This is a genomic window from Achromobacter colocynthidis (genome assembly GCF_057334535.1).
On sequence record NZ_JBHFIZ010000024.1, the window covers coordinates 184366 to 241338 of the forward strand.

The following is a 56973-nucleotide window of genomic DNA, read 5'->3' on the forward strand; positions in this document are numbered from 1 at the left end:
TGGGCCCATGGCCGTAGCCCAGATTGCGCCTGGACTACTTCCCCTCCGCTGTCCTACTGCCCCACGGTAGCAAGCGCGTGGCCGATCGCGATCCGTTCTGTAGCCCGCCCCACACTTCCTCCCCCCAGCAGCTTGAACGCACTGACCGCGCGCGTCAGGTCGGCGGCCTGATCCTGCATTGAGCCGGCCGCGGCGGCGGCTTCTTCTACCAGCGCCGCGTTCTGCTGCGTTACCTCGTCCATTTGCGACACCGCCCGGTTGACCTGTTCGATGCCGTCGGCCTGCTCGGCGGATGCCGCCGCGATTTCGCCCATGATGTCGGTCACGCGCTGCACTGAACTGACGATTTCCTGCATCGTCGTGCCGGCGCGCTCGGCGCTGATGGAACCCTGGCTGATCTTTTGCACCGTGTCTTCGATCAGCGTCTTGATTTCCTTGGCGGCCTGCGCGCTGCGTTGCGCCAGTGTGCGGACTTCGGCCGCCACCACCGCAAAACCCTTGCCCTGCTCGCCTGCCCGCGCGGCTTCCACCGCGGCGTTCAGCGCCAGGATGTTGGTCTGGAAGGCAATGCCATCGATCACCGACACGATGTCGGCGATCTTCACCGAGCTCGACGAAATCGCGCTCATGGTGCTGACCACCTCGGACACGGTCGCGCCGCCACGGGCCGCGATGTCGGAGGCGGTGGCGGCCAACTGGTTGGCCTGGCGCGCGCTGTCGGCATTCTGCTTCACCGTGGACGAGAGCTGCTCCATGGATGCCGCGGTTTCTTCCAAAGACGCCGCCTGCTGCTCCGTGCGCGAGGACAGGTCGGTGTTGCCCGCCGCGATCTCGCCCGACGCGGACGCCATGCTGTCCACGCCGGTCCGGATGTGCGCGATGGTGCCCGCCAGGTTGGCGTTCATGGACGCCAGGGCCTGCATCAACTGGCCGATCTCGTCGCGCGATGTCACGGTAACGGTGCTGGTCAGGTCATTGGCGGCCACGGTGCGCGCCACGCGCACGGCGGCCGACAGCGGGCGGGTAATGCCGCGCGTCAGCAACACGGCCAGCAGCAAGCCGCTGATCAGCGCCACCGAGCCGATGACGATCATCCAGAAATTGGCCGTGCGATAAGCGCTTTGGATGTCGGCCGCGCGCGCATCAATCTCGGCGCGCTGCAAGGCGGACAGCTTGGTGATCTGATCAATGAACTGGCGCGTGGCCGGCAGGAATTCCTGGGTGAAGACGCGGTTGGCCGTGTCCACGTCGCCGCTCTGCTTGGCCTTGAAGATGGCGTCGCGCGTGCGCAGGTAATCGCCTCGGGACTTGCCGATGCCTTGCCACAGCGTCGTTTCCTCGGGCGTCTGTATCAGCGGCTCGATCTGCTTTTGCAAGGCGGAAGAATTCCGCGTGGACGCGGCGGCCTCTTCCGTGAAGAACGCCGCCAGGCTGGCGTCGGTGCTTTTTGCAATGGCGGTGGTGCGGGTAACGCCGGCCTGGATATTGCGGGCCCAATCGCTGATCCAGCGTTCCTTGATCAGCGAACGCTGGGTCACGGTTTCAACCGATTCATTGATGTTGGCCAGGCTGACCAGCCCAACCAGGCACATGATGATGATCATGGCCAGCAAAATGCCGAATCCCCCCGCCAGGCGGGTTCCAAGTTTCAGATTATTCATGCCGCGTCCAGCCATCCAGACAGGCGCGCGAATGCGGGTTCGGCAGTTGCGTGCGGCCGCGCAAACCGCCGCCCACGCAAGCCAGACGCCCGCCAGCCCCTGGATGGATCTGCCCCCAATATGGTGTTCAAAGATGATGAAAGTGCCAGCGGAGAAGTCGTGAACCGAGGGTTCTCGCAGTGGTCGGGCAGATGCTAGCAGCGGCGATTTACGCCGCATCCAAGGAACTGGAGAACGAATTGGCGCAAGCTCGTCACTTTGCAAAATCGGGTCCGGACCGCCGCTTTGGGCGCGTCCGCCACACCAACAGCCGCGCCCCTCTCGGGCACACCCGTCCTCAGCGCAGCAGGGGCTGAGCCAGCTCGCGAAGCCGGCGCTTGTCTTCATCCAGGCCCAGCGCATTCTCTGCGTATCCGAGCAAGCGCGCGGCATGCCGGGAAGCAGCCGGCTTGAATAGCGTCGGGTTGATCTCCGCCAGGCTCAACAGCGCCTTGGTCATGCGCATGTCCACTTCCAGCAAGCCCGCGCCATCTCGGGCGATAGGGCCGAAAAAGTCGTCGAACAAATCGTCCACGTCCAGGCATTGCACGTAGACCCGCCGGCAGTCGGGTTCGGCATCGGGTTGCGACGAAGGGGGCTGCCCCCAGCAGGTCAGGCTTCTTACGCCCCTGCCGATGACGTCAATGGCCGTTCCGGGGTCATTGACGGCAGGCGACAAGGCGCGGGACGCAATTTCGGAAAGCACCGACAAACCAAAGCGGGGGTCGTGCTCGAACGTGCGATGGGTGCCCATCGTGATGGCGCCCAGGATCGCCTCGTTGGGAGCCTGGCGCGTGGCCGGTGCGCTGCTTGATTCGGGCACGATCCACGCCAGCACCATGCCGACATGGGCAAAGGCGCCGGGCAGCACATCCAGATAAATCAAGGCCTGATGTTCGCGCGCGATCTGGCCCAAGGCCTGCACGTCGACGTGCTGGACGTAGCCCGTCTGGTCACTTGCCACGGCCAGCGCCGACGCGGGGGGCACGCCGGATGCCGGATAAGGAGTGCCGCCCAGACAAGGCCACTGAACGCGGTGCCGGATAGCGTCGATGGTCGCGGTTTCAACGCGGTCGATGGTTTCGCCGACCCGGCCGAGCTTTGACAGATGATCAATCCAGCGCAGCAGCGTGTAGACGATCAGGATCACCACCACGATCGTCACCGCGAACAGCAAGACCCGCCCTTGCGCGCCATAGGCGCCCGTGCTCAGCGCGATGATGCCCACCAGGCTGAACAGAAACGAGCCGATGAAGGTCGCCAAGGCGTTCTGCGTGGTGGTGTCCTGCATCACAAGGGTGGTTGCGCGCGGGGTCACGCCGCTGCTTGCCGCGCCGTAGGCCGCCACCATGGTGCTGAGCGAAAAGGTGGTCACCGCCAGCATGCTGGACGCGATGATGCCCAGGATCTTGTCCACCGCGTCCGCACCGATGCGGGCGGGCAGGGTTTCGGGAATGGCGCCCTTGAATATGACGGCAAGCAAGGCGGTTGCCACGCCCAGCAGCGAGAAAAGACTGGCCCTGAACCACAGGCGCTTGGTCAATTGCTTAAGCGCCCAGCGCCAACGAGCAACCATCTTTTCTCCTTTCAGTGACTGGCTAAGGGTCGGTGGGCCTCGCCAACTGGAACAAATCCGTGCTGCGAGCGTACCACCCGCTGCCGTGCATGCGCGCCACCAGCCCCATCTCGGCGGTGTTCACATAGCCGCGCTCGGCGTCCTGCACATAAGCATCGGCCACGTGCGCGCCCAGCACCCGGCCAATCACGACGACCTGGTGCGGGCCGGTCACGATGGTGGCCTGGCTGACGCATTCCAGCGACACCGGGCTGCCCTGAATCAAGGGCGGGCGCACATGCGCGGCGGGCAGCGCCGTCAGGCCCGCCTTGCTCAGCTCATCCACCCCGGGCGGATAGTCCGCGCAGGTCTGGTTCATTTGCTGCATCAGGGCTTCGGGCACCAGGTTCACCACGAACTCGCCGTTTTCGATGATGTTGGCGCTGGTGTCTTTCAATTCACCGTTGGCGCGGCGCATCAGGCCGAGGGCGACGGTGGGCGGCTGGTGCCCCATGACGTTGAAAAAGCTGAACGGCGCCGCGTTGACGCACCCGTCGCCCGATATCGTGGTGACCCACGCGATCGGGCGGGGGGTGACGGTCGAGGTCAGCAGCTTGTAGACCGTCTGCGAAGGCAAGGCGCTGAAGTCAAAATGCATGTTTCAAGGCTCCTGCGCGCCGCCCGCCTGGGCGCTGGACACGGCGGACACGGCGGAAACCGCCCGCTTTTCGCGGGTGTCGACCTGAAGCTGGAACACGTCCGGGCGCGCGTAGTGGCCAGACACGTCAAAGTCGTACTTGCCGCGCAGGATCTGGTTGGGGTTGATGTCGGCGTACAGAATGGTTTCGTCGGAAAAATCCGGGCCGGCCAGCACTTCGCCCAAGGGGTCGATGATGGCGCTGCCGCCGCGCATCAACACCGTGTCGGGTGCGTTACCCAGCGAGCATTCGAAGTCTTCCGGATACGCATCGCGACGCAGGTGCTGGCAGGCGGTCAGCACATAGCAGCGGCCTTCCAGCGCAATGTGGCGCATGCTGGGAATCCAGCTATCGCGGTCGTCGGCCGTGGGCGCGCAATACAGCGCCACGCCCTGGCTGTACATGTACATGCGCAACATGGGCATGTAGTTTTCCCAGCAGATGACCGCGCCGATCTTGCCGTAGGGCGTATCGAAGACGGGCATGGTCGAGCCGTCGCCAAAGCCCCAGATCAGCCGTTCGCCCGCCGTGGGCATCAGCTTGCGGTGCTTGCCGGCCAGGCCTTCCCGGCCATTGAAGTACAGCACGGTGCAGTACAGCGTGCCGCCGTCGGCTTCGATGCAGCCCATGACGACGAAGCTGTCGGTATCGGCGGCCGCCTGCGCCCCGATGCCGCCCTCTTCGCCATCCAGCCGCACGGCCTGCCGGTGATAGCTGGCGAAGGCGTCGCGGCCTTCGGGCTTGCGCACGCCGATGGGCGCGCCAAAGGAATTGCCCTTGGGGTAGCCACCCAGGAAGGCCTCGGGAAACACCAGCACCCGGGCGCCCTGCTCGGCGGCCTGCCGGATCAGCGACGCGGCCTTGTTGGCGCAGGCGACGCTGTCGGTCGGGATGGACGCCGCCTGGATGACGGCGGCCTTGAAACTCGCTTGCACGGACATGTTTCTCCTCGCTTTTTTAGTGGATGGGGTCTTCGTCGATGGCCTTGGCGCGGGTGTTCGGCAGGAACAAGCTGCCGATGATGCCCACCACCACCATCACGACGACCGGATACATCAAACCGCCAAAGATATTGCCGCTGGCCTGCGCCAGGTAGGTGGCGGTAAAGGGCACGATACCGCCGAAGATACCCGCGCCGATGTGGTACGGGAAGGATAGCGCGGTGTAGCGGATGCGGGCCGGGAACAGTTCAACCAGGTAGGACGCCACCGGGCCATAGACCATCGCGACCACGGCGGTCATCAGCACCAGGATCAGGATGATGGTGGCGCGGTCGACGCGGGCTGGGTCGGCGCGGTCCGGGTAGCCGGCCGCGCTCAAGGCCTTCGCATAGCCCGCGCGGTCAAAGCCGTTGACGGTGACGCCGCCCACGCTCATGGCAATGGTCTGGCCCGGCAGCGGCGCGGCGTATTCAAAGTTGATGCCCTTGCCGACCAGGAATTTCTTGGCCTGCACGCACACCTTCTTGTGGTCGGCATGGCTGCCGACCATCGCGGCCTGCAAGCCGAAGTCGCACGCGCCGCCGCTGGTATCGGCATGCACGCGGACCGGCGTGCTCTGCATGGCTTGGGCCAACGCCGGGTTGCCGGCTTTCAGCAGCACCTCGAACATCGAGTGATAGCCGATGGCGGCAATGAACAGGCCCGCCATCATGATCCATTTGCGGCCGATACGGTCGGACAGCCAGCCGAACAGCACGAACGTGGGCGCGCCGATGATGAAGCCGATCAGGATCAGCGTGTAGACGCTGGTCTGATCCAACTGCACGGCTTGCTGCAGGAAGATCATGACGTAGAACTGGCCCGTGAAGTAGGTGGCGCCCTGGCCGGCGGTAACGCCGATCAGCGCCAGCACCACCAGGCGCAGGCTGGACCATTGGCCGAACGTTTCCTTGATGGGATTCTTCGACAGGCGGTTCTGCTGCTTCATGCGTGTGAAGACGGGCGATTCATGCAGCTTGGCGCGCACGTAGATCGAAATCGCCAGCATCACGATCGACAGGATGAACGGCAGGCGCCATCCCCATTGGCGGAAGTCCTCAGCGCTCATCGCTGCCTGGGTGCACAGGATGACAACCAGCGACAGGATCAGGCCGGCCGACGAGGTGATCTGAATCCACCCGGTCAGCAAGCCACGGCGCTTGGGCTCGCAATGCTCGGCCACATAGATCACCGCGCCGCCGTACTCGCCGCCCACGGCCAGGCCCTGCACCACGCGCAGCGTCAGCAGCAGAATCCACGACAAATGGCCGGCCGATTCATAGGTAGGCAGGCAGCCGATCAGCACGGTGGCCCCGCCCATCATCACGACCGTGATCAGGAAGGTGTACTTGCGGCCCCACTTGTCACCCAGGTAGCCGAACATCACGGCACCCAAGGGGCGAATGATGAAACCCACCGCCAGCGCGCCCAAGGCGGCCAGCAGCGCCACCGTGGGGTTGTCCTGCGGGAACAGCACCTGGCTCATGAACACCGCCAGGGTTCCGTAGATGAAGAAGTCGTACCACTCGAACAAGGTGCCCAAGGTGGACGCCACGACCACCTGACGTTCCTCTTTCCTGCTTAGCGTCGGCGCGTCGCCGATCCGCCCCACTGCTGCCACGTTTGCTTCCATGCTTGCTTTCCCCTGTGTTTTTAGATTGATACTGCTGTATGCATTAACTATTATCAAACTTAAAACCGGCCGGACAAAGCTGGGGGAAACCCGAAACCGGGTCCGGCAAGCAGCCGCAAGCCCCTGTTGGCCGCTGCTACACTGCCGCCAAACACACACTGGAGGCAGCAATGGCAAGGCCCGCCGGCAAGGCAGAAAAGAACACGGAAAAGACGCCGACCGCAGCGCGCAGGGGGATTCAATCCATTGAAGTGGGCTTCCGGATCCTGGACCTGATCCGCAAGACGGGCCGGCCGTTACCGCTGAAGGAAATTGCCGACGCCTGTGAGCTGACCGTGCCCAATGTGCACTACTACCTGGTCAGTTTTCAGAAGGTGGGCGTGGTGCAGCAGCATGCCGACACGGGCCACTACGGCTTGGGTCCGTACGCACTGCGGCTGGGGCTGGCGGCGCTGGAGCAGTTCGACGTGTTCACCACGGCGCGGCCCATCATGGCCGAGGTGGCGGCGGTAACCGGGCACACCGTGTTCCTGGGGGTGTGGGGCAACAAGGGGCCGACCATCGTGTATCGGGTGGAAGGCAGCCGCAGCCGGCCCTTGCTGGAATTGCGCGTGGGCACGGTGATGCCACTGCTGTCGTCGGCGCTGGGCCGCAACTTCCTGGCGCATTTGCCGGACGCGCTGACCCGCGACCTGCTGGACCGCGAGATGGCCTCATCCATTCCCGAAAGCCAGGGCGGCGCCCCCGGCAATTCCTATACGGCGAAAGACGTGCAGGCCATCCGCGACGAGGTGCAGAAGCACCACATCAGCCGCTGTCGCCATGCGCTGCTGCCGCACTTCACGTCGCTGTCCGCGCCCATCTTCGACATGCTGGGCGAGATGACAGCGGCCATCACCTTGATGGGGCCGGTGGGCGCCATCGACGACGACCTGGATTCCGACACCGCGCGCCTGCTGCGGGAAAAAGCGCGGTCGATCTCGGCGATGGCGGGGTGGGAAGGGTCGGAGCCGAACACGGCCCCGGCCGCAGGCTAAAGCGCGTCGCGTCCGGCGAGCAATGGCGGATCGGGCCGCCCGTGCTCGGCGCTGCTGGGCTGCTGGGCTGCCGGACGACGACCGCGCGCGCCGCACGCATCAGCTTTCCACGATGATCTTCGCGTCTTTGATGGTCTTGGCGTATTTGCGCTGTTCCTGGACCATGAAGTCGGCAAAGCGCTGCACGCTGCCCCCGCCGTCTTCCGCGCCCACCTGCGCCAGCTTTTCCTGCACGTCCGCCATCGCCAGGACCTGATCGATATCGCGGTTCATGCGCTGGACCATGGCGTCGGGCATCTTGCCGGGGCCCACCATGCCGAACCAGATGCTGGCCTCGAAGCCCGGATAGCCTTGTTCCGCCACCGTCGGCACATTGGGGTGGCTTTTCGAGCGCTGCTGCAAGGTCTGCGCCAACGCGATCACCTTGCCGGACTGCACCAGTGGCGTGGCCGTCGTCATGCCTTCAAAGCAGTACTGCACATGGCCGCCCAACAGATCGTTCATCAGCGGCGCCGACCCCTTGTACGGCACATGCAGCACGTCGATGCCGGCGCGCGCCTTGAAAATTTCCAACGCCAGGTGCTGGGCCGAGCCCGCTCCCGCCGACCCGAACACGATCTTTCCTGGCTGCGCGCGGCACAGCTTGACCAAGTCAGGCAGCGTCTTGGCGGGCTGCGACGCGCCGCCGATCAGGATGGTGGGCGTCTTGCCCACCAACGCGATGGGCGAGAAATCGCGGTCCACGGAATAGGCCAGCTTGGGCTGCAAGCCTGGCGCAATGCCGTGGCTGTTCACATGCGCCATCAGCAGCGTGTTGCCATCGTTGGGCTGGCGCGCCACCTGCTCGGCCGCGATGACGCCGGCTGCCCCGGCGCGGTTCTCCACGATGACGGGAATATTCCACATCACGCCCAGCTTTTGCCCCAACAGGCGCGCCAGCACGTCGGTGCCGCCGCCCGCCGGAAAGCCCACCACGATTTTCACCGGACCCGACGGCATGTCCTGCTGCGCCCGCGCCGCGTTGGGCAGCACAAGCGCCGCCCCCAGCGCCGCGGCGCCGGTCATGAATTGCCTGCGTTGCATGCTTGTCTCCTCGCGCCGGCCTCGAAGGCCGGCTGCTTGTTTTGAAAAGGCGCCGCCTGTTGCGGGTGGCGTTCAACGACTGATGCGGACCCACTTGCCAAACTTTTCGACCATGCGCTCTTCGAAGCCGAAGCCCAGCCCTGGCTCTTGATGCAAGACCACGCGGCCCAGCTTGTGAGTCAGTTGCCGATCGATCAGCTTGCGGAAATTCAACACCTGGTCATCCCAGAAAAATTCGACGTAGCGCGCGTTCGGCGTCGCCGCAACCAGCGGCGCATGCACGTCGTGGAACCAGTGCGGGCAGACCACCACGCCGTAGCTGGCGGCCGTGGCCGCAATGCGCTTCCACTCGGTGATGCCGCCGCACACCGCCGCGTCGGTCTGCAGGATGCCGGCCGCGCCCTTGTCGAGCAGTTCCTTGTGATACCAGCGGCCATAGCCGATTTCGGCCGTGGCGATCGGCAGATGCGTCAACCGCGCCAGCTTGGCGTGGCTGTCGATATCGTCCGGCCCAAAGGGCTCTTCGATGAAATACGGCTCGTACTGTTCGAAGCGGCGGATGTACTGCATGGCCTGGGTCACGTCCTGCCAGGCGTTGTTGCAGTCCATCATCAGCTCGACATCCGGGCCCACGGCTTCGCGCGCCGCTTTCAAGCGCGCCTCTTCCTCGCGCGGGGACAGGCGGCCGGTCTTCATCTTGACGGCGCGAAAGCCCTTGTCCACATAGCTGGCCATTTCCTCGCCCAGGTGCTGGGGCGTCTTGCCGTCCAGGTAGTAGCCGCCGCTGGCGTAGGCAGGCACGGTTTCGAGTTCCATCGCACCCAGGAACTTGTGCAGCGGCAGGCCGGCCGTCTTGGCGTTCAGGTCCCACAGTGCGATGTCCAGCGCACTCAGCGCGCGCATCACCGTGCCCTGCCGACCTTGCAGCAGCGCCTCTTGGTACATGGCTTGCCACAAGCCTTCAACGGCGTGTGAATCGCGGCCCAGCAGCACCGGCGCCAACAGGCTTTGCACGGCCGCTTCGAAGATGGCGCCGCCGGCGCTGCCCACATAGCAAAAGCCGATGCCTTCCACGCCGTCGCTTGAACGGACCTTGACCAGGCCGTAGTGGCGAGTGGATACGCTGCGGTTCGAAAACGATGTGACTTTATCCAGGGGCACCGCGGCGGCGCAAACGTCGATGGATTCAATAATGGGCACGGCAAGCTCCTTGATGGCGGGGTTCCAACGGGCGACGCCGGCGCCTTGTGCGCGGGCGGATCGCTCTGGACGTATTCTTCCCGCCACCAAAGAAAACAACAATTATCTTCACCCATCTTTAGAATACGGAAAAACCATCTTCACCAAGGGCAAGCGCCGTGGACTCCCGCTTTCTTCAAACCTATGTGCATGTGGTGGAGCTGGGCTCCATTGCCCAGGCCGCGCGCCATCAGGGCTTGACCCCCGCCACCGTGCAGCAGCGACTGCGCGCGCTGGAGGGCGACGTGGGCAGCGCCCTGATCGCCCGGTCTGGCCGCACGGTCAAACCCACGCCTGCCGGCATCCGCATTCTTGAACGCGCCCGACATATCCTGCGCGACGTGCGCGACCTGCGCTCGGCGGCCAGTGACACGGAGCTTCCGGCCGGCCCCTTGCGCCTGGGCGCCACGCCCACGGCGCTGACCGGCATCATGCCGCCGGTGCTGCGCACCTGGGTGGCTCGCCATCCCCATATCGAGATCTACATCGAGCCCGCGCCCACCACCCTGCTCTACAGCAAGGTGCTGTCCGGCGAGCTGGATGGCGCGTTGCTGGTGCACCCGCTGTTTGCATTACCCAAGACGTGCGACTGGCGCGACCTGCGCCACGAGCCGCTGGTGTTGGTGACGCCGGCCGACATGAAGGTGCGCGACCCGTTGGCCGTCCTCGCGCGCGAGCCCTACATCCGCTATGACCGCAGCGTGGTGGGCGGCAAGATGGCCGACGATTACCTGCGCACGCACAACCTGCGGCCACACGTGCGCTTTGAGCTGGACGGCATCGATTCCATTGCGAAGCTGGTGGCCGAGGGACTGGGGGTGGCGGTGTTGCCGGACTGGGCCGTCACCGGCGAACCGGCCGCGCGGGTGACGCGCTGGCCCTTGCCGGCGCCCTGCCCGGTGCGCACAGTGGGCGCGATCTGGCAGCGCGCCGGTGTGCGTTCGGAACTGATGCGGGCGTTCGTCGCGTTGACCGAATCGCAGCTGGGTTTGACGCGCGATCAGGCTTAGGCGATGGCGTCCTGGCCATTGCGGGCCACGACCACGCCATGGGTCACGACCAGACGGCGCGGCTTGCGCGTCACCACGGCCTCGGCCACGCAACTGGCGTCGACCAGCACCAGGTCGGCCCGCGCGCCCGGCGTCAGGCCGTAGTCCGCAAAGCCACAGGCACGCGCGGCGGCGCCGGTGACGCAATCAAACGCCCATTCCACTTCGTCGTCGCGGCGCAGGTCGTTGCGCAGGCCGATCATCATGGCGCGCGCCAGCATGTCGGGGCTGCCATACGGCGTCCAGGTGTCACGGATGCCGTCGTTGCCGCCGAAGATCGTCACGCCCGCCTCGCGGCACGCGCGCACGCCGGGCACCGGCCGCGACGGCGGCGCCGTGGTCAACACGGCCACGTCCAGCGTCGCCAGGCGTTTGAGCAGCCCGTCCAGGCGCTTGGCGTCAACGCCGCCCAGGCAGAAGGCGTGGCTGATGACCACCTTGCCTTGCATGCCCAGCGCCTGGACGCGGTCCAGGATCAGGTCCAGCGTGAACGCGCCCAGTTCGCCGGGCTCGTGCAGATGAATGTCGACCGGCTTGCCATGCTTCTCGGCAAGACCGAATAGCACATCCAGTGATTGGGCGGGATCGCGGTCGATGGCGGACGGGTCCAGCCCACCCAACACATCAGCGCCTTGCGCCAACGCCTGGTCCAACAGGTCGGCCGTGCCAGGTCGCACCAACAACCCCGACTGCGGAAAGGCCACGGTTTGAATTTCCACGCGGCCGGCCAAGGCTTCGCGCGTGGCATGCACGCCATCCAGGTGACGCAGGCCCGCGTCGGTGTCCACATCGACATGGCTGCGGATGCGGGTAGCGCCTTCGCGCAGGAAGGCCAGCGCCAACGCGCGCGCATGGCTGGCCGCATCGTGGCCCGTATTGGCGCGCCAGGTGCGTTCGTTTTCAATGCGGTCGGTCAGGGCGGGGCCAACCGTATTCACATACCAAGGTGAATCCCAGTTGGTCTTGTCCAGGTGAGTATGGCCTTCAACCAGCCCCGGCAACAACAAGGCGCCGCCGCCATCCTCAACAGGGACGTCGGCCGGCGCCTGGATACCCGCTTGTATTTGCAGGATGCGCGCACCCCGCACCAACACGTCGACAGCGTCGGCGGCGTCGTTCGCCGCTACGCGGACGTTTTTCAACAGCAGGTCGGTCATGGATTTTCCCCGGACGAACGAAAGCGGCCGGCCCGAAAGGCCGGCCACGTATCAGCCCAAAAGTTCAGACTTGCGGCGGTTCGATCCAGAAGAAGCGTTCGCCTTGGCGGACCATGTCGGCGACGCCTTCGGCGCCGATGCGGTAGTCCGAACCCATCAGCGATGCACCGCCGTCTTCATGGATGTGGATAACGGCCAGCGGGTCATTGGCCATGGTGTACCAGTAGTACCCGGGCTTGAGATTATGCAGGTCAGTAGTCATTGCTTGAGTATACAAACAACACCGCCTGTACAAAAAGACAACACAAATACAAAGCCTGCCTGACAGCGGGAACACGACACGTCATACTGCCTGCTCCTGATCTGAATTAGCTGGTGCATTTGACACACATCGGTTTGGAAGCGAAACGCAGTACGCGGACGTAATACGCGAACTTCTGCCGAGAGGAGAACAGCGAGCGCATGAAACGGCAGTCACTTCAATTCAGCGAGCCGCTCAAGCAAGCCGTCCTGGCGGGCTTGAAAGTGCAGAGTCGCCGCATTCTGAAGCCGCAACCCAGCAAGCCCACGACGGTTTGGTATGCGGACGCCGCCGATTCCGGACGCTGGGTGGCAATGGGTCCCGTTCGCGATAACCCTTCAGAATTGCGGCGTACATCCAGTTGGGTCAGATGCCCCTATGGCAAAACCGGCGAAAGCATCACCCTGACCGACGAAGCGGGCAACGCATTCGCCACCGCGCTTATCGTGGGTGTGCGCATCCAACGGCTGCAAAGTCTGACCGAAGCCGATGCGCGTGCCGAAGGCACCGAAGCCTTGTACCAATCTTCCGCGCTCTTGCCTGGCGTTCCACTTCAAACAGCGTTTGCATTAACGTGGTGCGAACGCTATGGCTCGCACGCCTGGGCGGCCAACCCTTGGGTATGGGTGGTGGAATTCCGCGGCACTCAATCGATCTGACGCAATCCGGGCCGCGCAGCCCGCGATGATGGTGACCGTCTGTAACGCACCGGTCTGACTTCATCTGATTCCACTTCATTTCAATCGATTTCAGGTCTACGATTACCAGAGCGCAAGTACTATCCCGCGCCGCAGCACGCGCGCGTTGCCCAGCCCGGGGACGGTTGCGGATTGTCGCTATTGAGCGAGCCGCGCTTACGAATCCGCGACCGAAAAGCCCGAAAATAGGGGCGTCGAATACTCAACTTTGCTGTGTCGCGCAGCAGGCAGGTGCAACATGAAAAAATGGCTAATTGCTGGTGTCGGTGCCGCGGGTCTGCTGATTTCCAGCGTGGCCCTCGCCCGGGTGGACGTGGGTATCTCAATCGGCTTGCCCGGCGTGGTTTATCCAGCCCCGGTATACGTGGCGCCCGCCCCTGTCTATGTGGCGCCGCCACCGCCCGTGTATTACCGCCCGGCGCCCGTGTATGTGGCGCCCCCGGTGGTCTACCCCGCTCCGGTCTATTACCGTGGCGGCCCGCACTGGCGCGGCGGTCCGCCCCCGCGTTATTACGGTCCGGGCCCCGGTCATTATCGAGGCCACGGCCACGGCAAGGGCCGCGGCGATTGGCATCGTTAAAAGCAAAGGCCACTCTGACGAGTGGCCTTTTTTTTCCGTTGGGACATTGTCCGGTGCCCCATGGGAATGACGATCAGGCCGCGGGGACCCGTACCGGCTTTTCCGCCACCACGGCGGATTTTTGGGATACCTGCGCGGGCTTGCCATCTGCCCAACGCGGGGATTCCTGAACAAGATCAATCCATCTGCGGGGCGCACTGGACGCCCTCCACCAACCATTATGCGGACGCATGGGCAAACTCCGGCTCACCGTTAAAACGCACACCATTGATTTCTTGGAACAATTGACGGCTTTCCTGTTCTGCTTCGTGCAAGTCTGAGAACGGCGCCTGTCCCGGCACTGTCCAGCATTTTTCCGGCGCGGTTCCGCCAACTCGGCGGGTCCATATCTGCACGCGGTAGCCCTGTTCATCTTCACGAGCGACAGAGCATCTCACACGAAAATCTCCAATCATTCTTGAAGTCATGGACAACTCCTTGTTATATAAGTGAATGAAGCGTGTAGAACGCGGGTGTATTGTGCCGCATCTATCCGGCCCTTTTATTAAAAATACACAATTGCTCACATCAAAATCATGCACTCACCCGCGTAGGATAATGAGCAAAAACGACAGCAATATGTCGACATGATAAAAAAAAACGGAGCCCAAAGGCTCCGTTTTCTTATCAGCCATTTGGCCGATGGACGCGCGGCGTGCTTCAGGGTTTCAGCACCGTCAAACCACCCATATACGGCTGCAACGCCTCGGGAATCAATACGCTGCCGTCAGGCTGCTGATGATTTTCCAGCACGGCGACCAACGCGCGGCCCACTGCCAAACCCGAACCATTCAACGTGTGCACGAATTCCGGTTTGCCCTGGGCATTGCGGAAACGCGCCTGCATGCGGCGGGCCTGGAAGGTTTCGCAATTGGACACCGAGGAAATTTCGCGCCAGGTATTTTGCGCGGGCAGCCACACTTCCAGGTCATAGGTCTTGGCAGAACCAAAACCCATGTCGCCGGTGCACAGCAGCATGACGCGGTACGGCAGGCCCAGCAATTGCAGAACGCGCTCGGCGTGGCCGACCATGTCTTCAAGGGCTTCGTAAGACTGGTCCGGCTGCGTGATCTGCACCATTTCGACCTTGTCGAACTGATGCTGGCGGATCATGCCGCGGGTGTCGCGGCCACCGCTGCCGGCTTCGGAACGGAAGCACGGCGTATGCGCGGTGAGCTTGAGCGGCAGGTCTGCGGCGGCCTGGATGGTGTCGCGCGCCACGCTGGTCAGCGTAATTTCCGACGTGGAGATCAGGTATTGGTCTTCACGCACGTAAGGGTTGCCCGCGGCATCAACCTTGGGATCGTCATCGCCACCGCCCTTGGACACGGCGAACATGTCGTCCTTGAACTTGGGCAACTGGCCCGTGCCGTACAAGGTGGACGCGTTGACGATGTAAGGCGTATAGCACTCGGTATAGCCGTGCGTGCCCGTTTGCAGATCCAGCATGAACTGCGACAGCGCGCGGTGCAGGCGGGCAATGGGGCCGCGCATGAACGAGAAGCGCGCGCCCGACAGCTTGGCGGCCATGTCGAAATCCAGGCCCAGCGGTTCGCCGATGGCGACGTGGTCGCGCGCCTCGAACGCAAGCGCCGGCGGGTTGCCGTCAGCACCCGCTTCGCCCGGCAACCAGCGACGGACTTCGACGTTGTCGTCAGCGGATTCGCCCAAGGGCACACTGGCGTGCGGCAAGTTCGGCACCGACATCAGCAGGTCGTTAAGCGGCGCCTGCAAGGCGGCCAGCTCTTCTTCCAACTGCTTCAGGCGGACAGGCACCGCCTGCGATTCCGCCATGACGGCGCTGGCGTCTTCGCCCTTGGCCTTCAACTGACCGATCTGCTTGGCCAGCGCGTTGCGGCGGGCTTGCAGGGACTCGGTTTCGGTCTGGACGGCCTTGCGGCGAGACTCCAGGTCGTTGAACCGTTCCGTGTCGAAGGACACGCCACGGCTATTGAGGCGGTCGACGACGGTTTGCAGGTCTTTGCGCAGCAGTATCGGGTCTAGCATGTTGATGTCGGTTGAGGTTCTAGTGAAGGCAATGGGCGTGGCCCGTTACCGGTTCTTGGCGCGTTCCTGTGCGTCCAGCTCGCGCAGGAATGCCAACTTTTGCTGGATTTTAGCCTCCAGGCCGCGATCGGTCGGCCGATAGAAGGAAGGCTTGAGTCCATCAGGGAAATATTGTTCGCCGGCGGCGTAGCCGTGCGGCTCGTCGTGAGCATAGCGGTAGGCCTTGCCGTGGCCCAACTGCTTCATCAGTTTGGTGGGAGCGTTGCGCAGGTGGATGGGCACCGGTGCGCTGCCATGTTCGGCCGCGAACTGGCGAGCCTGGTTGTAGGCGTTGTAGACGGCGTTGGACTTGGCGGCACATGCCATGTAGACCACCGCTTGCGCCAGCGCGAGCTCGCCTTCGGGCGAGCCCAGGCGCTCGTAGATATCGGCGCCGTTCACGGCCAGGTCGGTCGCGCGCGGGTCGGCCAGGCCGATGTCTTCCACCGCCATGCGAACCAGGCGACGCGACAGGTATTTGGGATCGGCGCCGCCGTCGATCATGCGGCAGAACCAATACAGCGCGGCGTCGGGATTGGAGCCTCGCACCGATTTATGCAGTGCGCTGATCTGGTCGTAGAAGGCGTCGCCGCCCTTGTCGAAACGGCGCAGGTTCTGCGACAGGGATATTTCCAGCCAGGCGGCGTCCACCGTGTCGCGACCGGCCGACTGCGCGGATTCCGCCACGACTTCCACCGCGCTGATCAAGCGCCGCGCATCGCCGTCGGCCCAGGCGGCCAATTGCTCGCGCGCGTCGGGCTCGATGCGAATGGCTTCGCCGTCATCCAGCCCTTCGTTCAGCGCGTGTACCGCGCGGTCGACCAGTTGCTGCAATTCCTCGGGCGACAGCGATTGCAACACGTACACGCGCGCCCGCGACAACAGCGCCGAATTGACTTCGAAGGACGGGTTTTCGGTGGTGGCGCCGATGAAGGTGAACAGCCCGCTTTCGACGTAGGGCAGAAAAGCATCCTGCTGCGCCTTGTTGAAGCGATGCACCTCGTCCACGAAAAGAATGGTGCGGCGGCCTTGGCCTTGCGCCACCTGCGCCACCGTGACCGCTTCGCGAATGTCCTTGACGCCGCCCAGCACCGCCGAAATTGCGATGAACTGCGCATCAAAGCCATCAGCCATCAGGCGCGCCAGCGTGGTCTTGCCCACGCCGGGCGGCCCCCAGAAGATCATGGAATGCGGACGGCCCGACTCAAACGCCACGCGCAGCGGCTTGTCAGGGCCCAGCAGGTGCGACTGCCCGACCACGTCGGACAAGGAACGCGGGCGCAGGCGCTCGGCCAGGGGCACATAGGGCCGATGCGCAGGATCGGCCGCGAAGAGATCGTTGCTCATTGGCAGCAGATGGGGGAAGACGGCAAGAAATACAAGTCAGCATTACACCATGACCGCCGCCTTTGCCCCGGGGAGCGGGCGGCGTCGCCTAGGCCAGTTCGGGCGGCGCGAAGCGGCGGTTGGCCAGCACCGGCAGCACCTTGCGCGCATGCGCCAGGCGTTCCGGGTCGATATCGGCAAACACCAGCGCCGGCCCCTCGCCCGCGCGCGCCGTCACCACGCCCAGCGGGTCCACCACCATGCTGCAACCGATATTGCGTTCACCGCATTCCCCGGTGGCGGCCACGTAGCAGGTGTTTTCCAGCGCGCGCGCCGTCACCAGCACTTCCCAGTGCATTTCCTTCAGCGGGCCGCGCACCCAGGCCGCCGGCAGTACCAGCAGGTCGGCGCCATCCAGCGCCAGGCGGCGCGCCAGTTCAGGAAAACGCACGTCGTAGCAGGTCATGAGCCCCACGCGCAGGCCGCCAATGTCCAGCAGCGGGGGAAGCTCGGTGCCGGCCGTGACGTTGGTGGATTCCTTCATCGTGAAGGCGTCATACAGGTGCAACTTGCGGTATTGCGACACGATCTGGCCGTCTTGCACGGTAACCAAAGTATTCCAGACCCGCCCTTCGCCCGTCGGAACGTGCACGCACATCATGGTGGCAAGCGACGATCCGCGGCTGGCTTCAAGCAGCCGGGTCATGAACGGGCCGTCCAGCGGCTGGGCCGCCTTCAGCACGATTTGCGGGTCGGTAATGTCGCGGGCCAGGATGCCTTCAGGCAAGACCAAAAGCCCCGCACCGCCAGCGCTGGCGCGCTCCATCAGGTCAATGCAGACCTGCGCGTTTTCATCCCAGACTCGGCTGACGGCGAACTGGCCCAAAGCGACTTTCAACATGGCTTTTCCTTCATGGCGCGCGGTGTTTCGCGGATTTCCTATTGTCGCGCCAACCTGCCCCTGACACAGCCTACGGGTAAGCCCTAGCTGCCGCTTGTAAATTTCTTTCACGATAATGAAAAAAACAAACTTTCACGTAAATATTTTCCAGACTCGAGCGCCCGCCATGACCAATTCCTCTTCCCCCGCCGCCTTGTTGGATGTGAACGGCAAAGGCCTGGGCGCGTTCCCCGAGTCCTGTACGACGGCCGGTGTGGCCGCGCTGAACTGGAACCTGCTGAACGAAGATGTCAGCCTGCCCGTGGCGGTGCTGTACGAAGCCCGCGTGCGCCACAACCTGCAATGGATGCAGCAGTTCATGGAGGCGTACCACGTCAAGCTGGCACCGCACGGCAAGACCACGATGAGCCCCGCCCTGTTCAAGCGCCAGATCGACAACGGCGCGTGGGGCATCACGCTGGCCACCGCGCCGCAAGTGCTGGCCGCGTATCAACACGGCATCCGCCGCGTGCTGATGGCCAACCAATTGGTGGGCCGCGCCAACATGGCCATCATTGCGCGCCTGCTGCAAGACCCCGCATTCACGTTCTTCTGCATTGTCGATTCGCCCACCAACGCCGCCCAGTTGGGCCAGTTCTTCGGCGAGCAAGGCCTGACCCTGCCCGTGCTGATCGAGCTGGGTCCCACGGGCGGACGCACGGGCGTACGCGATGACGCGCAGTTGCAGGCCGTGGTCGACGAGATCGGCCGCTGGCCTAGCCTGGCGCTGGCCGGCATTGAAGTCTACGAAGGCGTGTTGCAGGAAGAGAGCGCCATCCGCGCCTTCCTGCGCCGCGCCACCGACGCCCTGCGCGGCCTGGCCACCTCGGGCCGCCTGCGCAAGAACGGCCCCGCCGTCATCTCTGGCGCGGGTTCGGCCTGGTTTGACGTGGTGGCCGAGGAATTCTCGCAACTGGATATCGGCGCGCCGCTGGAAGTGGTGCTGCGCCCCGGTTGCTACCTGTCGCACGACGTCGGCGTCTACCGATCGGCGGCTGAACGCATCAACGCCCACAACCCCGTAGCGCAAAAGATGGAACCGGGCCTCTTGCCCGCCTTGCAGGTCTGGGCCTATGTGCAATCGCTGCCCGAACCCGGCCGCGCCATCATTGCGCTGGGCAAGCGCGACGCCGCGTTCGACGCCGGCCTGCCCACGCCCGCCCTGCACTTCAGGCCGGGCCTGACGCGGCCCGGCCTGACGCGGCCCGACCAAGACACGCCGGCCGCAGCGCCGCAAACCTGGAAGCTGACCGCCATGATGGACCAGCATGCCTTCATGCAGATCGCCGACGGCGACGACATCCAGGTCGGCGACATGATCGCCTTCGACATTTCCCACCCCTGCCTGACATTCGACAAGTGGCGCCAGGTGCTGCTGGTGGACGAGCAGTACCGCGTCACCGACGTGGCCGAAACCTTTTTCTGACCGCCCCCCGCCCGCCGCATCGCGCCAGGCCCGAGGGGGCTGCTGCAAAAAACCGGGATCCCGGCGCATACCCAATCACGCGACAACCTGTTTTTGACCCTCTGGAGAGAGAATCATGAACTTCCGACCCTCCCGGCGAGGCAGTGGGCTGACCAGCCTGCTCGCGGCCGGCGCTATTGGCTTGACCGCATTGACGTCCCCCGCCCTGAGTGCCACGCCGGTCAAGGGGGGCACGATATCCGTCGCCACCATCGGTGAACCCCCGACGTTGGACCCGATGAGCAGCACCGCCGACCTGGTGGGCATCCTGACGCAGCATTTCTTTGAAACGCTCTACACGTTCGACGCCAAGTGGAACCTGACGCCGCTGCTGGCCGAGAAGATGCCGGAAGTCACCCCGGATGGCCTGGTCTACACGATCGCGCTGCGCCAGGGCATCACCTTCCATGATGGGTCGAAGATGGATTCGTCGGACGTGCTGGCGTCCCTGAAGCGCTGGACCGAAACCGCCACGCGCGGCAAGGGGGCGGCCAAGGTCATCAGCAGCATCGAAGCGCCTGACGCCAACACCATCCGCATCACGCTGAAACAACCCTATGCGCCGCTGACCGCGCTGCTGGCCATGAACAACGCCGCGGCCGTCATCATGCCCAAGAGCAAGATCGCGCCGGTGCTGAGCGAATTCGTCGGCACGGGCCCGTACCAGTTGAAGGCCCGCATGCCCGACCAGTACATCCAACTGGTGCGCTTCGAAGGCTACAAGCAACGCGAGGGCGAGCCCGACGGTTATGGCGGCGCGCGCAAGCAATACCTGGACGAAATCCGCTTCGTGCCGGTCAGCAACGCCAACACCCGTTCCGAAGCCGCCGCCGCCGGCCAGTTCGACTACGTCGACTCGCTGCCCGTGGAAGCGCTGGACAAGCTCAAGGGTGGCCGTTCCGACCCGGTGATGTTGAAGCCCTTCGGCTGGCCGCGCCTGGTGCTCAACACCAAGCAAGGCATCATGTCCAACCTGGCCGTGCGCCAGGCCGTGCAGTTGGCGCTGAACGAAGAAGACATGCTGTTCGCCGCCTTCGGCAACAAGGACTTCTACAAGCTGAACGGCGACCTGTATCCGGAAGGCTACCCGTGGGCCACGTCGCTGGGCGGCAAGGTCTACAACAAGGCCGACTCCGCCGCCGCCAAGAAGCTGCTGGACGGCGCCAACGTGGCCGACAAGAAGATCCGCATCCTGACCAGCCAGCAGTACGAGTTCCATTACAAGATGGCGCTGGTGGCCGCCGAATACCTGAAGGCCGCTGGCTTCACGGTGGACATGCAGGTGGTGGACTGGGCCACGCTGACGCAACGCCGCCAGGACCCCGCCGTGTGGGACATCTTCATCACCCACAGTGTGTTCCTGCCGGAACCCGCGCTGATCGACTTCCCGTCGAAAGATGCACCGGGCTGGTGGGATACGCCGCGTCGCGCTCAAGTCATGGACGCCTTCAACCAGGCCCGCACGCAGGAAGAACGGATCAAGCGCTGGGCCGACGTGCAGCAAGCCGTGTATGACGAGGTGCCGTTCGTGAAGGTCGGTGACTTCAACTCCCAATCCGCGCGCTCGCCGTCGCTGCAAGGCACCAAGCCCGCCCCCTGGCCGTTCTTCTGGAACGCCTGGAAAAGCCCCAAGTAGGATGGGTGAAGCGCGGCATGCCTTGGGCAAGAACCCGATTGCCTGCCGCGCGCAACCCATCATTGGAACGTGATGCTGTACCGGACCGGTTCGAAAGGGCCGATTCGTTGACCGTGTGGCCGAACCGTTTGGCGTTGACGACCGCTTGATGGGTTACGCGCGGCAGGCGACGGAGTTCTTGCCCTTGGCCTGCCGCGCTCCACCCATCCTACGAGCCGACGTGCCGAACGAGCCACCGTGCCGAATGAGTCGCCGTGCCGAATGACGCTTTTTAGGACTTTATCGTGTTGCGTTATCTTTTAAACCGCTTGGTCGGGCTGGTGGCTGTGATGTTTATCGTCGCGACCATTGTGTTCGTCATTATTCGCGTCACGCCCGGTGACCCGGCCGCGGTGATGCTGGGGCCGCAGGCCAGCCAGCAGGACATCGCGGCGCTGCGCGCGCAGTTGGGGCTGGACCAGCCCATGGCGCTGCAATATGTGTCGTGGCTGGGCAAGCTGGTGCAGGGTGACCTGGGCCAGTCCATCTTCATGAACAAGCCCGTGCTGTCGGCGCTGGCCGACCGCGCCGAACCCACGATACTGCTGACCTTGATGTCGCTGCTGATCGCAAGCGCCATCGCGCTGCCCGTGGGTATTCTGTCCGCGGTCAAGCGCGGCACCACGCTGGATCAGTCGGTGCTGTCGTTTTCGATGTTTACCTCCAGCGTGCCCAGCTTCTGGCTCGGCCTGCTGCTGATGCAGATTTTCTCGGTGAAGCTGGGCTGGCTGCCGGTGTCGGGCTATGGCGGCCCGGACGCATCGCTGGCCACCCGCCTGTCGCATTTGATCCTGCCCGCCGTGGTGCTGGGACTGGTGAATTCCGCGCTGATCACCCGCTTCATCCGCGCCAGCATGCTGGACGTGCTGCGCGACGACTACGTGCGTACCGCGCGGGCCAAGGGCCTGCCGGAAAGCAAGGTCATCTTGAAGCACGCCGTGCGCAACGCGCTGATTCCCATCCTGACCGTGCTGGGCCTGACCACCGCGCTCTTGATCAGCGGCGCCGTCGTGACCGAAACCGTGTTCGGCCTGCCCGGCGTGGGCAGCCTGGTGGTGTCCGCCGTGCTGCGCCGCGACTATCCCGTCATCCAGGGCGCGCTGCTGATCATCGCGGCCATCTACGTCCTGATCAATCTGATCATCGACCTGCTCTACCTGCTGGTCGACCCCCGGGTGCGCTACTGATATGGCTATTGCAACTTCCCCCCAATCCACTGGCAGCGGCGACCGCTGGCAGGTGCTGCGCCTGCTGGTGTCGCGCAAGACCGTGCTGTTGAGCCTGATCGTGATCATCGTGCTGGTGGCCGCCGCGCTGCTGGCGCCGTGGGTCAGCCCGTACGACCCCTTCAAGCTGTCCATCATGAACCGGCTGAAAGCGCCGGGCGCCGCCCACTGGTTCGGCACCGACGACTTCGGCCGCGACGTTTTCAGCCGCGTCATCTACGGCGGCCGCCTGTCGCTGATGGTGGGCTTTTCCGTGGTGATCGTGTCCAGCGTGCTGGGTATTGCACTGGGCCTCATTGCCGGCTTCTTCCGATCGGCCGACAAATTCGTGTCGCGCCTGATCGACGCCATGATGGCCTTTCCCGACATCCTGCTTGCGATCTCGCTGGTGGCCGCGCTGGGGCCGTCGCTGGTCAACGTGGTGATTGCGCTTGGCATCGTCTACACGCCGCGCCTGGCTCGCATCGTGCGGGCCTCGACGCTGGTGATCCGCGAACTGCCTTTCGTGGAAGCCGCCCGCGCGCTGGGCGTGCCCACCTGGCGCATCGTTACCGTGCACGTGTTGCGCAACCTGGTGTCGCCCATTCTGGTGCAAGGCACGTTCATCTTCGCCTACGCGATCCTGGCCGAAGCCGGCCTGTCGTTCCTGGGCGTGGGCGTTTCGCCCGACATTCCTACCTGGGGCACCATGATCAACGCCGGCCAGCAGTACATGGGCTCGGCCGACTGGATCATGGTTTTTCCCGGCATTGCCATTGTGCTGTCCGTGCTGTCGCTGCAATTGGTGGGCGACGGACTACGCGACGTACTCGACCCGCGCCTGCGCAAGGAGCTGTAATCATGACGGCAAGCACCCGAGACGTCGTGCTGTCCGTGGAAGGTCTCAAGACCTGGTTCCACAGCCGCGACGGCATCGCCAAGTCCGTGGACGGCGTCACCTTCGACCTGGCACGCGGTGAAACGCTGGCCATCGTGGGCGAATCCGGCTCCGGCAAATCCGTGACCAGCCTGTCCATCATGGGCCTGTTGCCCAAGCCGGCGGGCCGCATCGAAGCGGGCAAGATCCTGTTCCGCGACCGCCAGGGCGTGCAGCACGACCTGGCCCATGCGTCGTCCGCCACCCTGCAGAAGATACGCGGCGCCGAAATTGCCATGATCTTCCAGGAGCCCATGACCAGCCTGAACCCGCTGTACACCGTGGGCGACCAGATCGCCGAAGCCGTGTTGCAGCATGAGGGCGGGTCGTACGCGGCGGCCATCAAGCGTGCCCGCGAAATGCTTGAGCGCGTGGAGATTCCCGCCGCCGATCGACGCGTCAACGAGTACCCGCACCAGATGTCGGGAGGAATGCGCCAGCGCGTGATGATTGCGCTGGCACTGGCCTGCAACCCGGCGGTGCTGATCGCCGACGAACCCACCACCGCGCTGGACGTCACCGTGCAGGCGCAAATCCTGGACCTGCTGCGCCGGCTGCAAAAAGAGATGAACATGAGCATTCTGTTCATCACGCACAACCTGGGCGTGGTGGCCGAGATTGCGCATCGCGTGGCGGTCATGTACGCCGGGCGCGTGGTGGAAGACGCGGGCGTCTACGACCTGTTTGAGAAACCCACGCATCCGTATACCCGCGGCCTCTTGTCCTGTCTGCCCACGGCGGCGCTGCTGGCTTCCGGTGAGCGCCTGCGCGCCATTCCGGGCAACGTGCCCAGCGTGCTGTCGCTACCGGCCGGCTGCACATTCGCGCCGCGCTGCGACATGGCGGCCGACGATTGCCGCGCCGCCGTGCCCGAATTGGTGGCCGTGCAGGCCGAACACCGCGCGCGCTGCATCAAGGTGAACCCGATATGACTAGCCCCCAAGCCACCGTGCGGGCCGAAGACCCGCTGGTCCGCATTGAAGATCTGAAAGTCCATTTCCCCACGTCGCAAGCGCGTCACGCGCCCGTCGTACGCGCAGTCGACGGCGTCAGCTTCGACGTGCCCCGCAATACCATCGTCGGTCTGGTCGGCGAATCAGGCTCCGGCAAGACCACGACGGGCCGCGCCTTGTTGCGCCTGTTCAAGCCCACCGCCGGCCGCCTGTTGTTCGACGGCCAGGACATCACGCACCTGAACGAAAAGCAGATGCTGCCGTGGCGCCGCCGCATGCAGATTGTGTTCCAGGACCCTTACGCCAGCCTCAACCCCCGCATGACGGTGGCCGAGATCCTGGGCGAGGCGCTGGACACGCACAAGCTGGCGCAGCACCGCCGTTCGGCCCGCATCGGCGAACTGCTTGAGCGCGTGGGCCTGAACGCGGACCACAGCCGGCGCTATCCGCATGAATTCTCGGGCGGGCAGCGCCAGCGCATCGGCATTGCGCGCGCCCTGGCGGTGGAGCCCGATTTCATCGTGGCGGACGAACCCGTGTCGGCGCTGGATGTGTCGGTGCAGGCGCAGGTGCTGAACCTGCTGCAAGACCTGCAACGCGACCTGGGCCTGACCATGCTGTTCGTGGCTCACGACTTGGCCGTGGTGGACTACCTGTGCGATGAAGTGGTTGTGATGTACCTGGGCCGCGTCATGGAGCGCGGGCCCACCAGCGAAGTCTACGCACGCCCGCGCCACCCCTATACTCGCGCACTGCTGTCGGCCGCGCCCGTGCCGGATCCGCGTGCCCCGCGTTCGCGTATTCTGCTCAAGGGCGACATCCCCAGCCCGATCAATCCGCCGTCCGGCTGCGTGTTCCGCACACGCTGCCCCCACGCCACCGACGCCTGCGCCACCATCGAGGCGCAAGCGGTGGAAGTGGGTCCGGGCCACTTTGTGGCTTGTACGCGCCTTGACGCCCCCGAGCTGGCCGCCTAGCGCCACTGCCCCGACCCGATCCGACCCAGGAATCCCACATGAACATCATCCGCGACATCGTCTTCCAGATACGCAGTCGGCGGGACGCATTGAGCGTGACCGAACGCAAGGTGGCCGACGCCATCCTGGACGACATCATCTGGGGCGCCAGCGCCACCGTGGACCAACTGGCCACGAAGGCCGGCGTCAGCATCGCCACGATTTCCCGCTTTGCGCGCACGGTGGGCTGCGACGACACCCGCGACCTGAAAATGAAACTGGCGCAGGCCAGCACGGTGGGCAGCCGCTTTCTGGACCCCAGCGCACCGGCCGAGGAAAGCACCTTCTACGCGCGCATTTACGCTGACATCGAAAGCACGCTGCGCGCGCACCTGCCCACGTTTACCGAACAGCTTTTCGAACAGGCGGCCTCCATCGTGGATGGCGCGCGGATGATCTACGTGTTCGGCATGGGCGGCGCGTCCGCCGTGCTGGCGCAGGAAGTGCAATCGCGGCTGGTGCGGCTGGGCTACCCCATCGCCGTGTACAGCGATGCCGTGCTGCTGCGCATGGTCGCCGCCACGCTGGACGAGCGCGATGTCGTGCTGGTGCTGTCGGCGTCGGGCCTGACGCCGGAGATCATCGGGGCGGCGCGCATTGTGAAGCAATATCGCGCCCGCATCGTCGCCATCACCGACGCCACGTCCGAGCTGGCCAAGCTGGCCGACGTGGTGCTGCCCATCCGCACGGACGAAACCGACTTCATCTACAAACCCTCGGCATCGCGCTACGCGATGATGCTGGCCATTGATTTGCTATCAACCGAACTGGCCATGCTGAACCAAGAGGAAAACCGCGAACGGCTGCGCCGCATCAAGCTGGCGCTGGACGAGCATCGCGGCGGCCCCAACCGTTTACCGCTGGGCGACTGAACCTGGAACCCAAGATGTACGACACCCTTATCGGCAACGTCCGTGTCCTGGACGGCACGGGCGGCCCCGAATACCGCGCCAGCGTGGCGCTGGCCGACGGCCGCATTGCCGCCATCGGCGCCCTGCCCGGCGCGCAAGCCCGCCAGATCATCGACGGCACCGACCTTGCCCTGGCCCCCGGCTTTATCGACGTGCATACGCACGACGACACCAACGTCATCCGCACACCAGGCATGCTGCCCAAGCTGTCGCAGGGCGTGACGACCGTGGTGGTGGGCAACTGCGGTATCAGCGCGTCGCCCGTGTCGCTGCGCGCCGAACCGCCGGACCCGATGAACCTGCTGGGTAGCCGCGAGGACTTCGCCTACCCCAGCTTTAGCGACTACACGCGCGCGATCGAAGCGGCCCAGCCCGCGGTCAACGTGGCCGCGTTGGTGGGCCATACCGCGCTGCGCAGCAACCACATGGACCGCCTGGACCGCGTCGCCACCCGCGACGAAGTCCTGGCCATGCGCGAGCAACTGCGCGAGGCGCTGGCGCATGGCGCCATCGGCCTGAGCACGGGCTTGGCCTACGCCTCCGCCATCGAGGCGGACACGGACGAGGTCAAGCTGCTGGCCGAGGCGCTGGACGAATTCGGCGCGCTGTACACGACGCATCTGCGCTCGGAATTCGCGGCCATTCTTGATGCCATGCAGGAAGCCTTCGACATCGCCCAGCACGCCCGCGTGCCGGTGGTAGTGTCGCACCTGAAATGCGCGGGCGCGGGCAACTGGGGCCGCACGAAGGAAGTGCTGTTCACGCTGGAGAACGCCGGCCGCATGCAGCACGTGGGCTGCGACTGCTATCCCTATTCCGCCAGCTCGTCCACGCTGGACTTGAAGCAGGTCACCGACGAATTCGATATCGACATCACGTGGTCGGTGCCGCATCCCGAACAAGCCCGCCGCAAGCTGGCCGACATCGCGGCCGACTGGGGCGTGTCCTTGATGGACGCCGCGCGCCGCCTGCAACCGGCCGGCGCCGTCTATCACAACATGCACGAGGACGACGTGCGCCGCGTGCTGTCGCATCCGCTGACGATGGTGGGCTCCGACGGCCTGCCCAACGACCCGATGCCGCATCCGCGCCTGTGGGGCGCGTTCCCGCGTGTGTTGGGCCACTACAGCCGCGACGTGGGCTTGCTGCCGCTGATCCAGGCCGTGCACAAGATGACGGGCCTGTCCACCGCCCGCTTCGGCCTGGCCGAACGCGGCCTGGTGCGTGAGGGCTATCACGCCGATTTGGTGCTGTTCAACCCGGACACCGTCATTGACCGCGCCACCTTCGCCGCCCCCGTGCAAACCGCCGCCGGCATCGAAGCCGTGTGGGTCAACGGCGCGCTGTCCTATCGGCACGGGCAATCCACCGGCGAGCGCGCCGGCCGCTGGCTGCCGCGCAACGGCGACCTGCGCGCCAGTTTTGCCGCCGCATCGCCCTATTCTTCCGCATCCACCCAAATTTAAGGAGTGCACTCATGAGCAACGCCCCCACCCCCGACAACAACGGCATCACCCGCTACGGCGTCGCCGGCGGCACCGGCCAAGGCGGTTCGCACATGCCATTTGCGCGCGCGGTCGCCGCCGACGGCTGGCTGCATGTGTCCGGCCAGGTGCCGATGGAAAACGGGGAAGTGATTGAAGGCGGCACCGTCGCGCAGTGCCACAAGGCGATCCAGCAACTGCTGGCCATTCTGAAGGAAGCCGGCTACGGCCCGGAACACGTGGTGCGTTGCGGCGTCTGGCTGGACGACGCCCGCGATTTCCCGTCGTTCAACAAGGTGTTCAAGGAATACTTCGGCGAAAACCCACCCGCCCGCGCCTGCGTGCAGTCCAGCCTGATGGTGGACGCCAAGGTGGAGATTGATTGCGTGGCGTATAAGCGGCCGTAAGCGGCTAACGCCAGCTTGTCGTAGGATGGGTGAAGCGCGGGAGGGCGGGGGCAAGAACGCAAGCGTCCAACGCGCGTAACCCATCAAACAACGCCCCAAAATTCTTCTGCGGTCCCACCATACCTCCACCTTCGCCTGATGGGTTACGCGCGTTCGACGCCCGGGTTCTTGCGACCAATCTCCCGCGCTTCACCCATCCTACATTTTCACGACATCTACGCCTTGGGGGGCCGTGAATTGGAATTCCTTGGCGGGGAGCGTGGGGTTGGCGTTAATCGCCGATAGGTCCACGCGCGTGGTCTGGCCGAACGAATCCAACAATTCCACGCGCACCGGCAAGTTGTCCTTCATGCCGATATCCACGCGCGAAAAGCCGGCGTCTGCCGTGCGCGGCTTGGCGCGCAGCCAGTCTACGCCGTCCTTGGATGGCAAAGCCGACACATCGAACGACTGCTCAAGCGAGCCCGAACCGAACAGGATCGCGGCGGGCGACGTGCCGATGGCGGCGTCGACCTTGCGTTCGGTGACTTGCGCCAGGTCGGGGTCAAACTGGAACAGCACGCGCCCGTCTGACACCACCAGTTGCTCATAGGGCTTCTGCACCGCCCACTTGAATTTTCCCGGACGCTGGAACGAGAACACGCCGGTTTGCGCGGGCTGCGTGCGGCCCTGGTTGTTCACCGTGTACTGCGAGAACGACCCGGTGGCCGACGTGACCGTGGCCACAAACGACTTCAACTGCTCTTGCGCGCTGGCGGCAAACGACAGCGCAGGCGCCAGGCTCAGGGCGGCTACAACGGCCAGGCGGCGAAACGTCTTCATCATGCTTCCTCTCGGGCAGCGGCAGCGGGGACCAGGATCTCGCGGTTGCCATTGGACTGCATCGCCGACACCATACCTGATTGCTCCATCTGCTCGAGTAACCGGGCGGCGCGGTTGTAACCAATGCGCAGGTGGCGCTGCACCAGCGAAATCGACGCGCGGCGGTGCTTGAGCACCACTTCGCAGGCCTGGTCGTACATCGGGTCGGACTCCGCGTCGCCACCGATGCCGGTGACGCTGCTGGCGCCTTCGCCGTTGTCGCCTTCGACGCCGCCTTCCAGCAGCCCTTCGATATAGTTCGGTTCGCCCTGCGCCTTCAGGTTTTCCACCACGCGGTGCACTTCGTCATCGCTGCAGAACGCACCGTGCACCCGCACCGGCAGGCCGGTGCCCGGCGGCATGTAGAGCATGTCGCCCTGGCCCAGCAGGGTTTCGGCGCCCATCTGGTCAAGAATGGTGCGGGAATCAATCTTGGACGACACCTGGAACGCGATACGCGTCGGGATGTTGGCCTTGATCAAGCCGGTAATGACGTCCACGCTGGGGCGTTGCGTGGCCAAGATCAAGTGAATGCCGGCGGCGCGCGCCTTCTGCGCCAGGCGGGCGATCAGTTCTTCGATCTTCTTGCCCACCACCATCATCAGGTCAGCCAACTCGTCGATCACCACCACGATGGTGGGCAACGGCGCCAGCGGCTCGGGCTGGTCGGGCGTCAGCGAGAACGGATTGGGGATGGGTTCCTCGCGCTTGATGGCGTCGCGGATCTTGGTGTTGTAGCCCGCCAGGTTGCGCACGCCCATCTTGCTCATCAGGCGATAGCGCTTTTCCATTTCGCCCACGCACCAGTTCAGCGCGTTGGACGCCTGACGCATGTCGGTGACAACCGGCGCCAGCAGATGCGGAATCCCTTCGTAGACGCTCATTTCCAGCATCTTCGGGTCAATCAGGATCAGGCGGGTGTGCGACGCATCGGCCTTGTAGAGCAGCGACAGGATCATGGCGTTGATCCCCACCGACTTACCGGAACCGGTGGTACCGGCCACCAGCAGGTGGGGCATCTTGGCCAAGTCAGCCACCACGGGGTTGCCGGCGATGTCCTTGCCCAGCGCCATCGTCACCACCGAATGGCTGGCGTGATAGGTCTGCGACCCCAGAATTTCGGACAAACGCACCATCTGGCGGCGCGGGTTGGGCAGTTCAAGGCCCATCAGGTTCTTGCCCGGAATGGTTTCCACCACCCGGATGCTGACCAGGCTTAGCGCGCGCGCCAGGTCTTTGGCCAGGTTCACGATCTGGCTGCCCTTGACCCCGGTGGCCGGTTCGATTTCATAGCGCGTGATGACGGGGCCCGCCTGGGCCGCCACCACGGTGACGGACACGCCGAAGTCGGCCAGCTTCTTTTCAATCAGGCGCGACGTGAATTCGATGGTCTCGGCGGAGACGGTTTCCTGGTTGGTAAGCGGCGGATCCAGCAAGCTGATGGCGGGAAGGTCGCCCTCGGCCCCACCGGAAGGCGCAAAGAACAGCGACTGCTGCTTTTCCTTTTCCACCCGTTCGGACTTCGGCACGACGGTAATGGCGGGTTCGATCCGCACCGGCTGCTCGTGCACCAGCTTTTCCTGCTTGGCCACCACCTGTTCGGTGCGCACGGCCTTCGCCACCTGGCCCACCTTTCGGTCTTCGCGCGCGGCGTACGAATCGCGAACGCGGCGCACCAGGCCTTCCAGCCATGCGCCCACGCGCTCGGCCACGGCCAGCCACGAAAACGAGAAGAACAGGCTAAGGCCGATGGCCAACATCACCAGGAAGGCCAGCGTGCTGCCGGTGAAGCCGATGCTGCGGCTGATCAGATCGGCCAACATGTGGCCGATGACGCCGCCCGCGCCGCTGGCGGTCTCGGACGCGCCGGGCAGATGCGTGCCGTGGCTGGCCAGGCGCAGGGCTTCCATGCCCAGCGACCCTACCAGCAGCAGGAAAAAGCCGATGCCCTCTTCCCAATGGACACGCGGCAGCACTTCCGGCTGTTTACCATTAGTTACTTTAAGCTGGCTGGCCAAGCGCCGGTAGCCTGCCCGAACCCGGTGCAGCAGCAGGATGACCCACCACCAGGCCGAAAAACCGAAGAGATAGAGCAGGATGTCCGCTAAGTAGGCGCCCAGCCGGCCGCCATGGTTGCGCACGACGTCGCCGGGCACGGAGTGCGACCAGCCAGGGTCGGACGCGCTCCAGGTGGCCAGCACCAGGGTGAGCCAGGCCGCCAGGGCGGCAAATAGGATCCAGCGGGCTTCGCGCAGCAACGCGGAGATACGCGTTTGTAGCGGCGAAGGACCGTTGCGGGTGTTGCGCGAGGCGCGCGGGGAAGCAGTCGAGATACGCGGCATGCGGCTCATTATAATTGGGCGTTAACCTAAAGATACCCGCCCATGTCCACGCCCACCCACGCTAAAGTTTTGATACTCGGTTCCGGCCCCGCCGGTTACACGGCGGCCGTCTATGCGGCACGCGCCAACCTGAGCCCCGTCCTGGTGACCGGCCTGGCCCAAGGCGGCCAGTTGATGACCACCACGGACGTCGATAACTGGCCCGCCGACGCGGATGGCGTCCAGGGCCCCGACCTGATGCAGCGTTTCCAGAAGCACGCCGAACGCTTCAACACCGAAATGCTGTTCGACCACATCGCCAAGGTTGATCTGTCCAAGCGCCCCTTCACGCTGACGGGCGACACGGGCAAGATCTACACCTGCGACGCCCTCATCATCGCCACCGGCGCATCGGCCAAATACCTGGGCCTGCCCTCCGAAGAGGCCTTCATGGGCCGCGGCGTGTCGGGCTGCGCCACCTGCGACGGTTTCTTCTACCGCAACCAGGACGTGGTCGTGGTGGGCGGCGGCAACACCGCCGTCGAAGAAGCCCTGTACCTGTCGAACATCTGCCGCAAGGTCACCCTGATCCACCGCCGCGACAAGTTCCGCGCCGAACCCATCCTGGTCGACAAGCTGATGTCCAAGGTCGAGAACGGCAACATGGAACTCAAGCTCTTCCACACCCTGGAAGAAGTGCTGGGCGATAACAGCGGTGTAACCGGCGTGCGCGTACGCCACGTGGACACTGGCGCTACCGAAGACATGCCCGTCACGGGCGCCTTCATCGCCATCGGCCATCAGCCGAACACGGAAATCTTCCAGGGCCAACTGGAAATGAAAGACGGCTACATCGTCACCAAGAGCGGATTGTCCGGCATGGCCACGATGACCTCCGTTCCGGGCGTGTTTGCCGCCGGCGACGTGCAAGACCACGTCTACCGCCAAGCCATCACCAGCGCCGGCACGGGCTGCATGGCCGCCCTGGACGCGCAACGGTGGTTGGAGAATGCGGGGCAGTAAGGGCGGCCTGGCCGACCTGAAACGCCTGAAGAAAGACCTGCAAGCCGAGCGCGAACGCGAAGCGCTCGCCAAGCGGGTTGCCGTACTGAAGAAGCCTGAAACCGCCCCCATGGACGACATGGCGGCGTTTCAGCGCACCATGAAGTCCGTCACGCCGATCAAGCAGGCCGCCCGGGTGGAACACAAGCCCGTGGCGGAACCCGCGCCTGCGCTGCGTCGGGCCAACGCGCTGGGCGAAACGCCGTCACGCGCCGATATCGGTGTGTCCGACGGCGGCGAAATCACCCATCTGCTTTCCGAAGGCGGCACCGCTTTCGTGCGCAGCGACGCGGCGCCCGACACCGCGCGCAACCTGCGGCGCGGCCAATGGCGCGCGGGCGCCGAGTTGGACCTGCACGGTTTGCGCGTGGAACAGGCGCGCCATGCGCTGCTGTCGTTCCTGGATGAATGCCAGGACCACGGCATCCGCTGCGTGCGTATCGTGCATGGCAAGGGCTATGGCTCTGAAGGCCTGGAACCCGTGCTGAAAGACAAGGCGCGCACCTGGCTGGTGCAGAAGAACGAGGTGCTGGCGTTTTCCGAAGCGCCCGAACGCGAAGGCGGCGCCGGTGCGCTGCTGGTGCTGCTGCGGCAATCCGAAGGATCGCGCAAATGAAATGGCTATACCTGGGCGTGGCGATCATCGCCGAGATCTTCGCCACCAGCGCCCTGAAGGGCTCGGAAGGCTTCACCCGCCTGATGCCGTCCATCATCACCGTGTTCGGCTACCTGATCTCGTTCTACTTCCTGTCGCTGACGCTGCGCGAGATCCCGGTCGGCATTGCGTACGCCATCTGGTCGGGCGTGGGCATCGTGCTGATCTCCATCGTGGGCGCGGTGTTGTTCAAGCAGCATCTGGACACGCCCGCGCTGGTCGGCATCGGCCTCATCATCGCCGGCGTGGTGGTAATGAACGTGTTTTCAAAATCGGTCTCGCATTGACGGCGCGCACCGGGCGGTTTGGGTGGCCCGCGTCGTGGCGCAGGCAGGCGGCCTGGCTTTGCCTGGCTTGCCTGGCCGGGCTGGCTTGCCTGGGCTACCTGCCGGCCGCCAACGCCGCCGCCGACGCCACCAACGCCAACGCCAACGCTGCCGCACAGGACTTCAACCGCGCCGCCGAGCTGGCCCGCTACCGCTCGTGGCTGAAGGACTTCACGCAGGATCTCGACACGCTGTCCGCCACGCGCCGCCCGCTTAGCGACGCCCAGTTGGACGAGATGTTCGCGCGCACGGTCGTGCCGGCTTCCCGGGCTGCCGGTTTCATCCGCCAGACTTTCGCTCGGCGCGGCACGGACGGCACCTACACTGCCCAAACCGGGCCGCGCCGCGTGCTCCTGGGCGTCTTGAACAGCGGCATTCCAGCGGGCCAGGGCGGGCGTTACCCCGAGACGGATCCAGCCCTGGATGTCACCGACCTGACCGTCTGGTACCTGCACGTGGACGTGGGCGACATGACCAATACGTACCTGCTGTCATCCGAACATTTCACGCCGTACCGGCTGCCCCCGCCCGGCAAGCTGGAACGCAAGGCTTACCCCTTCCTGTTGATGCAGGCCGATCACGGCGCCTTGCGCCTGGGCGGCGTCAGCAGTGAACTCTGGGGCCTGATCGTCTATTTGCACAATGCCGCGTATTAAGTCCGCCCTGCGCCTGCTGGCCGTGGCCACGCTACCGCTTGTCTCCACCTGGGCGCATGCGCTATGCCAGCCCATGGCGGCATCCGGCCAACGGGAAACCGTGGTCGCCGACGTGCGTCTGGACGACACCAACACGCTGCTGGCGCTGGATGGCTCGCGCATCAAGACGTGGGAGCCCCCCGTTAACGTACGAACCGGCCAACGCGCCACGCCCTACGCCTGGGCCGAAGCGGTGGACTGGTCCGTGTACGCCGCCGTACCGGGCGCCACCATCGGCCCTACCCTGCTGCGGTTCGAGCGCGGCCCGGATGGCGTCAGGCACGTCTGCGGCATCGCCGAATACAGCGCCCGCGCCGTACACGACGTGATGGAATCCGGGCAGTCCTCGCTGCCTATGCCGGACAACGAAACCCGCTTTCTTTACGACGACGCGGGGCGGCTTGCCGGCTATGAACTGCGGTCACGCAATGCAGCGGGCCGAGCCAACCCCACGCAGCATTTCTGCCTGCGCTATGACCGCCACGGCTGGCTGGCCGAACAGGGGGCCAACGCCTGCGACAAGCCCTCGCAGCCGCTGATGCGCTACGTGCACGACGCGTCCGGCCGCCTGCTGCGCAGGATTTCCTACTTGGAAAGACAAGGCGACGTGATCGAGGTCAGGGAGTTCGACACGCAAGGCAAGCCGGGCCAGCGCACTCTGCGCCAACGGCTGGATTGGGACAACGATAAGGTGGTGCTGGGCTTGCCCTACCCCGAGCGCGCATCGGAATATTCCATCCTGGTGCTGCCCGGCCCGAACTGGGCGGCGCCGGCGCTGGAGTCGTATCACTATGACTGGGCCATCGTGCAGCCCAAGGGCGATGGCCGCGAGGTCTACGCCGCCCGCCGGGATCCCACCGCCGTGCTTGCGCAGGGCAACAGCGGCCCGAACGGCCGCTTCACGCTAAGCAACGCGCAGCGCCGGAAGGTTTGGGAGGCGGCGGGCCAGCACCCCGGCGGCGTGCAATGGCTATGGGCGCCCGGGCAGATCCATACCCTGTTGCAAGCCCTGCCGGACAAGATCTGGCAGGCTTGCATCGACCCCGAGAACCGGCAGGCGAACGCCTGCAAGGCGCCCTAGGATTTCCTTAGCCGCTTCCCAGGTGCTTACTAGGTACTTTCGGCCGGCGGCCGGGTCGCACCGGGACGGCGCAGATAATCCACCAGCGCCACCGTCGCGCTGTCGGGTGGCGGGGTCAGCAAAGACACCACGATGATCGTCAGGAACGCCACCGGCGCGCCGAACACGCCCGCCGCGATCGGCTGTATGCCCCACCACAAATCCACCGGTTGTATGCGCGAGATGCCCAGCACCGATTCGCGCAGCCACGGATGCGTGTAGGTCATATAGGCGAAGGTCACCAACAAGCCCGCCGCCATGCCCAAGGTGGCGCCCCATTTGTTGGCGCGCCGCCAGAACACGCCCATCACCAGCGCGGGAAAGAACGACGAGGCCGCGAACGAGAACGCCGCCGACACCATGAAAAGAATGTCGGCGGGTTTGCGCGCCGCCACCCAGGCCGCGCCAAACGCCACCACCAGCAGCAGAATCTTCGACACCATCACACGGCGCGCGGCCGACATGCGCGGTGACACCATCCGGTACCACATGTCATGCGACAGGGAATTGGACAAGGTCAGCAGCAGGCCGTCGGCCGTGGACAAAGCCGCGGCCAAGCCGCCCGCCGCGACCAGCCCCGAAATCACATAAGGCAGGCCGCCGATTTCCGGCATGGCCAGCACCACGACGTCCGCCCCCATGCTGATTTCGCTTAATTGCACGACGCCGTCGCGGTTGATGTCGGTGACATCCAGCAGGTTGCTGTCGACCGCGCTCCAGGCATGCACCCAGTTGGGCAGGCTAAGAAAGTTGGAGCCGACCACTTGCGTGTAGACCTCGTACTTGACCAAGAGCGCCAGCGCGGGCGCCATGAAATACAGCAACAGGATGAACAGCAGCGACCAGCACACCGACTTGCGCGCCTCGATCACCGAGGGCGTGGTGTATGAGCGCATCAATATGTGCGGCATGCCCGCCGTGCCCAACATCAGGCACAGCACCAGCGCCAGGAAGTTGATGCGCATGTTGCGCTGTTCCTCGGGATCCTTGGCGGGGAATGGTTCGGCGTGCGGCGTGGCGGGCGCCGCCCGCGCCTCGAAGGTGGCGCGCGCCTGCGACCAGGCCACCCGCGCATCTTCCACGCTGGCGGGGTAGGCGGCCAGTTCGCGCTCGACCGAGCGGATGTCGACCATGGGCGCCTCGGTGGCGCTCAATTGCGCCAGGCGGCTGCGCAGCTTGTCTTTTTCCAGCGTCCAGGATTCCGGCAACGTCTGCACACGCTTGGCCATTTCATCCGCATGCTGCTGCCACAGCCGGCGCACCTCGATCTCGGACGGATCATTCTGCAGATAGATCTCTTTTTCGGTCACCTGCTGCAACACCACGCCCGCGGACAACTGCGGCACGGGCATGTTCGTATGCTTGACCGACAGCCACACCACCGGCACCAGATAGGCGATGACCAGGATGATGTACTGGCCCACCTGCGTCCACGTAACGGCGCGCATGCCGCCCAGGAACGAACACACCAGCATGCCGCCCAGCGCAACGAAGATACCCAACTCGAACGAAATGCCGGTCATGCGCGTGGTGATGATGCCCACGCCGTAGATCTGCGCGACCAGATAGGTGAACGAGCACAGGATGGCGCAGGCCACACCGGCCAGGCGCGGCAAGTTGCCGCCGTAGCGCGCGCCCATGAAATCGGGGATGGTGTACTGACCAAAACGCCGCAGGTACGGCGCCAGCAGCATGGCGACCAGCACATAGCCGCCCGTCCAGCCCAGGATGTAGGCCAGGCCGCCGTAACCCGTCAGGTACAACGTGCCCGCCACGCCGATGAAGGAGGCCACGGACATCCAGTCGGCCGCCGTGGCCATGCCGTTGTAGATGGCGGGCACACGCCGCCCGGCCACGTAGTATTCCACCTGATCAGACGTGCGGCAGACGATGCCGATGCCGGCGTACAGGCTCACCGTGACCAGCAGGAACACATAGCCGATCCAGTTGCGCGGCATGCCCAGCACTTCGGCCAGCGCCAGCATCAGAATCATCAGCGCAAAGCCCGCCGTGTACAGCACGTAGATACGCCGCAGCCGGATCTTGAATTCCTGGGGTGTGTCTCCGCTGAAAAACGGCATCAGCGGTCTCCCCTGGCGGCGTCGGCATCTTCTTCAGCCAACTCATCAGCGCTGTTCATGACCCGGGCGTAGATACCAATGATGATCAGATAAGCCAGGGGTGCCCCATAAGCCGCCATCCAGAAGGCGAACGGCCAGCCGATGAAATCAAAGCTGAGCCTGCGCGCGAAGAAGGTAGGCACGAACGTCAGCGCCGCCCAGACGACAAGCAGCAACAGAATCAGCCGCAAATTGCGGCGCCAATAGGGAGTCGGGGTGGAAACAGGAAGAGGTGCGCGGGATTTCGGCATGGCTAGGATGTTTTCAGACCCTACCTGGATAGCGCGAAACGCTGCGTCTGAAAAGCCCATGCGGCAAAAATTCAGGCTTTTTATGCGACAACGGCTGGCACTGCCTGGTGCCAGCCGTTGTGCGTTTTGCTTTTTTTGAGTACTGCTTTACTTTTTTTATTTACCGGTGCCGCCGGTATTTGCCCATGCAGGGCTTTGTCTCCTCACCTGCATGGGAAGAGATTCTGCACCATGTGCGGGAATGTCACACTAGGGGAATGCCCTAAGACGGAGCATTCATTTACATATTCCATGCCCCATCGTGGTGCGAAATGACCACAAAGTTCTAAATATTGGGATTTTCTGGCTGAAATCCCGGAATTGAGCGGAATTCAGGAATCTCGCCCGTCCCGGAATATGACGCTTGCCACCGCGCCATGCCCGGAATCGGGCGCGCCGCATCCACCTGCACCCCCGCCACATTTCTGCCCGCGATGGCGGCGTTTATTTCTTGTTTACGCCCCGCCCCCGAAGCTATATCCCGTTTTTACCCCCCGCTCCGTAACCTGCCGGTGTCCTGCTTTGGTCACCTGGCCTGCCCGGCGCGCATCCGCTTTTGCCGCGCAGGCCCGTCGTTCGAAGGGAGCGCCGCTCCCGGGAGGAAAAACGTGGATGCCATCTATATCACCGCCTTCGCCGTCATGGCTGGGCTGACATTCGGCCTGCTGCAGTTCTGCGCCGGCTTGTCGTCGGGAGAGCCGTCATGAACTGGCTCTATGCATTCAGCGGCCTGACGGCCGCGGCGCTGTTCGTCTACCTGCTGGTGGCGCTGTTCAAACCGGAGAAATTCTGATGACCGCCGAATTCATCGGACTGCTGGTCTTGTACCTGGCAGTCCTGCTTGCGATCGCGCCGCTGCTTGGGCGCTACATCCGCATCGCCATGGAAAACGGCCAATCCAGGCTGACCGCCTGGGGCCGCCCCCTGGAACGCGGCATTTACCGCCTTGCGGGCATCGACCCGCAGGCTGAAATGGGCTGGAAGCGCTATGCCGTGGCAGTGCTGGCCTTCAACCTGATCGGCGTCGCGATGGTCTATGGCCTGCAACGCTTGCAGGGCATGCTGCCGCTGAATCCCGCCGCCATGGGCGCCGTCACGCCGGATTCGGCGCTCAACACCGCCATCAGCTTTGTCACCAACACCAACTGGCAAGGCTACGGGGGCGAAGCCACGATGAGCTACCTGACGCAGATGCTGGCGCTGACGGTGCAGAATTTCGTGTCCGCCGCCACCGGCATCGCCGTGCTGTTCGCGCTGATACGCGGCTTGTCGCGCCACAGCTCGGCCACGATCGGCAACTTCTGGGCGGATATGGTCCGCTGCACGATGTATGTGCTGCTGCCGCTGTCCTTCGTGCTGGCGCTTGCCCTGGTGAGCCAGGGCGTCATCCAGAACTTCAGCCCTAACCAAGACGTACAGACCGTTGAAGCCCTGCATTACGAGCAGCCGCGCATGAACGCCGACGGCCAGCCCGTGCTTGATGCCGCGGGCCAGCCCGTGATGGATCCCGTGACGACCTCGACGCAGACGCTCGCGATGGGGCCCGTGGCCTCGCAGGAAGCCATCAAGCTGCTGGGCACCAACGGCGGCGGCTTCTTCAATGCGAATTCGGCGCATCCGTTCGAGAACCCCTCGCCGCTGTCTAATTTCCTGGAGATGCTGGCCATTCTGGCGATTCCCGCCGCGCTCTGCTTCGCGTTCGGCGAAATGGTCGGCAGCCGCCGCCAGGGCATCGCCATCCTGGCGGCCATGACGGTGCTGTTCGTCGTCTTCGCGCTGACCACCGCCTATTTCGAACAGCAGCCCAACCCCATGGCCGCGCAGGCAGGCGCCGACAGTGCGCTGTCCGCGTTGACACCGGGCGGCAACATGGAAGGCAAGGAATCGCGCTTCGGCATCGCGGCCACCTCGCTCTTTGCCATCATCACCACGGCCGCGTCCTGCGGCGCCGTGAACGGCATGCATGACTCATTCAGCGCCATGGGCGGGCTGCCGCCGATGCTGCAAATGCAGTTGGGTGAAGTGGTCTATGGCGGTGTGGGCTCGGGGCTGTACGGCATGCTGGCCTTCGCGGTGCTGGCGGTCTTCATTGCGGGCCTGATGATCGGCCGCACCCCGGAATACCTGGGCAAGAAGATCGAAGCCTACGACATGAAGATGGTGTCCATCATCATCCTCGCCACGCCCTTGCTGGTGCTGGGCGGAACCGCCCTGGCCGTCTCCGTCTCGGCGGGACAGGCCGGTGTGCTGAACCCGGGCATCCACGGCTTCTCGGAAATTCTGTATGCGCTGTCCTCGGCGGCCAACAACAACGGCAGCGCCTTTGCCGGGCTGTCCGCGAATACGCCCTTCTACAACGTGCTGCTGGGCATCGCCATGTGGTTTGGCCGCTTCGCCGTGATCGTCGCGGTACTGGCCATGGCCGGCTCGCTGGCGGCCAAACGGCGCTTGCCCGCCGGCCCCGGCAGCATGCCCACCACCGGCCCCCTCTTTGTGGTGCTGCTGATCGGCGCGGTGCTGCTGGTAGGCGCGCTGACGTATGTGCCGGCGCTGGCCTTGGGGCCCGTCGCCGAACACCTGCAACCCTGAATGCAACAGGCTAGGAAACAACATGGCCAAGATTGAAATGCCAACCTCAAGCGCTGGCGGCGCAGCCGCCCACGCCCCCGCGGTCACCGCACAAGAGCGCCCCTTCGGCATGTGGTCCCGCTCGCTGGTCGCGCCCGCCCTGCTGGACAGCCTGCGCAAGCTCTCGCCCGCCGCGCAGTTGAAGAACCCCGTCATGTTCGTCGTGTACGTGGGCAGCATCCTGACCACCGTGCTGTGGGTCATGGCGCTGCGCGGCCAGGCAGAAGCCCCGGCGGGCTTCATTCTGGCCATCGCCGTATGGCTGTGGTTTACGGTGCTGTTCGCCAACTTCGCCGAAGCGCTGGCCGAAGGCCGGGGCAAGCAGCAGGCCGCGACCCTGCGCGGTTTGCGCACCACCATCAACGCGCGCTTGCTCAAGGGTTTTCGCGACGGGGATGTCCGCGACGCGAACCCGGCCCAATGGCGCAGCCAGGCTACGAGCCAGGCCTCGGGACTGCTGCGGCGCAATGACGTGGTGCTGGTCGAAGCGGGGGATACCATCCCCGGCGACGGCCAGGTCATCGCCGGTGTTGCTTCCGTGGACGAAAGCGCCATCACCGGGGAATCCGCGCCCGTCATCCGTGAGTCGGGCGGCGACTTCTCGTCCGTCACGGGGGGCACCCGGGTGCTGTCCGACTGGATCTTCGTCCGCATCGCGGCCGACCCCGGCGAGAGCTTCCTGGACCGCATGATCTCCATGGTGGAAGGCGCCAAGCGCCAGAAGACGCCCAACGAACTGGCGCTGACCATTTTGCTGGTCGGGCTGACCGTGGTGTTCCTGCTGGTGGTCGTGACGCTGATGCCGTTCTCCATCTACGCGGTCAACGCGGCGGGTGGCGGCGCGGTGGTCACGGTGACGGTATTGGTGGCGCTGCTGGTCTGCCTGATTCCGACCACCATCGGCGGCCTGCTGTCGGCCATCGGCGTGGCGGGCATGAGCCGCATGATGAGCGCCAACGTCATTGCCACGTCCGGCCGCGCGGTCGAAGCGGCGGGCGACGTGGACGTGCTGCTGTTGGACAAGACCGGCACCATCACTTTCGGCAACCGCCAGGCATCCACGTTCCTGCCCGCGCCGGGCGTGTCCGCCCGCGAATTGGCCGACGCCGCCCGCCTGGCCTCCATGGCCGACGAAACGCCGGAAGGTCGCAGCATCGTGGCGCTGGCCGACAAGACCACCCACGCCCCCGCCGCGCGTGTTGCAGACGCCGAGTTCGTTCCCTTCACCGCGCAATCCCGCATGAGCGGCGTGAACCTGGGCGAACGCATGATCCGCAAAGGCGCGGTCGACGCCGTGCAGTCCTGGCTCAAGGCGCTGGACGCCAGCGTGCCCGACGCCGTGTTGCATCAGGCCGAAGACGTGGCGCGACGCGGCAGCACGCCGCTGCTGGTCAGCGACGGCAACCGCGCGCTGGGCGTGGTGGAACTGAAAGACATCGTCAAGCCCGGCATCCAGACGCGCTTTGCCGAGCTGCGCCGCATGGGCATCAAGACCGTGATGATCACCGGCGACAACAAGCTGACCGCCGCTTCCATCGCGGCCGAAGCCGGCGTCGACGACTTCCTGGCCGAGGCCACGCCCGAGGCCAAGCTGCAACTGATTCGCGCCTATCAGGCCGAAGGCCGCCTGGTGGCGATGACGGGCGACGGCACCAACGACGCCCCCGCGCTGGCGCAGGCGGACGTGGCCGTGGCGATGAACTCCGGCACCCAGGCCGCCAAGGAAGCCGGCAACATGGTGGACCTGGACTCCAACCCCACCAAGCTGATCGAGATTGTCGAGATCGGCAAGCAGATGCTGATGACGCGCGGCGCGCTGACCACGTTCAGCGTGGCCAACGACGTGGCCAAGTACTTCGCCATCATCCCCGCCGCCTTCGCCACCGTCTTCCCGCAGTTGAACGTGCTGAACATCATGCACCTGACGACGCCCGCCTCGGCCATCCTGTCGGCCGTGATCTTCAACGCGCTGATCATCGTGGTGCTGATTCCGCTGGCGCTCAAGGGTGTGCGCTACCGGCCCCTGGGCGCATCGGTGCTGCTGCGCCGCAACCTGCTGATCTACGGGCTGGGCGGGCTGCTGGTGCCCTTCGTTGGCATCAAGCTGGTCGACATGGTGCTGGCCGCGCTGGGCTGGGCCTGAGCCCGAGCCGGCCAGGCCTGGCCTGGCCGCCGCCTCCCCCACAAACAAGGAATCCATCATGAAATCCATCACTACCCCAACCCCCGCCCAAGCGCGCCAAGGTGGCGTGCTGCGTCCCGCGCTGGTCGTTTTCGCCGCGCTGTCGTTGGTGACGGGCCTGGCCTACCCCTTCCTGACGCGCGGCGTGGCCGCCGTGGTGTTCCCTCACGAGGCCGCAGGTTCGCTGATCACGCAAGGCGACAAGGTGGTCGGGTCGGAACTGATCGGCCAGTCGTTCACCGCGCCGCAGTACTTCTGGGGCCGGCCGTCCGCCACCGCGCCCATGCCGTACAACGGCACGGCCTCGGGTGGTTCAAACCTGGGTCCGCGCAACCCCGCGTTGGCCGAGGCCATCCAGGCCCGCATCGCGGCGTTGAAAGCGGCCGATCCCGACAACCCCACGCCGGTGCCGGTGGACTTGGTGACCGCGTCCGGCAGTGGCCTGGACCCCAGCATCAGCCCCGCCGCCGCCAACTATCAGGCCGCACGGGTGGCGCGGGCCCGCCATGTGCCGCGCGCGCAGGTGGATGCACTGATCCAGGCCCACACGGAAAAGCCCTGGCTGGGCGTATTGGGGGAACCGGTCGTCAATGTGTTGACGCTGAACCTGGCGCTGGACAAATTGCACCCGGCACAATGATGGCGCGGCGTATAGTATCGCCAGCCTTTCCCACCCCACTCTTGCGCGTTCATGGCTGACATTGCTGGCGAGCGTCCCGATCCGGACGCGCTTTTGAAAACGCTGGACGACGCCGCGCGCGAGGCAGCGCGCGGCAAGCTGCGCGTGTACTTTGGCGCGTCGGCCGGCGTAGGCAAGACCTACGCCATGCTGGTGGCCGCCCGCGCTCAAGCGGCCCAGGGCGTGAACGTGCTGGCCGGCATCGTCGAAACTCACGGCCGTCGCGAAACGGCCAGCTTGCTGGAAGGCATCGCAGCCCTGCCGCTGAAAGACGTGGCGTACCGGGGCCACGTACTGAAAGAGTTCGACCTGGACGGCGCGTTGGCCGCGCGCCCCGGCCTGGTGCTGGTGGACGAACTGGCGCATTCCAACGCGCCCGGTTCCCGCCACGCCAAGCGCTGGCAAGACATCCACGAACTGCTGGCCGCCGGCATTGACGTCTGGACCACGCTGAACGTGCAGCATCTGGACAGCCTGAACGAAGCGGTCGGTAGCATCACGGGCGTGCGCGTCTGGGAAACCGTGCCCGACGAGGTCTTCGACACCGCCGACGAAGTCATCCTGGTGGACCTGTCGGCCGATGAACTGCTAAGGCGGCTGAAAGAAGGCAAGGTCTATCTGCCCGAACAAGCCCGCCACGCCACGCGCAATTTCTTTCGCAAAGGCAACCTGATCGCCTTGCGCGAGCTGGCGCTGCGCCGCACCGCCGACCACGTGGACGACGACGTGCAGGCGTATCGGCGCGACCGCGCCATCGAACCGGTATGGCGCACGCGCGAAGCCGTGGTGGCCTGCATCGGCCCGGACGCTGACGCCGAATACGTCATCCGCAGCGCCCATCGCCTGAGTCAGCAACTGGAATGCGATCTGCACGTGGTCACCATCGACACGCCGCGCGCGGCACCCACGCCTCAAGCCGAGCAAGACCGCATGCAACGCAGCCTGGCGCTGGCGGACAGCCTGGGCGCGCGCACGGAAACGCTGGCGGGTGGCGACATGGTCGACGCGGTGGTGCGCTACGTGCGTCGGCACAACATCACCAAGGCCGTCGTGGGCCGTACGCGCGCCAGCGGCCTGCAGCGCCTGCGCGTATCCCTGTCCGCATTACTGTCCGCCGCCCTCGCGCCGGGATGGCTATGGCGCCGGCACAGCTTTGCCGACATGCTGGCCGCGGGCTGCCCCGAAATCGACATCATCCGGTTGGGCGCCCCCCCGCTGCCCGCCAGCGCCCCGCCAGGGCGCGACCCGCTGACACTGGGGCGTGGCGCGCGCATCAACGCCGACGACCGTGGCGCCAGCCCCTGGCTGGGCTATGCCTGGGCGCTGTGCTATTGCGCGGTGGCCACCGGCTTGTCGATGCTGGCGTTTCCCGCGCTGCACCAGACCAACATCGTCATGCTGTTCCTGCTGGCGGTGGTGGCGGTGGCGCTGCGGCATGGGCGCGGCCCTGCCGCGCTGGCGTCGGTCGTCAGCGTCGGGTTGTTCGACTTTTTCTTCGTGCAGCCGCTGGCCTCGTTTGCCGTGTCGGACGTGCAATACCTGCTGACTTTCGCCGTGCTGCTGGCCGTGGGCCTGTTGATCGGGCAACTGACGGCGGGGCTGCGGCTACAGGCGCAGGTATCGGTCAAGCGCGAAGCCGACGCGCGCAGCCTGTATGAGTTCGCGCGCGAATTGTCGTCGGCGCTGTTGCCCGAGCAGATCGTGGCCCTGGCCGGGGCATTCGTACACGCCACCTTCGGCTCGCGTTGTGCGCTGTATATCCTGGGACTGGACGACCGCTTGAAGCTGGCCTCACCCGCCGCCGCCGACATGCCTGCCCTGGAATCGGCGCTGGCCCAATGGGTGTATGACCACGGCCAGCCCGCCGGCGCGGGCACCACCACGCTGTCCAACAGCGAATTGCTGTATCTGCCGTTGAAAGCGCCGATGCGCACACGCGGCGTGCTGGCCCTGGCCGCGCCCCGCCGCAGCCTGTTCACGCATCCCGATTCGCGCCGCCAGATCGAAGCCTACGCCACGCTTATCGCCATTGCCCTGGAACGGCTGCACTACGTCGAGGTGGCGCAGCAGGCGCTGGTCAGCATGGAATCGGAACGGCTGCGCAACTCGCTGCTGGCGGCGGTGTCGCATGACCTGCGCACACCGCTCACCAGCCTGGTCGGCATGACCGACACGCTGACGCGCCGGCCGGGCACGCTGCCCGACGATGTACAGGAAACCATCCGCGCCATGCGCGACCAAGCCCAGCGCATGCATGCGCTGGTCGTCAATCTGCTGGATATGGCGCGGCTGCAAAGCCACGACACGCCGCTGCGTCTGGAATGGCAATCCATCGAAGAGCTGGTAGGCGCGTCGCTGGCCGCCATGCGCGAACCCCTGGCCGCGCACCGCGTGACCGTGGCCCCGCTGTCGAACTTGCCGCTGGTGGAGTGCGATGGGGTGCTGATCGAACGCGTGCTGTGCAACCTGCTTGAAAACGCGGCCAAGTACACGCCGCCCGGCAGCACCGTGCACATCCACGCAACGGTTCACGACGGCATGCTGCGCGTGGCCGTGTGCGACAACGGCCCTGGCGTCGCGCCGGGCGCCGAACGCCGCATCTTCGAAAAATTCACGCGTGGCGACCGCGAGTCCGCAACGCCCGGCGTGGGCCTGGGCCTGGCCGTGTGCGAGGCCATCATCCAGGCCCACCACGGCCGCATCTGGGTCGAGCACGCCCCCGGCCAAGCCTCGGGCGCGCAATTCGTCTTCAGCCTGCCGCTGGGAACGCCGCCCGACGTTCAACCCGAAATTCAATCCGACATTCCTTGAAGACACGCGCAGCATGTTCGACTACCAGCCTATCGTTCTGATCATCGAAGACGACGCCAACATCCGGCGCTTTGTGCGCCAGGCCCTGGAAAGCGAGGGCTGCGTCGTGCACGAGGCCGACACCGTCAAGCGCGGCCTGATCGAGGCCGGCACGCGCCAGCCCGACGCCATCGTGCTGGACCTGGGGCTGCCCGACGAAGACGGCATGACGCTGATCCGCGAACTGCGCGGCTGGACGCAAGTGCCCGTGCTGGTCCTGTCCGCCCGCAGCGCCGAGCCCGACAAGGTGGCCGCGCTGGACGCGGGCGCAGACGACTACCTGACCAAGCCCTTCGGCGTCAGCGAACTGCTGGCCCGGCTGCGCGTGCTGTTGCGCCGCCATGCGCGGGCGGGCGCCGGCAACGCGGCCGAGATCACGTTCGGCGACGTCCGCATCGACTTCGCCAAGCGCGTCGTCGAACGCGCCGGCCAGCACGTGCACCTGACCGCCATGGAATACCGCCTGCTGGCCGCGCTGCTTGCACATCGCGGCAAAGTCATGACGCACCGCGAGTTGCTGCGCGAGGTCTGGGGCCCCTCGCACATCGAAAGCAACCACTACCTGCGTATCTACATGGGGCATCTGCGACAGAAACTGGAAGCGGACCCGGCGCAACCCGTCTTCCTGATGACCGAGATCGGCGTGGGCTACCGCTTCGCAGGCTGATCGCGCGACACAGATCAGTTTTTCTCGGCCACTATCCCGCCTTTATCCCGCCTTTACGGGAACAGCGCGAGTCTTGTCTCGCGGTTTATGCCGATCCTCCTATTGTTGCGATCCCGTTCAACACCAGGAGTACTCCATGTTCCGCAATTCCGTCGCCGCGCTCGCGCTGCTGAGCCTGGCCGCCACCGCGCAGGCCAGCGACATGCCCGCCCCCGCTGCCGCCCCCGCCGCCAGCGACTTCACGCTGTCGGCCAACCTTACGCTGGCCAGCCAATACCGCTATCGCGGCTTGATGCAGACGAACAACAAGCCCGCCATCCAAGGCGGCTTTGACCTGGCCCACGCCAGCGGCTTCTATCTGGGCAATTGGAACTCCAGCATCAGTTGGCTGGGCGACAGCAACCCCGACGTGTCCGCCCCCGTCGAAATGGATTTCTACGGCGGCTACAAGGGCAATCTGGCCGAAGGCGTGCCGGTGGACCTGGGCATCTTGCAGTACTACTACCCGGGCGACTTTCCCTCGGGCTACACCAGCCCCGACACCACCGAGCTGTACGCCGGCATCGGCTACGGCCCGGTCATGTTCAAGTACTCCATCGCCCTGACCAACCTGTTCGGCTTCGCCGACAGCAAATACAGCCAGTACTTCGATGTGGCCGCCAACGTTGATACCGGCGTATGGGGGCTGACGCTCAACGCCCATGTGGGACGCCAGCTTGTGAAGAACGTAGACAACGGTTCCTACACCGATTGGAAGCTTGGGCTGACCAAGGACTTTGGACAGGGCCTGTCCGTGTCGCTGGCCTACCTGGACACCAACGCGGACCGTGCCGTCTACACCAACACGCACGGCCGCGACATGGGCCGCGCGACCGGCTTGCTGTCGCTGACCAAGACCTTCTGAGCGCCCGGGCGTTGACGCGATTTTTACGCGCCGCGCCCGCCTTTTTCGGCAGGATTTACGGCGCGATTCCTATAGTGGAATCGTCATCAACCAACAGGAAACGCGGATCGCCCCATGCGGCGCCTCCGCTCCGACCCCGCCATGATTCCCCGACTGCATACGAGCCGCCCTGCTTCGCGCAATCTCACCGCAAGCTTGCCACTGGCGCATAGCCAGCAGGTAGCGTTGACGGTCAGGATCGATACGCTGGATGCGTTGAAGGTGCGCCTTGCGCTGCACCAGGCACTGGGTAATCGCATCGGCATCTACCTGCTGTCGGTGGACCACGCGCACGCGCAAAGCACGCTGCAACTGCAATGCGCCCGCGACGAACTGGACGACATGATGCATGCCGTCATGCGTGGGCTGCCCCAGGCAGAATTCGGACCGGTGCGCGCGGCCACCGCCATCACGAGACGCTAGGCCATGGACATGCCGCTGACTCACAATCCGCTGACTCACGATCCGCTGACTCACATGCCGCTGACTCGCATGCCACTGCCTTCGCGTTTTGAAGGCATCTGGCTGCCCATGGTCACGCCGCTGCGCGGCGGCTACGTGGACATGGACGCCGCGCAGGCGCTGGCCCGCTACTACCGCAACGCGGGCATCGCCGGCCTGGTGCTGTTCGGTTCCACCGGCGAAGGCAATCTGCTTAGCCTGTCCGAGAAAATCGAGATGGCCCAGGCCATTGCCAGCGACCCGCATGCGCTGCCGCTGATATTCGGCGCGGGCGGCGTGGACACACGAGGCGTGGCCACGGCCATCCGGCGTCTGGACAAGCACGGCCCGGCGGGCTATCTGGTGCCGCCGCCTTACTATCTGGGCCCCTCGCAAGCCGGCATCCTGTGGCATTACCGGCAGATCGCCTGGGCCACCGAACGCCCCATCATTCTGTACAACATCCCCAAGCGCACGGGCGTGACCATGACGGTCGAGACCATGGAATCGCTGGCCTTGCTGCCCAACTTTTCCGCCGTCAAGGAATGCAACCCGGCAGTGCTCGCCGCCCTGAACGCGCGCGGCAAACTGGACGCGCTGTGCGGCGACGACCTGTCCTTGCTGGACCATTGGCTGGCCGGCGGGCGCAGCGCCATCCCGGCCGCCGCACACCTGTTTCCCGAGCGCTATGTGGAAATCATGCGCCTGGCGCACGCAGGCCAGGCGCAAGCCGCGCGCGAGCTTTTCGAGCCGCTGCGCGCGCTGATCCGGCTACTGTTCGCCGAGCCGAATCCCGCGCCGATCAAGCGTGCACTTGCCATGCAGGGGCTGATCGCCGACGAACTACGCATGCCCATGATGCCCGCCAGCCGTGACCTCACCCCGCGCCTGCAACGCGCAATGAACGCCCTGCAAGACTTGCCTAGCCGGCTGCAGACAGCTTGAATACCGACACCGCGCGCGCCAGGCCATCGGCCTGCTCGTGCAGCGTGGCCGCTGACGCGGCAAACTCCTGGACCAGCGCCGCGTTCTGCTGCGTCACGCTGTCCAGGTGCGTGACGGCTTGGTTGATCTGTTCGATACCCACGCTTTGCTCGGCTGACGCGGTGGCAATCTCGCCCATCAGCGGCGCGCTGGTGGCGGCTGATTCCAGCACGCTGCCCATGGTTGCACTGGCCTGACCCACCCGTTCGCTGCCGCGCGTGACGGAGTCCGACGAGGTCTCGATCAAGCCCTTGATCTCTTTGGCGGCCGTGGCGGAACGCTGGGCCAATGCCCGAACTTCGCCCGCCACCACCGCAAAGCCGCGTCCCTGCTCGCCTGCCCGCGCCGCTTCGACCGCCGCATTCAAGGCCAGGATATTGGTTTGAAAAGCAATCCCGTCAATCACGCTGATGATCTCGCCGATGCGTTGCGAGCTGTGTGAGATCTCGCGCATGGCGTCGATGGCGTGCTGCGTTTCTTCGCTGCCCTGGCGGGCCAGTTGCGCAGACTGGCCGGCCAGGGAACTGACTTCGCGCACGTGTTCCGCGCTTTGCTTGGCGGTGGCCGTAATCTCTTCCACGCTGGCGGCGGTTTGCTCAAGCGCCGCGGCCTGCTTCTCGGTACGGTCGGACAGATCCATGCTGCCGGCCGCGATCTGGCGCGAGGCCGCCGCGATGGATCCCGTGGACTGCACGATCGTGCGCAAGGCGGCTTGCAGGCGGTCCTGCATGCGCCCCATTCCTTCGAACAGGCGGCCTATCTCGCCGCGATGGTGGTGCGACACGCTGCCCGACAAGTCGCCATTGGCCACGCGCTCGCACAGCGCCACGGCCTCATCCAAGGGGCCGATCACATGCGTGCGGAAGAAGCGCAACGCCCCGATCAGCAGCAAAGCCAGCAGGCCCAGCGTCACGCCCCCCTGGCGCCACAAGGTGCCGGTGAACGCGGCGTCGACATCATCCACATAGAGCCCGGTAAAGATCAGCCAGCCCCACTCCGCGTCATAGGCCGCGTAGCTGATCTTCGGCAAGGCCTCGTCGGCGCCCGGCCTCGGAAAGCGATACTCCACATAGCCGCCGCCGGCCTTGCCTTCGGCATAGAGGTTTTCGAAGATCGGCAGGCCGTCCACATCCCTGATGGCGCGTACGTTCGTGCCCACCAGCTTGGCGTCCGGGTGCACCAGCAACGCATAGTCATCACCGAACACGCCCACGTAACCGTCGTCACCGTAGCGCAGTTGCGCCAGGCGCCGCGCCACATTCTGCTTGGCCTGCGCCAGCGGCATGCCTTCGCTGACGCTTTGCTTGCCATTGCGCAGGATGCCTGCCGACAGGTCCAGCACATGACGCAATTCGGTCTTGCGCTCGGCCACCATCTCGGCGCGGCGCTGCCAGGCATCCCAGGCACCCAGCATCAGAACCACCGCGCCAATGGCGAATACGAACCACAACAGCTCCCTGCGCAGACTGGAATTTTTCACAGCCTCTCCTCGTTATTTTCCAATCTGCGACATGAAACTTTTGACGGCAGAATGTGACGGTTTATGTATTGCGATCCGTCAGGATACGGTGACGCAGCAGGGTTTTCACTAGTAAGACGTAGGGCCATTGATCTAACGCAAGGCCCATAAGAAAAACGCAAGGCCCGTGGGCCTTGCGTTCGGTAGTGCTTGCATTGCGGAGATTTCTCCGCTTGTCGTCAACGCCGCAATGCGCTTTGGGCCGCCTGCGCGGCGCGCGGCGTCGTCAACGCAATCAGCGTCACCACGATCAACGAATAGTTGGGCACGCTGCGCATGTTGCGGAACATCATCTCGGTCAAGCTGAAGGCGCAAAAACCCAGGCAGAACAGCAACCCCAACTGCGCGCCAACGCGAATCACCCGATCATCGCTAGCCAGCCGACGGAAGAATACCGCCGCCGGCACCAGGTACAGGATAAGAATCGTGAGCAGGCCCAGCACGCCATACCCGGACAAGGCCCCGAGCATGTCGTTGTGGGGCTCGCCAAAGCCCTCAACCACTTCCTGCGTGACGATGCCCTGGGTTTGCAACGTGCGCAGTTCATCGCGGAATTTGCTGGGGCCCACGCCCACGATGGGGCTCTTTTCGAACATGAGGATCGACGCATGCCACAGTTGCAAGCGGATGCCGAAGGACGTATCGCGGTTGGCCGACGTGGCAAACCCCTGGACGTCTTTCGAGATCTCGTGCATCCGGCTGCTGAACGTCCAGATGGCGGCGGCGCTGGCCACCAGCGCCACACAGACGGCCAAGGCACAGTACACCTTGTGGCGGCGCTTCCAGTTGCGCAGGCCCAGCAGGAACACCAGCCCCAAGATGGGCAGCAGCATCCAACTGCTACGCGTTTCAGACATCCAGGTGGCGATGACGGACAACACCACCACCAACAGCTTCACCGCCGTCTCCAGGCGTGGCCAGCGCGTGGCGGGACCGAAGCCCAGGGACAAGAGCGTCATGGCGCCGAACAACAGCGTCATGTTCGCGAAGGCTACGGCGTTATAGCGCCCGCCCACGTCGACCATGGCGGCGCGGCCCTCGGTCTGCATGGTGACGATCAGCAGCACCGACCCGGCAAGCGCGCCCGCCAGAATGCTCCACTGCACCAGCTTGAGCCACCGCTGCGGCGCGCGCAGCAACAGCCATAGCACCGGCAGCGCCAACGCAAAGCGCAGCAGCTTTTCAAGTTCGGAATTACTCCACACGCCTCGCACCGCGGACGTGGTGAACATACAGGCCAGTGGCAGCAGCAGCACCAATGACATCGGCCACAAGGCGCCGAAATTCATGGGCTCGTACCGCTTGACGGCGTTCATCACCAACGCGGCCAACGCGATCGGGGCGCTTAGATAAAGCACGGCGGGTCCGCCCACAGGGCTGGTCAGGGCCAGCGCGGGAACCAGCAACACCAGCCAGGTGGCTAAGGAAACATACATTCGGGGCACAGCGATCAGCCTGGAAAGAACAGCGCAAGCGACAGCGCGCTTCATGCGGATTAGGTAGACAAAACCCGCCCGCCATGACGGCGGACGGGTTCAGCGGAACATCGCGGGAGGGTCCGCGTGTTTACATGTTTTCGATCATGACCTGGCCAAAGCCCGAGCACGACACCTGGGTCGCGCCTTCCAGCAGGCGGGCGAAGTCATACGTGACCTTCTTGGACAGGATGGACTTTTCCATGCTGGAGATGATCAGGTCGGCGGCTTCGGTCCAGCCCATGTGGCGCAGCATCATTTCGGCCGACAGGATTTCGGAACCGGGGTTCACGTAATCCTTGCCCGCGTACTTGGGCGCCGTGCCGTGGGTGGCTTCGAACATGGCGACCGAGTCCGACAGGTTGGCCCCCGGCGCGATGCCAATGCCGCCCACTTGCGCGGCCAGCGCGTCCGAGATGTAGTCGCCGTTCAGGTTCAGCGTGGCGATCACGTCGTATTCGGCCGGGCGCAGCAGGATCTGCTGCAAGAAGGCGTCGGCAATCACGTCCTTGACGATGATCTCGCGGCCCGTCCTGGGGTTCTTGAACTTGCACCACGGGCCGCCGTCGATCAGTTGCGCACCGAATTCCTTCTGCAGCAGCTCGTAGCCCCAGTCCCGGAAGCCGCCTTCCGTGAACTTCATGATGTTGCCCTTGTGCACCAGCGTCAGCGACGTGCGGTCGTTGTCGATGACGTACTGCGCGGCCTTGCGCACCAGGCGCTCGGTGCCTTCGCGCGACACGGGCTTGATGCCGATGGACGAGGTGTTCGGGAAGCGGATCTTCTTCACGCCCAGCTTGGTCTGCAGGAACTGGATCAGTTCCTTGGCCTGCTCGCTTTCGGCCATGTATTCGATGCCCGCATAAATGTCTTCCGAGTTTTCGCGGAAGATCACCATGTTGGTCTTTTCGGGTTCACGCACCGGCGAGGGCACGCCCTTGAAGTACGCCACCGGACGCAGGCAGACGTACAGGTCCAGTTGCTGGCGCAGCGCCACGTTCAGCGAGCGGATGCCGCCGCCAACCGGGGTGGTCAGCGGGCCCTTGATGGACACCACGTAGTCCTTGACGACTTCCAGGGGCTCGTCGGGCAGCCAGACGTCCGGGCCGTAGACCTTGGTGGCCTTCTCGCCGGCATAGACTTCCATCCAGTGGATCTTGCGCTTGCCGCCATAGGCTTTTTGCACCGCGGCGTCGACAACCTTGATCATCACCGGGGTGATGTCAGCGCCCGTGCCGTCGCCTTCAATGAAGGGAACGATGGGTTGTTCAGGCACATTCAGCGAGAAATCAGCGTTGACCGTGATTTTCTGGCCGCCAGCGGGAACCTTGATATGTTGGTAGGACATGAATGCTCCATTTGCTCCGGGTGGTTTTTCTGCACGCGCCGCATCGGAAAGCGTCCGATTCCGCAGGGAGAATCGCCCTCGCGAACCGCACACCGGATGGCGGATAGCAACCAATTCTATATCGCAAAGGCCCCGGGGCAAGCGGCCGCCATCGGGCGCGCGGTAAAATAATGCGTCCTACACCGCATTCCGTCCCCACCGATGTTCAATCCCTCACGCGACCAAGTCCGCGAATTCTTTATCGACACCTGGCGCAAGCACCGCGCCAACGAGGTGCTGACTCCGCTCGAGGCCATCGCGCTGGACTGGATCATCGAGCATCCCGAATACCACGGCGACCTTGAAAGCCCTGAGGCCATGACCATGGAATACGCGGTGGAAAAGGGGCGCACCAATCCGTTCCTGCACCTGTCCATGCACCTGGCCATCGCGGAACAATTGTCCATCGACCATCCGCCCGGCATCCGTCTGGCTTACCAGCAATTGACCGCACGCTCGGACGCCCACCACGCAGCCCACGAAATCATGGAATGCCTGGGGCAAGTGGTGTGGGAAGCGCAGCGGCTGGGCACGCCGCTGGACAGCGACAGCTATATCGACCTGATCCGCCGCCGCGCCAGCCTGTAAGGCGTAATTACTTGCGTACGCCCAGGTCGCTGGGCAGGGACGCCAGCCATGCCGACACGTTGGAAATATCCTGGTCGGACAATTGGGTGGCAAAAGCGCCCATGATGGGGTTCTTGCGTACGTTGGCGGTGGCGGCGCTGCCGGAGGCTCCGCGCTTGTAGGCCTTCAGCGCGTGGACCAGGTAATCAGCGTGCTGGCCGGCCAGCGTGGGGTAGGACGGGTCCACCGCGGTCTTGGCGTCGGCGCCGTGGCACGACGCGCAATTGAATTTATCGAAAACGGCCTTGCCGGCGGCCAGGTCCTGCGCCTGGACGGAAGCGCCCGCCATGGCGAAAGTCGCGCCCAGAAGGGCAAGCATCGTGCGATTCATTGTTTGCCCCTTATTTGAGATTCGCGTAGTACGCGGCCAGATCGGCGATGTCCTGGTCGGACAGGCTGCCGGCAATGGCGTCCATCGTGGGATGGCTGCGCGCGCCTTTCTTGTACTCGTTGAGGGCGGTTTCGATGTACTTGGCGTTTTGGCCAGCAATCATCGGCACGTGATAGAGCTCGGGGAACGTCGCCTTGTAGCCTTCGATGCCGTGGCAACCGATGCACATGGAAACCTTGTCGCGGGCGTTTTGGATGTTACCGACAGGCGCTGCGTCAGCAGCAACAGCCTGACCGGCGATCGCACAGGATGCTATCGCGGCCAACACGGAAACCGTGCACTTCAGAGAGGTTCGCAACTTCATTGGAATGGCTCTTCTTGGTATGGCTTAAGGACTAGGGCCTGCTCACACGTCGGCCCCCTGCAAACACGTTGCGGGTCGAACCCAACTGCAAAACCGCCTGATTGTACGATAATTGCTCAGGATTAATACCTTGCGTTGGGTATTGATCACCGTCAATCCTCGGAAGCCATCAGCCTATGTCCGCAGCCCAGTCCGCACACTCCGCCACGCCTGCCCGCTTCAACGGGACCGACTCTTACGTCGCCACCGACGACCTGAAACTGGCCGTCAACGCCGCCCTGACTTTGCAGCGTCCGCTGCTGATCAAGGGCGAGCCGGGCACCGGCAAAACCATGCTGGCCGAAGAGGTGGCGCGCGCGTTGGGCCGGCCGCTGCTGCAATGGCACATCAAGTCCACTACCAAGGCGCACCAGGGCCTCTACGAATACGACGCCGTGTCGCGCCTGCGCGACTCGCAATTGGGTGACGAGAAAGTGCGCGACATCCGCAACTACATCGTGCAAGGCACCTTGTGGCAAGCGTTCCAGGCGGACGAACCGGTGGTGCTGCTGATCGACGAGATCGACAAGGCCGACATCGAATTCCCCAACGACCTGCTGCGCGAACTAGACCGCATGGAATTCCATGTGTATGAAACGCGCGAGACCATCTCCGCGCGCCATCGCCCGCTGGTCATCATCACGTCCAACAACGAGAAGGACCTGCCCGACGCATTCCTGCGCCGCTGCTTCTTCCACTACATCCGCTTCCCCGACCGCGACACCATGCGCGACATCGTCGCCGTGCACTACCCGCACCTGAAGCAGGACGTGCTGCGCGCGGCGCTGGACACCTTCTTTGCGCTGCGCGATGCGCCCGGCCTGAAGAAAAAGCCGTCCACCTCTGAACTGCTGGACTGGCTGCGCCTGCTGCTGGCCGAAAACGCCACAGCGGCCGAGATCGACGCCCACACGGCCACCGCCGTGCCGCTGATGGCCGGCGCGCTGCTGAAGAACGAGCAAGACGTGCACCTGCTGGAACGCCTGGCGGCCATGACCCGCGGCGGCCAGCGCCGCTGATCCCCACGCCACCGGCCGCCTGCCCATGCTGATCGACTTCTTCTACCACCTTCGGGCGCACAAGCTGCCCGTCTCGGTCAAGGAATACCTGACCCTGGTGGACGCCCTGCGCCACGACCTGATGGCGCCCACGCTGGACGAGTTCTACTTCCTGGCGCGCGCCACGCTGGTCAAGGACGAATCGCTCTACGACCGCTACGACAAGGCCTTTGGCGCCTACTACAAGGGCATCCAGGCAGCCCTGCCGGCGGACAAGGAAATTCCGCTGGACTGGCTGATCAAGGAGTTCGAGAAGAACTTGTCGCCCGAAGAAAAAGCCGCCATTGAAAAGCACGGCTGGGACAAGCTGATGGAGCTCTTCAAGGAACGCATGGAAGAGCAGAAAGAGCGCCACGCGGGCGGCAGCAAATGGATCGGCACCGGCGGCACCTCGCCGTTCGGCAACGGCGGTTATCACCCTGAAGGCATCCGCGTGGGCGGCGCGTCGGCGGGCAACCGCTCGGCGGTCAAGGTCTGGGACATGCGCCAGTTCAAGGACTATGACGACCAGGTTGAACTAGGCACGCGCAACTTCAAGGTGGCGCTGCGGCGCTTGCGCCGCTTTGCGCGCCAAGGCGCCGACATGGAGCTGGACCTGGACGACACCATCGCCAGCACCGCGCGCAACGCCGGCCATCTGGACCTGCGCATGGTGCCCGAGCGCCACAACACCGTGAAGGTGCTGATGCTGCTGGACGTGGGCGGCAGCATGGACGACCACATCGGCCGCGTGGAAGAATTGTTTTCAGCGGCGCGCAGCGAATTCCGCAATCTGGAAGTCTATTACTTCCACAACTGCCCGTACGAAAGCCTGTGGCAAAGCAACCGCCGCCGCCAGAACGAACGTTTCGACACCTGGGACGTGCTGCGCAAGTACAACCCGGATTGGCGGCTGATCATCGTCGGCGACGCCACCATGAGCCCGTACGAAATCCTGCAACCCGGCGGGTCCGTCGAGCACTACAACAAGGAACCGGGCGCGCAATGGATGCGGCGGCTGCTGGATGCCTGGCCGAAATCGGTGTGGCTGAACCCCGAACCCACCGCGTCGTGGCAATACCGTCAGTCCATCGCGCTGATGCGCGACATCATGCAGGACCGCATGTATCCGGTCACCGTCGCGGGTCTGGAACAAGCGATGCGGGTCCTCTCCAAATAAGCCTTACCCGTCCACCGGCTGCTCAGACGTATCCAGCGTCAACTGATAAAAAGCCAGGTCCAGCCAGCGGCCGAAC

General features: G+C 64.7%; 53 protein-coding genes (1 of these 53 only partly in view). 30 read left to right on the forward strand and 23 right to left on the reverse strand.

The window, feature by feature from the left end; genetic code table 11:
* Positions 1-53: 53 nt before the first annotated feature.
* The 5 genes from ACE04A_RS09475 to ACE04A_RS09495 all read right to left on the reverse strand — a co-directional run bounded on the left by ACE04A_RS09475 (position 54) and on the right by ACE04A_RS09495 (position 6566).
* Positions 54-1661 carry a methyl-accepting chemotaxis protein gene (locus tag ACE04A_RS09475; protein ID WP_485820064.1) on the reverse strand — a complete coding sequence of 536 codons (1608 nt, stop codon included), beginning with the start codon at positions 1659-1661 and terminating at the stop codon, positions 54-56.
* A gap of 337 nt (positions 1662-1998) precedes the next feature.
* The gene (locus tag ACE04A_RS09480; protein WP_438859426.1) at positions 1999-3276 is read right to left on the reverse strand and encodes a DUF2254 domain-containing protein; all 1278 of its coding nucleotides are present in this window, start codon (positions 3274-3276) and stop codon (positions 1999-2001) included.
* A 22-nt stretch (positions 3277-3298) separates the two neighbouring features.
* Entirely contained in the window at positions 3299-3913 is a 615-nt protein-coding gene (locus tag ACE04A_RS09485) for a flavin reductase family protein (RefSeq protein WP_485820065.1), read from the reverse strand.
* Positions 3914-3916: 3 nt separating this feature from the next.
* The gene (locus ACE04A_RS09490; protein WP_485820066.1) at positions 3917-4894 is read right to left on the reverse strand and encodes a carbon-nitrogen hydrolase family protein; all 978 of its coding nucleotides are present in this window, start codon (positions 4892-4894) and stop codon (positions 3917-3919) included.
* 16 nt (positions 4895-4910) lie between these two features.
* The gene (locus ACE04A_RS09495; protein ID WP_279994930.1) at positions 4911-6566 is read right to left on the reverse strand and encodes an MFS transporter; all 1656 of its coding nucleotides are present in this window, start codon (positions 6564-6566) and stop codon (positions 4911-4913) included.
* A gap of 170 nt (positions 6567-6736) precedes the next feature.
* On the opposite strand from ACE04A_RS09495, the gene ACE04A_RS09500 reads away from it, so the two are divergent.
* On the forward strand, positions 6737-7603 hold the full coding sequence (locus ACE04A_RS09500) for an IclR family transcriptional regulator (RefSeq protein WP_485820067.1): 867 nt from the start codon (positions 6737-6739) through the stop codon (positions 7601-7603).
* Between the two features lie 99 nt (positions 7604-7702).
* Here the strand turns inward: ACE04A_RS09500 and ACE04A_RS09505 are convergent, their stop codons facing one another.
* A complete protein-coding gene (locus ACE04A_RS09505) occupies positions 7703-8686 on the reverse strand; it encodes a Bug family tripartite tricarboxylate transporter substrate binding protein (protein WP_279994928.1) in 984 nt (327 codons plus the stop codon).
* 72 nt (positions 8687-8758) lie between these two features.
* Positions 8759-9886 (reverse strand): mandelate racemase/muconate lactonizing enzyme family protein, encoded by a 1128-nt coding sequence (locus ACE04A_RS09510; protein WP_100852810.1) that lies wholly within the window; start codon positions 9884-9886, stop codon positions 8759-8761.
* Between the two features lie 158 nt (positions 9887-10044).
* Here ACE04A_RS09510 and ACE04A_RS09515 point away from each other — a divergent pair, with 158 nt between their 5' ends.
* Entirely contained in the window at positions 10045-10935 is an 891-nt protein-coding gene (locus ACE04A_RS09515) for a LysR family transcriptional regulator (protein WP_448718625.1), read from the forward strand.
* On the opposite strand, the gene ACE04A_RS09520 is transcribed toward ACE04A_RS09515, so the two are convergent.
* Together ACE04A_RS09520 and ACE04A_RS09525 are read right to left on the reverse strand one after the other, a co-directional pair.
* Complete coding sequence (locus ACE04A_RS09520; protein WP_448718626.1) at positions 10932-12131, reverse strand: amidohydrolase family protein; 1200 nt, start codon at positions 12129-12131, stop codon at positions 10932-10934. The two genes, ACE04A_RS09515 and ACE04A_RS09520, sit on opposite strands and share 4 nt — an antisense overlap.
* A gap of 64 nt (positions 12132-12195) precedes the next feature.
* Positions 12196-12393, reverse strand: coding sequence for a hypothetical protein (locus ACE04A_RS09525; protein ID WP_082134365.1), 198 nt, complete (start codon positions 12391-12393; stop codon positions 12196-12198).
* Between the two features lie 200 nt (positions 12394-12593).
* Here ACE04A_RS09525 and ACE04A_RS09530 point away from each other — a divergent pair, with 200 nt between their 5' ends.
* Entirely contained in the window at positions 12594-13091 is a 498-nt protein-coding gene (locus ACE04A_RS09530) for a hypothetical protein (RefSeq protein ID WP_438860196.1), read from the forward strand.
* 277 nt (positions 13092-13368) lie between these two features.
* Positions 13369-13710: a virulence factor gene (locus ACE04A_RS09535; protein WP_259252095.1), complete on the forward strand. Its 342-nt coding sequence runs from the start codon at positions 13369-13371 to the stop codon at positions 13708-13710.
* A gap of 218 nt (positions 13711-13928) precedes the next feature.
* On the opposite strand, the gene ACE04A_RS09540 is transcribed toward ACE04A_RS09535, so the two are convergent.
* The 4 genes from ACE04A_RS09540 to ACE04A_RS09555 all read right to left on the reverse strand — a co-directional run bounded on the left by ACE04A_RS09540 (position 13929) and on the right by ACE04A_RS09555 (position 18022).
* Complete coding sequence (locus ACE04A_RS09540; RefSeq protein WP_082134366.1) at positions 13929-14177, reverse strand: hypothetical protein; 249 nt, start codon at positions 14175-14177, stop codon at positions 13929-13931.
* Between the two features lie 232 nt (positions 14178-14409).
* On the reverse strand, positions 14410-15756 hold the full coding sequence (serS, locus tag ACE04A_RS09545) for a serine--tRNA ligase (protein ID WP_485820068.1): 1347 nt from the start codon (positions 15754-15756) through the stop codon (positions 14410-14412).
* 45 nt (positions 15757-15801) lie between these two features.
* On the reverse strand, positions 15802-17142 hold the full coding sequence (locus ACE04A_RS09550) for a replication-associated recombination protein A (protein WP_127183679.1): 1341 nt from the start codon (positions 17140-17142) through the stop codon (positions 15802-15804).
* Positions 17143-17230: 88 nt separating this feature from the next.
* Positions 17231-18022, reverse strand: coding sequence for a deaminated glutathione amidase (locus tag ACE04A_RS09555; RefSeq protein WP_448718628.1), 792 nt, complete (start codon positions 18020-18022; stop codon positions 17231-17233).
* Positions 18023-18188: 166 nt separating this feature from the next.
* Here ACE04A_RS09555 and ACE04A_RS09560 point away from each other — a divergent pair, with 166 nt between their 5' ends.
* The 9 genes from ACE04A_RS09560 (at position 18189) to ACE04A_RS09600 (ending at position 28114) form a co-directional block, all read left to right on the forward strand.
* A complete protein-coding gene (locus ACE04A_RS09560) occupies positions 18189-19487 on the forward strand; it encodes an amino acid deaminase (RefSeq protein WP_447988094.1) in 1299 nt (432 codons plus the stop codon).
* 115 nt (positions 19488-19602) lie between these two features.
* Entirely contained in the window at positions 19603-21162 is a 1560-nt protein-coding gene (locus ACE04A_RS09565; protein WP_259252107.1) for an ABC transporter substrate-binding protein, read from the forward strand.
* Positions 21163-21446: 284 nt separating this feature from the next.
* Positions 21447-22388, forward strand: a complete 942-nt coding sequence (locus ACE04A_RS09570; RefSeq protein WP_046803377.1) for an ABC transporter permease — start codon at positions 21447-21449, stop codon at positions 22386-22388.
* Between the two features lies 1 nt (position 22389).
* The gene (locus ACE04A_RS09575; protein ID WP_485820069.1) at positions 22390-23265 is read left to right on the forward strand and encodes an ABC transporter permease; all 876 of its coding nucleotides are present in this window, start codon (positions 22390-22392) and stop codon (positions 23263-23265) included.
* Positions 23266-23267: 2 nt separating this feature from the next.
* Positions 23268-24275 carry an ABC transporter ATP-binding protein gene (locus ACE04A_RS09580; protein ID WP_100852822.1) on the forward strand — a complete coding sequence of 336 codons (1008 nt, stop codon included), beginning with the start codon at positions 23268-23270 and terminating at the stop codon, positions 24273-24275.
* Complete coding sequence (locus ACE04A_RS09585) at positions 24272-25273, forward strand: ABC transporter ATP-binding protein (protein ID WP_230693423.1); 1002 nt, start codon at positions 24272-24274, stop codon at positions 25271-25273. Before ACE04A_RS09580 ends, ACE04A_RS09585 begins: the two co-directional genes overlap by 4 nt.
* 38 nt (positions 25274-25311) lie before the next feature.
* Positions 25312-26184 (forward strand): MurR/RpiR family transcriptional regulator, encoded by an 873-nt coding sequence (locus tag ACE04A_RS09590; RefSeq protein ID WP_100852824.1) that lies wholly within the window; start codon positions 25312-25314, stop codon positions 26182-26184.
* Positions 26185-26198: 14 nt separating this feature from the next.
* Complete coding sequence (locus ACE04A_RS09595; RefSeq protein ID WP_448718630.1) at positions 26199-27689, forward strand: N-acyl-D-amino-acid deacylase family protein; 1491 nt, start codon at positions 26199-26201, stop codon at positions 27687-27689.
* Between the two features lie 11 nt (positions 27690-27700).
* A complete protein-coding gene (locus tag ACE04A_RS09600) occupies positions 27701-28114 on the forward strand; it encodes a RidA family protein (RefSeq protein WP_342066089.1) in 414 nt (137 codons plus the stop codon).
* Between the two features lie 198 nt (positions 28115-28312).
* Here ACE04A_RS09600 and lolA read toward each other — a convergent pair whose 3' ends face one another.
* Positions 28313-28936 carry an outer membrane lipoprotein chaperone LolA gene (gene lolA / locus ACE04A_RS09605; RefSeq protein ID WP_259252656.1) on the reverse strand — a complete coding sequence of 208 codons (624 nt, stop codon included), beginning with the start codon at positions 28934-28936 and terminating at the stop codon, positions 28313-28315.
* On the reverse strand, positions 28936-31317 hold the full coding sequence (locus ACE04A_RS09610) for a DNA translocase FtsK (RefSeq protein WP_259252116.1): 2382 nt from the start codon (positions 31315-31317) through the stop codon (positions 28936-28938). The genes lolA and ACE04A_RS09610 overlap by 1 nt, the downstream gene beginning before the upstream one ends.
* Before the next feature lie 42 nt (positions 31318-31359).
* Between ACE04A_RS09610 and trxB the strand changes: the two genes are divergently transcribed.
* From trxB to ACE04A_RS09635, 5 genes are read left to right on the forward strand one after another with little or no spacing between them, the layout of a single operon-like run.
* A complete protein-coding gene (gene trxB, locus ACE04A_RS09615) occupies positions 31360-32319 on the forward strand; it encodes a thioredoxin-disulfide reductase (protein ID WP_100852828.1) in 960 nt (319 codons plus the stop codon).
* Entirely contained in the window at positions 32306-32974 is a 669-nt protein-coding gene (locus ACE04A_RS09620) for a Smr/MutS family protein (RefSeq protein WP_485820070.1), read from the forward strand. The genes trxB and ACE04A_RS09620 overlap by 14 nt, the downstream gene beginning before the upstream one ends.
* Entirely contained in the window at positions 32971-33300 is a 330-nt protein-coding gene (locus tag ACE04A_RS09625) for a DMT family transporter (protein WP_279994917.1), read from the forward strand. Before ACE04A_RS09620 ends, ACE04A_RS09625 begins: the two co-directional genes overlap by 4 nt.
* Positions 33297-33995: a hypothetical protein gene (locus ACE04A_RS09630; RefSeq protein WP_448718633.1), complete on the forward strand. Its 699-nt coding sequence runs from the start codon at positions 33297-33299 to the stop codon at positions 33993-33995. Before ACE04A_RS09625 ends, ACE04A_RS09630 begins: the two co-directional genes overlap by 4 nt.
* The gene (locus tag ACE04A_RS09635; RefSeq protein WP_448718634.1) at positions 33982-35115 is read left to right on the forward strand and encodes a hypothetical protein; all 1134 of its coding nucleotides are present in this window, start codon (positions 33982-33984) and stop codon (positions 35113-35115) included. Before ACE04A_RS09630 ends, ACE04A_RS09635 begins: the two co-directional genes overlap by 14 nt.
* A gap of 29 nt (positions 35116-35144) precedes the next feature.
* On the opposite strand, the gene ACE04A_RS09640 is transcribed toward ACE04A_RS09635, so the two are convergent.
* Both ACE04A_RS09640 and ACE04A_RS09645 read right to left on the reverse strand, forming a co-directional pair.
* Positions 35145-37235, reverse strand: a complete 2091-nt coding sequence (locus ACE04A_RS09640) for a sodium:solute symporter family protein (protein ID WP_259252127.1) — start codon at positions 37233-37235, stop codon at positions 35145-35147.
* The gene (locus ACE04A_RS09645) at positions 37235-37525 is read right to left on the reverse strand and encodes a DUF4212 domain-containing protein (protein ID WP_259252657.1); all 291 of its coding nucleotides are present in this window, start codon (positions 37523-37525) and stop codon (positions 37235-37237) included. Before ACE04A_RS09645 ends, ACE04A_RS09640 begins: the two co-directional genes overlap by 1 nt.
* A gap of 742 nt (positions 37526-38267) precedes the next feature.
* Here ACE04A_RS09645 and kdpF point away from each other — a divergent pair.
* The 9 genes from kdpF (at position 38268) to ACE04A_RS09690 (ending at position 48899) form a co-directional block, all read left to right on the forward strand.
* Positions 38268-38357 carry a K(+)-transporting ATPase subunit F gene (gene kdpF / locus ACE04A_RS09650; protein WP_050447213.1) on the forward strand — a complete coding sequence of 30 codons (90 nt, stop codon included), beginning with the start codon at positions 38268-38270 and terminating at the stop codon, positions 38355-38357.
* Complete coding sequence (gene kdpA, locus ACE04A_RS09655) at positions 38357-40153, forward strand: potassium-transporting ATPase subunit KdpA (RefSeq protein WP_448718635.1); 1797 nt, start codon at positions 38357-38359, stop codon at positions 40151-40153. The genes kdpF and kdpA overlap by 1 nt, the downstream gene beginning before the upstream one ends.
* Positions 40154-40175: 22 nt before the next feature.
* A complete protein-coding gene (kdpB, locus tag ACE04A_RS09660; protein ID WP_279994912.1) occupies positions 40176-42335 on the forward strand; it encodes a potassium-transporting ATPase subunit KdpB in 2160 nt (719 codons plus the stop codon).
* 58 nt (positions 42336-42393) lie between these two features.
* Positions 42394-43014, forward strand: a complete 621-nt coding sequence (gene kdpC, locus ACE04A_RS09665; protein WP_259252133.1) for a potassium-transporting ATPase subunit KdpC — start codon at positions 42394-42396, stop codon at positions 43012-43014.
* A gap of 51 nt (positions 43015-43065) precedes the next feature.
* Positions 43066-45864: a DUF4118 domain-containing protein gene (locus ACE04A_RS09670; RefSeq protein ID WP_448718637.1), complete on the forward strand. Its 2799-nt coding sequence runs from the start codon at positions 43066-43068 to the stop codon at positions 45862-45864.
* Positions 45865-45877: 13 nt separating this feature from the next.
* Positions 45878-46570, forward strand: coding sequence for a two-component system response regulator KdpE (gene kdpE / locus ACE04A_RS09675; RefSeq protein ID WP_259252138.1), 693 nt, complete (start codon positions 45878-45880; stop codon positions 46568-46570).
* Positions 46571-46706: 136 nt separating this feature from the next.
* Entirely contained in the window at positions 46707-47474 is a 768-nt protein-coding gene (locus ACE04A_RS09680; RefSeq protein WP_279994909.1) for a TorF family putative porin, read from the forward strand.
* 114 nt (positions 47475-47588) lie between these two features.
* Complete coding sequence (locus tag ACE04A_RS09685) at positions 47589-47936, forward strand: hypothetical protein (RefSeq protein WP_448718638.1); 348 nt, start codon at positions 47589-47591, stop codon at positions 47934-47936.
* Between the two features lie 9 nt (positions 47937-47945).
* Positions 47946-48899, forward strand: a complete 954-nt coding sequence (locus ACE04A_RS09690) for a 4-hydroxy-tetrahydrodipicolinate synthase family protein (protein ID WP_448718639.1) — start codon at positions 47946-47948, stop codon at positions 48897-48899.
* Here ACE04A_RS09690 and ACE04A_RS09695 read toward each other — a convergent pair.
* From ACE04A_RS09695 to icd, 3 genes are all read right to left on the reverse strand, one after another.
* Entirely contained in the window at positions 48877-50418 is a 1542-nt protein-coding gene (locus ACE04A_RS09695) for a methyl-accepting chemotaxis protein (protein ID WP_448718640.1), read from the reverse strand. The genes ACE04A_RS09690 and ACE04A_RS09695 overlap by 23 nt on opposite strands.
* A 218-nt stretch (positions 50419-50636) precedes the next feature.
* Positions 50637-51902, reverse strand: coding sequence for an O-antigen ligase family protein (locus ACE04A_RS09700; RefSeq protein ID WP_438860351.1), 1266 nt, complete (start codon positions 51900-51902; stop codon positions 50637-50639).
* A gap of 121 nt (positions 51903-52023) precedes the next feature.
* The gene (icd, locus tag ACE04A_RS09705) at positions 52024-53280 is read right to left on the reverse strand and encodes an NADP-dependent isocitrate dehydrogenase (protein WP_485820071.1); all 1257 of its coding nucleotides are present in this window, start codon (positions 53278-53280) and stop codon (positions 52024-52026) included.
* A gap of 201 nt (positions 53281-53481) precedes the next feature.
* Here icd and ACE04A_RS09710 point away from each other — a divergent pair, with 201 nt between their 5' ends.
* Positions 53482-53907 carry a DUF1841 family protein gene (locus ACE04A_RS09710; RefSeq protein WP_259252154.1) on the forward strand — a complete coding sequence of 142 codons (426 nt, stop codon included), beginning with the start codon at positions 53482-53484 and terminating at the stop codon, positions 53905-53907.
* Positions 53908-53914: 7 nt separating this feature from the next.
* On the opposite strand, the gene ACE04A_RS09715 is transcribed toward ACE04A_RS09710, so the two are convergent.
* Both ACE04A_RS09715 and ACE04A_RS09720 read right to left on the reverse strand, forming a co-directional pair.
* Positions 53915-54277, reverse strand: a complete 363-nt coding sequence (locus tag ACE04A_RS09715) for a c-type cytochrome (protein ID WP_100852844.1) — start codon at positions 54275-54277, stop codon at positions 53915-53917.
* Positions 54278-54287: 10 nt separating this feature from the next.
* Complete coding sequence (locus tag ACE04A_RS09720) at positions 54288-54641, reverse strand: c-type cytochrome (RefSeq protein WP_100852845.1); 354 nt, start codon at positions 54639-54641, stop codon at positions 54288-54290.
* 176 nt (positions 54642-54817) lie between these two features.
* On the opposite strand from ACE04A_RS09720, the gene ACE04A_RS09725 reads away from it, so the two are divergent.
* Positions 54818-55699: an AAA family ATPase gene (locus ACE04A_RS09725; protein ID WP_100852846.1), complete on the forward strand. Its 882-nt coding sequence runs from the start codon at positions 54818-54820 to the stop codon at positions 55697-55699.
* A 25-nt stretch (positions 55700-55724) separates the two neighbouring features.
* The gene (locus ACE04A_RS09730) at positions 55725-56897 is read left to right on the forward strand and encodes a vWA domain-containing protein (protein ID WP_100852847.1); all 1173 of its coding nucleotides are present in this window, start codon (positions 55725-55727) and stop codon (positions 56895-56897) included.
* Positions 56898-56900: 3 nt separating this feature from the next.
* Here the strand turns inward: ACE04A_RS09730 and ACE04A_RS09735 are convergent, their stop codons facing one another.
* Positions 56901-56973, reverse strand: the 3' portion of a protein-coding gene (locus tag ACE04A_RS09735) for a GNAT family N-acetyltransferase (protein ID WP_448718642.1). The gene runs 485 nt beyond the window's last position; the window shows 73 of its 558 coding nt (coding positions 486-558); its start codon lies beyond the right edge, outside the window; it ends in the stop codon at positions 56901-56903.

Coding starts and splice junctions, on each gene's coding strand:
- ACE04A_RS09475 (WP_485820064.1), bottom strand. CDS start 1,661: ATGAATAATCTGAAACTTGGAACCCGCCTGGCGGGGGGATTCGGCATT.
- ACE04A_RS09680 (WP_279994909.1), top strand. CDS start 46,707: ATGTTCCGCAATTCCGTCGCCGCGCTCGCGCTGCTGAGCCTGGCCGCC.
- ACE04A_RS09505 (WP_279994928.1), bottom strand. CDS start 8,686: ATGCAACGCAGGCAATTCATGACCGGCGCCGCGGCGCTGGGGGCGGCG.
- ACE04A_RS09565 (WP_259252107.1), top strand. CDS start 19,603: ATGAACTTCCGACCCTCCCGGCGAGGCAGTGGGCTGACCAGCCTGCTC.
- ACE04A_RS09495 (WP_279994930.1), bottom strand. CDS start 6,566: ATGGAAGCAAACGTGGCAGCAGTGGGGCGGATCGGCGACGCGCCGACG.
- lolA (WP_259252656.1), bottom strand. CDS start 28,936: ATGAAGACGTTTCGCCGCCTGGCCGTTGTAGCCGCCCTGAGCCTGGCG.
- ACE04A_RS09645 (WP_259252657.1), bottom strand. CDS start 37,525: ATGCCGAAATCCCGCGCACCTCTTCCTGTTTCCACCCCGACTCCCTAT.
- ACE04A_RS09670 (WP_448718637.1), top strand. CDS start 43,066: ATGGCTGACATTGCTGGCGAGCGTCCCGATCCGGACGCGCTTTTGAAA.
- ACE04A_RS09485 (WP_485820065.1), bottom strand. CDS start 3,913: ATGCATTTTGACTTCAGCGCCTTGCCTTCGCAGACGGTCTACAAGCTG.
- ACE04A_RS09600 (WP_342066089.1), top strand. CDS start 27,701: ATGAGCAACGCCCCCACCCCCGACAACAACGGCATCACCCGCTACGGC.
- ACE04A_RS09720 (WP_100852845.1), bottom strand. CDS start 54,641: ATGAAGTTGCGAACCTCTCTGAAGTGCACGGTTTCCGTGTTGGCCGCG.
- ACE04A_RS09690 (WP_448718639.1), top strand. CDS start 47,946: ATGCCGCTGACTCACAATCCGCTGACTCACGATCCGCTGACTCACATG.
- ACE04A_RS09520 (WP_448718626.1), bottom strand. CDS start 12,131: ATGACCGACCTGCTGTTGAAAAACGTCCGCGTAGCGGCGAACGACGCC.
- ACE04A_RS09540 (WP_082134366.1), bottom strand. CDS start 14,177: ATGACTTCAAGAATGATTGGAGATTTTCGTGTGAGATGCTCTGTCGCT.
- ACE04A_RS09530 (WP_438860196.1), top strand. CDS start 12,594: ATGAAACGGCAGTCACTTCAATTCAGCGAGCCGCTCAAGCAAGCCGTC.
- ACE04A_RS09535 (WP_259252095.1), top strand. CDS start 13,369: ATGAAAAAATGGCTAATTGCTGGTGTCGGTGCCGCGGGTCTGCTGATT.
- ACE04A_RS09710 (WP_259252154.1), top strand. CDS start 53,482: ATGTTCAATCCCTCACGCGACCAAGTCCGCGAATTCTTTATCGACACC.
- ACE04A_RS09730 (WP_100852847.1), top strand. CDS start 55,725: ATGCTGATCGACTTCTTCTACCACCTTCGGGCGCACAAGCTGCCCGTC.
- ACE04A_RS09620 (WP_485820070.1), top strand. CDS start 32,306: ATGCGGGGCAGTAAGGGCGGCCTGGCCGACCTGAAACGCCTGAAGAAA.
- trxB (WP_100852828.1), top strand. CDS start 31,360: ATGTCCACGCCCACCCACGCTAAAGTTTTGATACTCGGTTCCGGCCCC.
- ACE04A_RS09560 (WP_447988094.1), top strand. CDS start 18,189: ATGACCAATTCCTCTTCCCCCGCCGCCTTGTTGGATGTGAACGGCAAA.
- ACE04A_RS09625 (WP_279994917.1), top strand. CDS start 32,971: ATGAAATGGCTATACCTGGGCGTGGCGATCATCGCCGAGATCTTCGCC.
- serS (WP_485820068.1), bottom strand. CDS start 15,756: ATGCTAGACCCGATACTGCTGCGCAAAGACCTGCAAACCGTCGTCGAC.
- ACE04A_RS09555 (WP_448718628.1), bottom strand. CDS start 18,022: ATGTTGAAAGTCGCTTTGGGCCAGTTCGCCGTCAGCCGAGTCTGGGAT.
- ACE04A_RS09500 (WP_485820067.1), top strand. CDS start 6,737: ATGGCAAGGCCCGCCGGCAAGGCAGAAAAGAACACGGAAAAGACGCCG.
- ACE04A_RS09725 (WP_100852846.1), top strand. CDS start 54,818: ATGTCCGCAGCCCAGTCCGCACACTCCGCCACGCCTGCCCGCTTCAAC.
- kdpC (WP_259252133.1), top strand. CDS start 42,394: ATGAAATCCATCACTACCCCAACCCCCGCCCAAGCGCGCCAAGGTGGC.
- ACE04A_RS09580 (WP_100852822.1), top strand. CDS start 23,268: ATGACGGCAAGCACCCGAGACGTCGTGCTGTCCGTGGAAGGTCTCAAG.
- ACE04A_RS09490 (WP_485820066.1), bottom strand. CDS start 4,894: ATGTCCGTGCAAGCGAGTTTCAAGGCCGCCGTCATCCAGGCGGCGTCC.
- kdpA (WP_448718635.1), top strand. CDS start 38,357: ATGACCGCCGAATTCATCGGACTGCTGGTCTTGTACCTGGCAGTCCTG.
- ACE04A_RS09575 (WP_485820069.1), top strand. CDS start 22,390: ATGGCTATTGCAACTTCCCCCCAATCCACTGGCAGCGGCGACCGCTGG.
- kdpE (WP_259252138.1), top strand. CDS start 45,878: ATGTTCGACTACCAGCCTATCGTTCTGATCATCGAAGACGACGCCAAC.
- kdpB (WP_279994912.1), top strand. CDS start 40,176: ATGGCCAAGATTGAAATGCCAACCTCAAGCGCTGGCGGCGCAGCCGCC.
- ACE04A_RS09550 (WP_127183679.1), bottom strand. CDS start 17,142: ATGAGCAACGATCTCTTCGCGGCCGATCCTGCGCATCGGCCCTATGTG.
- kdpF (WP_050447213.1), top strand. CDS start 38,268: ATGAACTGGCTCTATGCATTCAGCGGCCTGACGGCCGCGGCGCTGTTC.
- ACE04A_RS09685 (WP_448718638.1), top strand. CDS start 47,589: ATGCGGCGCCTCCGCTCCGACCCCGCCATGATTCCCCGACTGCATACG.
- ACE04A_RS09715 (WP_100852844.1), bottom strand. CDS start 54,277: ATGAATCGCACGATGCTTGCCCTTCTGGGCGCGACTTTCGCCATGGCG.
- ACE04A_RS09590 (WP_100852824.1), top strand. CDS start 25,312: ATGAACATCATCCGCGACATCGTCTTCCAGATACGCAGTCGGCGGGAC.
- ACE04A_RS09610 (WP_259252116.1), bottom strand. CDS start 31,317: ATGCCGCGTATCTCGACTGCTTCCCCGCGCGCCTCGCGCAACACCCGC.
- ACE04A_RS09640 (WP_259252127.1), bottom strand. CDS start 37,235: ATGCCGTTTTTCAGCGGAGACACACCCCAGGAATTCAAGATCCGGCTG.
- ACE04A_RS09595 (WP_448718630.1), top strand. CDS start 26,199: ATGTACGACACCCTTATCGGCAACGTCCGTGTCCTGGACGGCACGGGC.
- ACE04A_RS09585 (WP_230693423.1), top strand. CDS start 24,272: ATGACTAGCCCCCAAGCCACCGTGCGGGCCGAAGACCCGCTGGTCCGC.
- ACE04A_RS09525 (WP_082134365.1), bottom strand. CDS start 12,393: ATGACTACTGACCTGCATAATCTCAAGCCCGGGTACTACTGGTACACC.
- icd (WP_485820071.1), bottom strand. CDS start 53,280: ATGTCCTACCAACATATCAAGGTTCCCGCTGGCGGCCAGAAAATCACG.
- ACE04A_RS09635 (WP_448718634.1), top strand. CDS start 33,982: ATGCCGCGTATTAAGTCCGCCCTGCGCCTGCTGGCCGTGGCCACGCTA.
- ACE04A_RS09480 (WP_438859426.1), bottom strand. CDS start 3,276: ATGGTTGCTCGTTGGCGCTGGGCGCTTAAGCAATTGACCAAGCGCCTG.